At 70.3% G+C, this 56,307-nt stretch carries 52 protein-coding genes and 2 pseudogenes; 30 read left to right on the forward strand and 24 right to left on the reverse strand.

Annotation, left to right across the window (positions count from 1 at the left end; translation table 11 throughout):
• Nucleotides 1-433 precede the first annotated feature (433 nt).
• Nucleotides 434-910 (forward strand): hypothetical protein, encoded by a 477-nt coding sequence (locus tag IE325_RS09015; RefSeq protein WP_190069251.1) that lies wholly within the window; start codon nt 434-436, stop codon nt 908-910.
• Here the strand turns inward: IE325_RS09015 and IE325_RS09020 are convergent.
• Together IE325_RS09020 and mmpB are read right to left on the reverse strand one after the other, a co-directional pair.
• Nucleotides 879-1,499 (reverse strand): Maf family protein, encoded by a 621-nt coding sequence (locus tag IE325_RS09020; RefSeq protein ID WP_190069252.1) that lies wholly within the window; start codon nt 1,497-1,499, stop codon nt 879-881. The two genes, IE325_RS09015 and IE325_RS09020, sit on opposite strands and share 32 nt — an antisense overlap.
• 31 nt (nt 1,500-1,530) lie before the next feature.
• Nucleotides 1,531-1,659, reverse strand: a complete 129-nt coding sequence (gene mmpB / locus IE325_RS46630) for a morphogenic membrane protein MmpB (RefSeq protein WP_268256339.1) — start codon at nt 1,657-1,659, stop codon at nt 1,531-1,533.
• A 123-nt stretch (nt 1,660-1,782) separates the two neighbouring features.
• Here mmpB and IE325_RS09025 point away from each other — a divergent pair, with 123 nt between their 5' ends.
• A complete protein-coding gene (locus IE325_RS09025) occupies nt 1,783-2,916 on the forward strand; it encodes an SGNH/GDSL hydrolase family protein (protein ID WP_190069253.1) in 1,134 nt (377 codons plus the stop codon).
• On the opposite strand, the gene IE325_RS09030 is transcribed toward IE325_RS09025, so the two are convergent.
• Both IE325_RS09030 and IE325_RS09035 read right to left on the reverse strand, forming a co-directional pair.
• Nucleotides 2,917-3,126 (reverse strand): acyl-CoA carboxylase epsilon subunit, encoded by a 210-nt coding sequence (locus IE325_RS09030; RefSeq protein ID WP_190069254.1) that lies wholly within the window; start codon nt 3,124-3,126, stop codon nt 2,917-2,919.
• 9 nt (nt 3,127-3,135) lie between these two features.
• A complete protein-coding gene (locus IE325_RS09035; protein WP_190069255.1) occupies nt 3,136-4,740 on the reverse strand; it encodes an acyl-CoA carboxylase subunit beta in 1,605 nt (534 codons plus the stop codon).
• A 111-nt stretch (nt 4,741-4,851) separates the two neighbouring features.
• On the opposite strand from IE325_RS09035, the gene IE325_RS09040 reads away from it, so the two are divergent.
• Nucleotides 4,852-5,712: a biotin--[acetyl-CoA-carboxylase] ligase gene (locus IE325_RS09040; protein WP_190069256.1), complete on the forward strand. Its 861-nt coding sequence runs from the start codon at nt 4,852-4,854 to the stop codon at nt 5,710-5,712.
• Nucleotides 5,713-5,825: 113 nt separating this feature from the next.
• The gene (locus tag IE325_RS09045) at nt 5,826-6,956 is read left to right on the forward strand and encodes an adenylate/guanylate cyclase domain-containing protein (RefSeq protein WP_190069257.1); all 1,131 of its coding nucleotides are present in this window, start codon (nt 5,826-5,828) and stop codon (nt 6,954-6,956) included.
• 9 nt (nt 6,957-6,965) lie between these two features.
• On the opposite strand, the gene IE325_RS09050 is transcribed toward IE325_RS09045, so the two are convergent.
• A complete protein-coding gene (locus IE325_RS09050) occupies nt 6,966-7,598 on the reverse strand; it encodes a hypothetical protein (protein WP_229911729.1) in 633 nt (210 codons plus the stop codon).
• Between the two features lie 222 nt (nt 7,599-7,820).
• On the opposite strand from IE325_RS09050, the gene IE325_RS09055 reads away from it, so the two are divergent.
• The 3 genes from IE325_RS09055 (at nt 7,821) to hutH (ending at nt 11,480) form a co-directional block, all read left to right on the forward strand.
• Nucleotides 7,821-8,621 carry an enoyl-CoA hydratase/isomerase family protein gene (locus IE325_RS09055; protein WP_190069258.1) on the forward strand — a complete coding sequence of 267 codons (801 nt, stop codon included), beginning with the start codon at nt 7,821-7,823 and terminating at the stop codon, nt 8,619-8,621.
• Nucleotides 8,622-8,710: 89 nt separating this feature from the next.
• Entirely contained in the window at nt 8,711-9,856 is a 1,146-nt protein-coding gene (locus IE325_RS09060) for a GGDEF domain-containing protein (RefSeq protein WP_190069259.1), read from the forward strand.
• 85 nt (nt 9,857-9,941) lie between these two features.
• On the forward strand, nt 9,942-11,480 hold the full coding sequence (hutH, locus tag IE325_RS09065) for a histidine ammonia-lyase (protein ID WP_190069786.1): 1,539 nt from the start codon (nt 9,942-9,944) through the stop codon (nt 11,478-11,480).
• A gap of 45 nt (nt 11,481-11,525) precedes the next feature.
• Here the strand turns inward: hutH and IE325_RS09070 are convergent, their stop codons facing one another.
• Together IE325_RS09070 and IE325_RS09075 are read right to left on the reverse strand one after the other, a co-directional pair.
• Nucleotides 11,526-12,287: a hypothetical protein gene (locus IE325_RS09070; protein WP_190069260.1), complete on the reverse strand. Its 762-nt coding sequence runs from the start codon at nt 12,285-12,287 to the stop codon at nt 11,526-11,528.
• Nucleotides 12,288-12,329: 42 nt separating this feature from the next.
• On the reverse strand, nt 12,330-12,671 hold the full coding sequence (locus IE325_RS09075; protein WP_190069261.1) for a hypothetical protein: 342 nt from the start codon (nt 12,669-12,671) through the stop codon (nt 12,330-12,332).
• A gap of 109 nt (nt 12,672-12,780) precedes the next feature.
• Between IE325_RS09075 and IE325_RS09080 the strand changes: the two genes are divergently transcribed.
• From IE325_RS09080 to IE325_RS09100, 5 genes are all read left to right on the forward strand, one after another.
• Nucleotides 12,781-13,134, forward strand: coding sequence for a hypothetical protein (locus tag IE325_RS09080; protein ID WP_190069262.1), 354 nt, complete (start codon nt 12,781-12,783; stop codon nt 13,132-13,134).
• Nucleotides 13,135-13,382: 248 nt separating this feature from the next.
• Complete coding sequence (locus tag IE325_RS09085; RefSeq protein WP_229911730.1) at nt 13,383-14,624, forward strand: L,D-transpeptidase; 1,242 nt, start codon at nt 13,383-13,385, stop codon at nt 14,622-14,624.
• A gap of 135 nt (nt 14,625-14,759) precedes the next feature.
• Nucleotides 14,760-16,223, forward strand: coding sequence for an ABC transporter permease (locus IE325_RS09090; protein WP_190069264.1), 1,464 nt, complete (start codon nt 14,760-14,762; stop codon nt 16,221-16,223).
• Nucleotides 16,224-16,457: 234 nt separating this feature from the next.
• On the forward strand, nt 16,458-17,141 hold the full coding sequence (locus IE325_RS09095; protein WP_190069265.1) for an ABC transporter ATP-binding protein: 684 nt from the start codon (nt 16,458-16,460) through the stop codon (nt 17,139-17,141).
• 241 nt (nt 17,142-17,382) lie between these two features.
• Complete coding sequence (locus tag IE325_RS09100) at nt 17,383-20,622, forward strand: S8 family peptidase (RefSeq protein WP_190069787.1); 3,240 nt, start codon at nt 17,383-17,385, stop codon at nt 20,620-20,622.
• 27 nt (nt 20,623-20,649) lie between these two features.
• On the opposite strand, the gene sigJ is transcribed toward IE325_RS09100, so the two are convergent.
• Complete coding sequence (gene sigJ, locus IE325_RS09105; protein WP_190069266.1) at nt 20,650-21,558, reverse strand: RNA polymerase sigma factor SigJ; 909 nt, start codon at nt 21,556-21,558, stop codon at nt 20,650-20,652.
• A gap of 145 nt (nt 21,559-21,703) precedes the next feature.
• Between sigJ and IE325_RS09110 the strand changes: the two genes are divergently transcribed.
• Nucleotides 21,704-22,234 carry a YceI family protein gene (locus tag IE325_RS09110; protein ID WP_190069267.1) on the forward strand — a complete coding sequence of 177 codons (531 nt, stop codon included), beginning with the start codon at nt 21,704-21,706 and terminating at the stop codon, nt 22,232-22,234.
• A gap of 66 nt (nt 22,235-22,300) precedes the next feature.
• Nucleotides 22,301-23,071, forward strand: a complete 771-nt coding sequence (locus IE325_RS09115; protein ID WP_190069268.1) for a group II truncated hemoglobin — start codon at nt 22,301-22,303, stop codon at nt 23,069-23,071.
• Between the two features lie 14 nt (nt 23,072-23,085).
• On the opposite strand, the gene IE325_RS09120 is transcribed toward IE325_RS09115, so the two are convergent.
• Entirely contained in the window at nt 23,086-23,862 is a 777-nt protein-coding gene (locus IE325_RS09120) for an SDR family oxidoreductase (RefSeq protein WP_190069269.1), read from the reverse strand.
• 96 nt (nt 23,863-23,958) lie between these two features.
• Nucleotides 23,959-24,342 carry a VOC family protein gene (locus tag IE325_RS09125; protein WP_190069270.1) on the reverse strand — a complete coding sequence of 128 codons (384 nt, stop codon included), beginning with the start codon at nt 24,340-24,342 and terminating at the stop codon, nt 23,959-23,961.
• A gap of 203 nt (nt 24,343-24,545) precedes the next feature.
• Between IE325_RS09125 and IE325_RS09130 the strand changes: the two are divergent.
• Nucleotides 24,546-24,866: pseudogene (locus tag IE325_RS09130) on the forward strand (iron chelate uptake ABC transporter family permease subunit); the annotation flags it as partial.
• Between the two features lie 52 nt (nt 24,867-24,918).
• Here IE325_RS09130 and IE325_RS09135 read toward each other — a convergent pair.
• Nucleotides 24,919-25,959 carry an NAD(P)-dependent alcohol dehydrogenase gene (locus IE325_RS09135; protein ID WP_190069271.1) on the reverse strand — a complete coding sequence of 347 codons (1,041 nt, stop codon included), beginning with the start codon at nt 25,957-25,959 and terminating at the stop codon, nt 24,919-24,921.
• Between the two features lie 180 nt (nt 25,960-26,139).
• Here IE325_RS09135 and IE325_RS09140 point away from each other — a divergent pair, with 180 nt between their 5' ends.
• Entirely contained in the window at nt 26,140-27,069 is a 930-nt protein-coding gene (locus IE325_RS09140) for a helix-turn-helix domain-containing protein (RefSeq protein WP_190069272.1), read from the forward strand.
• Between the two features lie 39 nt (nt 27,070-27,108).
• Here IE325_RS09140 and IE325_RS09145 read toward each other — a convergent pair whose 3' ends face one another.
• A complete protein-coding gene (locus IE325_RS09145) occupies nt 27,109-27,573 on the reverse strand; it encodes an SRPBCC family protein (RefSeq protein ID WP_190069273.1) in 465 nt (154 codons plus the stop codon).
• Nucleotides 27,574-27,680: 107 nt separating this feature from the next.
• Between IE325_RS09145 and IE325_RS46005 the strand changes: the two are divergent.
• The 3 genes and pseudogenes from IE325_RS46005 to msrA all read left to right on the forward strand — a co-directional run.
• Nucleotides 27,681-27,948, forward strand: a pseudogene (locus IE325_RS46005) (nitrilase-related carbon-nitrogen hydrolase); the annotation flags it as partial.
• A gap of 230 nt (nt 27,949-28,178) precedes the next feature.
• Complete coding sequence (locus IE325_RS09155) at nt 28,179-29,021, forward strand: hypothetical protein (protein ID WP_190069274.1); 843 nt, start codon at nt 28,179-28,181, stop codon at nt 29,019-29,021.
• Between the two features lie 98 nt (nt 29,022-29,119).
• Complete coding sequence (gene msrA / locus IE325_RS09160; protein WP_190069275.1) at nt 29,120-29,632, forward strand: peptide-methionine (S)-S-oxide reductase MsrA; 513 nt, start codon at nt 29,120-29,122, stop codon at nt 29,630-29,632.
• Nucleotides 29,633-29,653: 21 nt separating this feature from the next.
• On the opposite strand, the gene IE325_RS09165 is transcribed toward msrA, so the two are convergent.
• Both IE325_RS09165 and IE325_RS09170 read right to left on the reverse strand, forming a co-directional pair.
• A complete protein-coding gene (locus tag IE325_RS09165) occupies nt 29,654-30,241 on the reverse strand; it encodes a DUF3885 domain-containing protein (protein ID WP_229911732.1) in 588 nt (195 codons plus the stop codon).
• Nucleotides 30,242-30,250: 9 nt separating this feature from the next.
• A complete protein-coding gene (locus IE325_RS09170; protein ID WP_190069276.1) occupies nt 30,251-31,369 on the reverse strand; it encodes a hypothetical protein in 1,119 nt (372 codons plus the stop codon).
• A gap of 131 nt (nt 31,370-31,500) precedes the next feature.
• Here IE325_RS09170 and IE325_RS09175 point away from each other — a divergent pair, with 131 nt between their 5' ends.
• Nucleotides 31,501-32,658, forward strand: coding sequence for a cystathionine gamma-synthase (locus IE325_RS09175; RefSeq protein ID WP_190069277.1), 1,158 nt, complete (start codon nt 31,501-31,503; stop codon nt 32,656-32,658).
• Between the two features lie 3 nt (nt 32,659-32,661).
• Here the strand turns inward: IE325_RS09175 and IE325_RS09180 are convergent, their stop codons facing one another.
• The 3 genes from IE325_RS09180 to IE325_RS09190 form a co-directional block, all read right to left on the reverse strand.
• On the reverse strand, nt 32,662-32,910 hold the full coding sequence (locus IE325_RS09180) for a hypothetical protein (RefSeq protein WP_190069278.1): 249 nt from the start codon (nt 32,908-32,910) through the stop codon (nt 32,662-32,664).
• Nucleotides 32,907-33,419: a sigma factor-like helix-turn-helix DNA-binding protein gene (locus IE325_RS09185; protein WP_190069279.1), complete on the reverse strand. Its 513-nt coding sequence runs from the start codon at nt 33,417-33,419 to the stop codon at nt 32,907-32,909. Before IE325_RS09185 ends, IE325_RS09180 begins: the two co-directional genes overlap by 4 nt.
• A gap of 163 nt (nt 33,420-33,582) precedes the next feature.
• Nucleotides 33,583-34,086 carry a MarR family winged helix-turn-helix transcriptional regulator gene (locus IE325_RS09190; protein ID WP_190069789.1) on the reverse strand — a complete coding sequence of 168 codons (504 nt, stop codon included), beginning with the start codon at nt 34,084-34,086 and terminating at the stop codon, nt 33,583-33,585.
• Between the two features lie 163 nt (nt 34,087-34,249).
• Between IE325_RS09190 and ilvA the strand changes: the two genes are divergently transcribed.
• The 3 genes from ilvA to IE325_RS09205 all read left to right on the forward strand — a co-directional run bounded on the left by ilvA (nt 34,250) and on the right by IE325_RS09205 (nt 37,534).
• Nucleotides 34,250-35,479, forward strand: a complete 1,230-nt coding sequence (ilvA, locus tag IE325_RS09195; protein ID WP_190069280.1) for a threonine ammonia-lyase — start codon at nt 34,250-34,252, stop codon at nt 35,477-35,479.
• A 202-nt stretch (nt 35,480-35,681) separates the two neighbouring features.
• A complete protein-coding gene (locus IE325_RS09200; protein ID WP_190069281.1) occupies nt 35,682-36,680 on the forward strand; it encodes an ATP-binding cassette domain-containing protein in 999 nt (332 codons plus the stop codon).
• Complete coding sequence (locus IE325_RS09205) at nt 36,677-37,534, forward strand: ABC transporter permease (RefSeq protein ID WP_190069282.1); 858 nt, start codon at nt 36,677-36,679, stop codon at nt 37,532-37,534. Before IE325_RS09200 ends, IE325_RS09205 begins: the two co-directional genes overlap by 4 nt.
• A 99-nt stretch (nt 37,535-37,633) precedes the next feature.
• Here the strand turns inward: IE325_RS09205 and greA are convergent, their stop codons facing one another.
• On the reverse strand, nt 37,634-38,134 hold the full coding sequence (greA, locus tag IE325_RS09210; RefSeq protein WP_190069283.1) for a transcription elongation factor GreA: 501 nt from the start codon (nt 38,132-38,134) through the stop codon (nt 37,634-37,636).
• A 156-nt stretch (nt 38,135-38,290) separates the two neighbouring features.
• The gene (locus tag IE325_RS09215) at nt 38,291-38,689 is read right to left on the reverse strand and encodes a DUF4307 domain-containing protein (protein ID WP_190069284.1); all 399 of its coding nucleotides are present in this window, start codon (nt 38,687-38,689) and stop codon (nt 38,291-38,293) included.
• Nucleotides 38,690-38,859: 170 nt separating this feature from the next.
• On the opposite strand from IE325_RS09215, the gene mca reads away from it, so the two are divergent.
• A complete protein-coding gene (gene mca, locus IE325_RS09220; RefSeq protein WP_190069790.1) occupies nt 38,860-39,720 on the forward strand; it encodes a mycothiol conjugate amidase Mca in 861 nt (286 codons plus the stop codon).
• Complete coding sequence (locus tag IE325_RS09225; protein WP_190069285.1) at nt 39,713-39,970, forward strand: hypothetical protein; 258 nt, start codon at nt 39,713-39,715, stop codon at nt 39,968-39,970. Before mca ends, IE325_RS09225 begins: the two co-directional genes overlap by 8 nt.
• A gap of 22 nt (nt 39,971-39,992) precedes the next feature.
• Here IE325_RS09225 and IE325_RS09230 read toward each other — a convergent pair whose 3' ends face one another.
• Nucleotides 39,993-43,193: a tetratricopeptide repeat protein gene (locus IE325_RS09230; RefSeq protein ID WP_190069286.1), complete on the reverse strand. Its 3,201-nt coding sequence runs from the start codon at nt 43,191-43,193 to the stop codon at nt 39,993-39,995.
• Nucleotides 43,194-43,456: 263 nt separating this feature from the next.
• Between IE325_RS09230 and IE325_RS09235 the strand changes: the two genes are divergently transcribed.
• The 5 genes from IE325_RS09235 to IE325_RS09255 all read left to right on the forward strand — a co-directional run bounded on the left by IE325_RS09235 (nt 43,457) and on the right by IE325_RS09255 (nt 52,215).
• A complete protein-coding gene (locus IE325_RS09235; protein ID WP_190069287.1) occupies nt 43,457-45,490 on the forward strand; it encodes a thioredoxin domain-containing protein in 2,034 nt (677 codons plus the stop codon).
• A 194-nt stretch (nt 45,491-45,684) separates the two neighbouring features.
• Entirely contained in the window at nt 45,685-46,962 is a 1,278-nt protein-coding gene (locus IE325_RS09240) for a glycosyltransferase (protein ID WP_190069288.1), read from the forward strand.
• Nucleotides 46,959-48,608 (forward strand): ArnT family glycosyltransferase, encoded by a 1,650-nt coding sequence (locus tag IE325_RS09245; protein ID WP_190069289.1) that lies wholly within the window; start codon nt 46,959-46,961, stop codon nt 48,606-48,608. Before IE325_RS09240 ends, IE325_RS09245 begins: the two co-directional genes overlap by 4 nt.
• Nucleotides 48,605-49,807 (forward strand): glycosyltransferase, encoded by a 1,203-nt coding sequence (locus IE325_RS09250; protein ID WP_190069290.1) that lies wholly within the window; start codon nt 48,605-48,607, stop codon nt 49,805-49,807. Before IE325_RS09245 ends, IE325_RS09250 begins: the two co-directional genes overlap by 4 nt.
• Nucleotides 49,808-49,818: 11 nt before the next feature.
• The gene (locus IE325_RS09255) at nt 49,819-52,215 is read left to right on the forward strand and encodes a galactose oxidase family protein (protein WP_190069791.1); all 2,397 of its coding nucleotides are present in this window, start codon (nt 49,819-49,821) and stop codon (nt 52,213-52,215) included.
• 2 nt (nt 52,216-52,217) lie between these two features.
• On the opposite strand, the gene IE325_RS09260 is transcribed toward IE325_RS09255, so the two are convergent.
• From IE325_RS09260 to trhA, 4 genes are all read right to left on the reverse strand, one after another.
• Nucleotides 52,218-52,946 (reverse strand): Mut7-C RNAse domain-containing protein, encoded by a 729-nt coding sequence (locus IE325_RS09260; protein ID WP_190069291.1) that lies wholly within the window; start codon nt 52,944-52,946, stop codon nt 52,218-52,220.
• Nucleotides 52,947-52,979: 33 nt separating this feature from the next.
• The gene (locus IE325_RS09265; protein ID WP_190069292.1) at nt 52,980-53,609 is read right to left on the reverse strand and encodes a TetR/AcrR family transcriptional regulator; all 630 of its coding nucleotides are present in this window, start codon (nt 53,607-53,609) and stop codon (nt 52,980-52,982) included.
• A gap of 5 nt (nt 53,610-53,614) precedes the next feature.
• Nucleotides 53,615-55,156 (reverse strand): DHA2 family efflux MFS transporter permease subunit, encoded by a 1,542-nt coding sequence (locus IE325_RS09270; protein WP_190069293.1) that lies wholly within the window; start codon nt 55,154-55,156, stop codon nt 53,615-53,617.
• Between the two features lie 122 nt (nt 55,157-55,278).
• Nucleotides 55,279-56,025: a PAQR family membrane homeostasis protein TrhA gene (trhA, locus tag IE325_RS09275; protein ID WP_190069294.1), complete on the reverse strand. Its 747-nt coding sequence runs from the start codon at nt 56,023-56,025 to the stop codon at nt 55,279-55,281.
• Nucleotides 56,026-56,307 lie beyond the last annotated feature (282 nt).

The following is a 56,307-nucleotide window of genomic DNA, read 5'->3' on the forward strand; positions in this document are numbered from 1 at the left end:
AGGCCCGGGCCACGCGGACAGCGATTTCGCCACGGTTGGCGATGAGCACCTTGCGCACGATTGAGGCTCCCTCCTTGAAACAAGCCGAGTTTAGGGACTGCCGACACGACACTTCGACCCGTCCCCAGTGGTGAGCTTGCCCACACGGAGCGTGATGCCAGGCTCGCCGAACCCGCGAAATCCCTTGTCGCGCCACGGTACGCAGGTCTCTCCCGGAAAACCCTAGCTCGCCCCTGTGGTCAAGGTCTCTGTCATCACGTGCTGCGGGCCACTCGGTTTCTTTGTGGAATCCCTACGAATGGCCCAATGCATCTTTGCCATCTCCCGAACCCTTGTCCCGGGGTTTACCCGTTAGTAGCGTTCACGATGTCTCGAACGTACTTGGGGTAACGGGCGCAAGGCTCGGGCGGCAGTCGAAAGTGGGTGGGGGCCGGTGGTGCGCAGACCGGTGGCGTGGATCGTGGCGGTCGTGCTCTTCGTCGAGGCGTTCGGCATCGCGGCGCTGAACTGGTTCCTCGGGATCGTGGTCGACCGTCAGGACATGTCCTTGGCGGGCCTGGACCCGGACATGATGTCGATGTCCTCGAAGATCGGCGGCCTGGTCTTCGGCGCCTACTTCGCGCTCTGCGGCCTGGTCGCCCTGCTGGTGGCCATACGCAACCGTGCCCCGGCCGGGCTCGGGCGCATCCTGCTGATCAGCGCGGCCGTGGTGCACGGGCTGCTGGGCGCGCTCGTCTGGGGCCTGGTGGGCTGGACGGCGTTCCTGTTCATGGTCGTCGTGCTCGCCCTGATAGTGCTGCTGCTGATGACCTACGACGCCCCGGCCGCCCCCGAGGAGCCCGTCGACGCCACCCCGGGCGGCGACGGCGGTTCCGCGATCACCCCTCCGCCGGCGCCCACAACTCCGTGATGCCGATGCCCAGTTGGGCCAGCAGCCGGCGCACCAGCGGCAGGCTGATGCCGATCACATTGCCGTGGTCGCCGTCGATGCCGTCGATGAACGGGGCCGAGCGGCCGTCCAGGGTGAACGCCCCGGCGACGTAGAGGGGTTCGCCGGAGGCGACGTACGCGGCGATCTCGTCGTCGGTGGGCTCGCCGAAGCGGACGACCGTGGAGGCCGTGGCGGAGGCGTACCGGCCGCTGACCGTGTCGTAGACGCAGTGGCCGGTCTGGAGTGTGCCCGCGCGTCCCCGCATCGACTTCCAGCGGGCCGTGGCCTCCTCGGCGTCGGCCGGCTTGCCCAGGGCCTCGCCGTCCAGGTCGAGGACCGAGTCGCAGCCGATCACGATCGCGCCCTTGACCTCGGGCTTCGCCGCCACGACGGAGGCCTTCGCCTCGGCCAGGGCCAGGGCCAGCTCGGCGGGGGTGGGCGCGCTGACGGCGTCCTCGTCGACGCCGCTCACGATGACTTCGGGGGTCAGACCGGCCTGGCGCAGCAGATTGAGCCTGGCGGGGGACTTGGAGGCGAGCACGAGCCGGCGGCGGAGCTGATCAGTCATGCGGTCAGCGTAACGGCGCACCCGCCCCGTCTCACCTCAGCCCGAGCACGATCATCGTCAGCACCATGGCCACCGCCATGAGAACGCTCAGCCGCCGCAACATCTCCTGCGTGTCGCGCAGTTCCTTGGGCGGCTCGTTCTCGGGGTCGGACCACAGCATGCCTTCCATCGTCGGTCGGGGGGACGGGGCGGCGCCTGAGTACGCATACTCAACTTCCTTTCAAACGGTGCTACGGTTCCATTAACAGCTAAAGGGACTCTAGTCCCGTTTGAGGGGTGGGTCATGTTCACTGCTTCCTGGATCGCGTCGCCCCAGCAGCCCAGCGAGGGCTTCACGCCCAACTGGTCCCGCGAGGGCTTCTGGCGCCAGTCGCTGCGGCAGGTCGTCCGGCTGTCGGCGGGCGGCGGCCGGGTGCGGGTGCGGCTCTCCAACGCGTACGGCAGATCGCCGGTGCGGGTCGCGGGCGCGAGCGTGGGGCGCGCGGGCGGAGAGGCCGGTGTGGTGCCTGAGTCACTGGCGCGGCTCACCTTCGGGGGCTCGGAAGAGGCCGAGATGCCGGCGGGCGGCGAGGTCGTCAGCGATGACGTCCGACTCGCCGTCGTCGCCGGGGAGTCGGTCGCCGTCACCCTGTACTTCGACGCCGTCACCGGGCCCGCGACCTTTCACGCCCAGGCCTTCACGACCAGCTACCGGGGCGAGGGCGACCTGTCGGCGGAGGCGGGCGGTGCGGGCTTCGACGCCGCCACCACCGAGTCCTGGTACTTCCTGTCGGCGGTCGAGGTCGACGCCGGGCGCGCGGACGGCGTCGTGCTCTTCGGTGACTCGATCACGGACGGGTTCGGGTCGACGGTGGGGACGGACCGGCGGTGGTCGGATGCGCTCGCCGAGCGCACGGGGCGGCCGGTCCTCAATGCGGGGATCGGCGGGAATCTGCTGCTCAACGACTCCGCGTGGTACGGGGACGGGGGCGTCCGCCGGTTGCGCCGGGACGTCCTCGACCGGCCCGGCGTGGACACGCTCGTCGTGTCCCTGGGGGTGAACGACATCGGCTTCAGCGAGACCGACGAGCAGCCGACCTACAAACCGGCGCCGGTGGTGGAGGCGGAGGAACTCATCGCCGGGCACCGGGAGTTGATACGGCAGGGGAGGGCGGCGGGACTACGGGTGATCGGCTGCACGCTGCTGCCGTTCGGAGGGTCGGACCACTGGGGTGAGCGGGCGGCCAAGGTCGCGCACGAGCTGAACGAGTGGATCCGGTGCTCGGGGGAGTACGACGCGGTGGCGGACCTGGGCAGGGCCCTGGCCGACCCCGCGGACCCCGACCGTCTGCGCCCGTCGTACGACTTCGGCGATCACCTGCACCCGAACGATGCCGGGTACGAGGTGATGGCCGAAGTCGTGGCGGCGCTCCTCTGACTATCCGGGCCAGTAGGTGCGGGCCCATGACGTTGCCCCCGGCTGCGGCAGCCGTTGGCCCGCGATGCGGGACGGGTCCGCCCAGGAGTCGCGGGGGTGGGGCGCGCCGGGCGGGGTGGAGGCCGCCGCCGCGGCGCGGGCGCGGACCACCGCCAGTGCGGCGGCCAGCTCCTCCGGGGTGGGGTTGCCCCGTATGACTTTGATGTTCACCGCGGCTCCTTACAGGGGGATGTTGCCGTGCTTCTTCGGAGGCAGGGATTCCCGCTTGGTGCGCAGCTGACGCAGGCCCCGTACGACATGGCGGCGGGTCTCGGACGGCATGACCACCGCGTCGATGTAGCCGCGCTCGGCCGCGATGTAGGGGTTGAGGAGGGTGTCCTCGTACTCCTGGATCAGACGGGCGCGCACCGCCGCTGCTTCTTCGGCGTTCTCGCCGTTCGCCTCCGCCTCGGCGAGGGTGCGGCGGTGCAGGATGTTGACCGCGCCCTGGGCGCCCATGACGGCGATCTGGGCGGTGGGCCAGGCGAGGTTGATGTCGGCGCCGAGGTGCTTGGAGCCCATGACGTCGTAGGCGCCGCCGAAGGCCTTGCGGGTGATCACCGTGATGAGCGGGACCGTCGCCTCGGCGTAGGCGTAGATCAGCTTGGCGCCGCGGCGGATGATGCCGTCGTGCTCCTGGTCGACGCCCGGGAGGAAGCCGGGGACGTCCACGAAGGTGATCACCGGGACGTTGAAGGCGTCGCAGGTCCGCACGAAGCGCGCGGCCTTCTCGCTGGCGGCGATGTCGAGGCAGCCGGCGAACTGCATCGGCTGGTTGGCGACGATGCCGACCGGGCGGCCCTCGACCCGGCCGAAGCCGGTGAGGATGTTCGGCGCGAACAGCGGCTGCGTCTCGAAGAACTCGGCGTCGTCCAGGACATGCTCGATCACCGTGTGCATGTCGTACGGCTGGTTCGCGCTGTCCGGCACGATCGTGTCCAGCTCGCGGTCCTCGTCGCTGACCTCGAGGTCCGCCTCCTCCGGGAACGCCGGGGGCTCGGAGAGGTTGTTGGACGGCAGGTACGACAGCAGCTGCTTGACGTACTCGATGGCGTCCTTCTCGTCCCCGGCCATGTGATGGGCCACACCGGAGGCGGAGTTGTGGGTGCGGGCGCCGCCCAGCTCCTCGAAGCCGACGTCCTCGCCGGTGACCGTCTTGATGACGTCGGGCCCTGTGATGAACATGTGCGAGGTCTGGTCGACCATGACCGTGAAGTCGGTGATGGCGGGGGAGTAGACCGCGCCGCCCGCGCAGGGCCCGACGACCAGGCTGATCTGCGGGATGACCCCGGACGCGTGCGTGTTGCGGCGGAAGATCTCGCCGTACGCGCCCAGCGAGGCCACGCCCTCCTGGATACGGGCGCCGCCGGAGTCGTTGATGCCGATGACCGGGCAGCCGGTCTTCAGCGCGAAGTCCATCACCTTGACGATCTTCTGGCCGTAGACCTCGCCCAGCGCACCGCCGAAGACCGTGAAGTCCTGGGAGAAGACGGCGACGGGGCGGCCGTCGACCGTGCCGTATCCGGTGACGACACCGTCGCCGTAGGGGCGGTTCTTGTCGAGGCCGAAGTTGGTGGAGCGGTGCCGGGCGAACTCGTCGAGCTCGACGAAGGAACCCTCGTCCAGGAGCAGGTCGACCCGCTCACGGGCCGTCAACTTGCCTTTGGCGTGCTGCTTTTCGACGGCGCGTGCGGAGCCGGCGTGCGTCGCTTCGTCAATGCGGCGCTGGAGGTCCGCGAGCTTGCCCGCGGTGGTGTGGATGTCGATCTCTTCCGACTCGGACATCGGGATCGCGGCTCCCTGCCTGCTCAAAAGGGGGGACGGTTACTCATCCGTAGAGTAGTGGTGGCCCTACGAAACAGCAGTGCGGCGTTTCACACACCTAGGGTGGCTTGCATGACGCCGCGAGATGCATCAGACGACAGCCGCTGGTCCGATCTGGACCGCCCGCCGCTCAACGCCGCCGCGCTGCGGCGCGGGCTCGTCCGGGAGGGCGGGCTGTGGCGGGAGGTGGAGGTCGTGCAGCGCACCGGCTCCACCAACACCGACCTAGTGGACCTGGCCACCACGGGCAAGGCGGCCGAGGGCACCGTCCTGGTCGCCGAGGAGCAGACGGCCGGCCGCGGACGTCTGGACCGTGACTGGACGGCACCGGCCCGCTCCGGACTGTTCTTCTCCGTGCTGCTGAACCCGGCCGAGGTGCCCGTGCCCCGCTGGGGATGGCTCCCGCTGCTCACCGGCGTCGCCGTCGCGACAGGCCTCTCGCGGGCGGCCGGTGTCGACACGGCACTCAAGTGGCCGAACGACGTGCTGGTGACCATCGGCGGCGAGGAACGCAAGACCGGCGGCATCCTGGCCGAGCGGGCCGGGGAGGCCGGAGTGGTCATCGGCGTCGGCATCAACGTCAGCCTGCGCACGGACGAGCTCCCGGTGCCCCAGGCCGCCTCGCTGGCGCTGGCCGGCGCGGTGAGCACGGACCGGGATCCGCTGCTGCGGGGGATGCTGCGGTCACTGGAGGAGTGGTACGGGCGGTGGCGGGCCGCGGCGGGGGATCCGTTGGTCAGCGGGCTCCAGGAGACGTATGCGGCGGGGTGTGCGACGTTGGGGAAGAGGGTGCGGGCCGAACTCCCGGGCGACCGGGCGCTCACCGGGGAGGCGGTCGCCATCGACGGGGACGGACGGCTGGTGCTGGCGACGGAGGAGGGCGTACAGGAACCGGTGGGGGCGGGAGACATCGTGCACCTCCGGTCGGCATGAGGCCCAGATCCAGGCCGGGCAGGGCCTTCTCTTACGGAGTGCGCTGGCTCACACCTGCCGTAAAGTGAAGGCCGGTCGATTACTGACCGCGGCAGATCGGAAGGGCAGCAGGCGTGACCGTCGACGATTCGGGCTCCGGCACGGGCGCGGACGGCCGGGTGGACCCCCACGCCGCCGACCCCGCCGAGGATCCCCTCGCCCTGCGTCTGGAACAGCTCATCCTCGGCGCCGAGCGGCGCTACACCCCGTTTCAGGCGGCCCGCAGCGCCGGGGTCTCCATGGAACTGGCGTCCCGCTTCTGGCGGGCCATGGGCTTCGCCGACATCGGGCAGGCCAAGGCGCTGACCGAGGCCGACGTACTGGCGCTGCGGCGCCTCGCCGGTCTCGTCGAGGCGGGCCTGCTGAGCGAGGCCATGGCCGTACAGGTGGCGCGGTCCACCGGGCAGACCACGGCCCGGCTCGCCGAGTGGCAGATCGACTCCTTCCTGGAGGGCCTGACCGAGCCCCCCGAGCCCGGCATGACGCGCACCGAGGTCACGTACCCGATCATCGAGCTGCTCCTGCCCGAGCTGGAGGAGTTCCTCGTCTACGTCTGGCGCCGCCAGCTCGCCGCCTCGGCGGGCCGGGTCATCCAGGCCGCCGACGACGAGGAGATGGTCGACCGGAGGCTGGCCGTCGGCTTCGCCGACCTCGTCGGTTTCACACGGCTGACGCGTCGGATGGAGGAGGAGGAACTCGGCGAACTCGTCGAGGCCTTCGAGACCACGGCCGCCGACCTCGTGGCCGCGCGCGGCGGACGGCTGATCAAGACCCTCGGCGACGAGGTGCTGTACGCGGCCGACGACGCCGGGGTCGCCGCGGAGATCGCGCTCCGGCTCATCGAGACGATGGCGGGCGACGAGACGATGCCCGAACTGCGTGTCGGCATCGCGTTCGGCACGGTGACCACTCGTATGGGCGATGTGTTCGGTACGACCGTGAACCTCGCCTCCCGGCTGACGTCGATAGCCCCGCGTGACGCCGTCCTCGTCGACAGCGCGTTCGCGGAGGAACTCATCCGCACCGGCGAGGCACCGGCGTCGGAGGCGGAGGCGGCGGATGCCGCGGCCGCGGCGGAGAAGGAGGGGGAGGAGCCGCCGGAGTACCGGTTCGCGTTGCAGCCGATGTGGCAGCGGCCGGTGCGAGGCCTTGGGGTTGTGGAGCCTTGGCTGTTGACGCGGAGGACGTCCGCCGCGGGCGAGTGACCCGGCTCGTCAGTCGTCGGCGGTCACAGAGTCCACGCACAGGCCGATGACCGGGATGCAGACGGGGTCGTCGTCCGGCTGGGTCGGCCGGGGGCTGGGCGGGCTCGTCGTCCGGCCCGGTGGCGGTGTCTGCTGCGGTGCCTGGGGTGTTGTCGCCGGTGGGTGGGGCGCGGGGGTGTGCTTCTGGGGTGCGGTCGTCGGGGGAACCGGGGTGCCGGGTCGCGGTGTGGCCGTGGTGTGCCTGGTCGGTACGACGATCGTGCCCGATGTCGGTGTCGTGCCCAGGCCGCCCATGGCGGAGGTCGCCGACGGGTCCGGCCTCGGGGCGGTCGTCGGGACGGTGGCGGCGGCGTTCGTCGAGCGGTCCGCCTCCGTTTCCGCTCCCAGGTCCGGCGTGGGATCGGACTCCGGTGCGGCGAGGCCGGTGACCGTAGGGTCCGTCGTCTGACGGACCAGGCTCAGCGCGCCGGCCGCCAGGGCCAGGCCGCCCGCCGCGAGGACGACCTTGCGCGGGCGGGGCCTGCGGTGGCGGCCGCGTGCGCCGAAGAGGCGGGTCGTGGGGGCGTCGGGCGCCGACGGCTCCGTAGCCGAGTCCTCCCATGCCGAACCCCGTGCCCTCGGCCCGTCCGCCCTGACCCCCATCGCGACCCCTCCCCATACATGCGCGCCCCCAACGCGCAGTGGTCTCGGGCACGTTATGCGCGGCCGTGGGCGGTGGGGGCGGGGTTGGGCGGGATGTCACTCGAACGGGGTGTCGGGGCCGGTCCCGGGAACCGGTCGTGGTGGGCCTTTTCCCGGTGGGGTCCGGCTGCGATGATCGGGGCGAGAGTTGTTAACCCGCGTTAACCGGAGCCGGAGGGTGTCATGAGCGAGGAGCGGTACGGGGAGTTCGTGCTGGTGCGGCGGCAGGGCGAAGGGCATGTCGCGGAGCTCGTCCTCGACCGGCCCAAGGCCATGAACGCCGTGTCGACGGAGATGGCCCGTTCCATCGCGGGGGCGTGTGCGGCACTGGGTGCGGACCGTGACGTACGCGTGGTGGTGCTGACCTCTACGCATGAGCGGGCGTTCTGCGTCGGGGCGGATCTGAAGGAGCGGAACTCCTTCAGCGACGCGGATCTGCTGCGGCAGCGGCCGGTGGCGCGGGGGGCCTACACGGGCGTACTGGAGCTGCCGGTGCCGACGATCGCGGCGGTGCACGGCTTCGCGCTGGGCGGTGGCTTCGAGCTGGCGCTGTCGTGCGATGTGATCGTGGCCGACCGTACGGCCGTGGTGGGGCTGCCGGAGGTGTCGGTCGGGGTGATCCCGGGCGGTGGGGGTACGCAGCTGCTGCCCCGGCGGGTGGGGGCGGCCAGGGCGGCCGAGCTGATCTTCTCGGCGCGCCGGGTCGAGGCCGTCGAGGCGCGGGAGCTGGGGCTGGTGGACGAGCTGGTGGAGGCGGGCCGGGACCGGGAGGAGGCGCTGGCCCTGGGGGCCCGGATCGCCGCGAACTCGCCGGTGGGGCTGCGCAACGCGAAGAGGGCGTTGCGGCTGGGGCAGGGGCTGGAGCTGCGGGCCGGGCTGGAGGTCGAGGACGCGGCCTGGCGGGCCACGGCGTTCTCCGGGGACCGGGCGGAGGGTGTGGCGGCGTTCAATGAGCGGCGGAAGCCGGAGTGGCCGGGGGAGTGAGGGCTGTCCGGCTCTCGCTGCGGGCCGGTGACCTCCCCGTTCGCCACGACAACGTCCCAAATCGGGATGAAACTCCCTAACCTGGAGTGATGGGTGAGGACGGACGGCTCGCGGCCGTGGTGGCGCTGGCGCAGGGGATGGCGGCGGCGCACACCCCTCGTGAGTCCTGGCGGGCGGCGGCGCTGGGGGCGTGTCGGGCGCTCGCCGGGAGTTTTGCCGCGCTGTCGGTGTGGGAGCGGGAGCTCGGGCGGTTGCGGGTGCTGGTGAATGTGGGGGAGCGGACCCGGGGTGAGGAGGAGTTTCCTGGGGACGAGGCGTATCCGGTGCATCAGTTTCCGGAGATCACCGAGTTTCTGCATGAGCGGTGGGTGGCCGGGGGTGAGCCCAATGCCTGGGTGGAGACCGCCGAGGGGCCGGCCGCGGGGCATCCCGGGTACATCCATCAGCGGGTGGCCGCGCTACGGCGCCGTGGGCGGGGGTGCTGTGTCGTCGCGCCGGTCGTGCTGAACGGGCGGGCGTGGGGGGAGCTGTATGTCGCGCGGGCCGCGGGGGCGCCGGTCTTCGACCGGGGGGACGCCGACTTCGCGACCGTGCTGGCCTCCGTCGTGGCCGCGGGGCTGGCGCAGAGCGAGCGGCTTGAGGAGGCCCGGCGGCTGGCGTTCACCGATGCGCTGACCGGGCTGGCGAATCGGCGGGCCGTCGATGTGCGTCTTGAGGAGGCGATCGAGCGGCATCGGCGGGACGGGGTCGTCGTCAGTCTCGTGGTGTGTGACCTCAATGGGCTCAAGCGGGTCAACGACACCCGGGGGCATGCCGTCGGCGACCGGCTGCTGGAGCGGTTCGGGTCGGTGCTGTCGTTGTGCGGGGCGATGCTGCCGGGGGCGCTCTCGGCTCGGCTGGGCGGGGACGAGTTCTGTCTGCTGGTGGTGGGGTCCGCTGCCGACGATGTGGTGAAGGCGGCGGATGAACTGTGCCGTCGGGCGGGGGAGTTGGAGCTGGGGGAGGGGGTGGCGTGCGGGGTCGCGTCCACCGGGGACCCGATCGGGGCCGTGCGCTCCGCCCGGCGGTTGTTCCGGCTCGCGGACGCGGCCCAGTACCGGGCGAAGGCCATGCGGGCCGACCGGCCTGTCGTGGCGGGCCGGGAAGGGCCGGACGACCCTGTGGTGCGCCTCGCCGACGAGCCCTTCGGGGAGGGGGTGGCGGAGCGGCGACGGTTCCGGGGGCGGCCGACGTGACGGCACCCACTCGCGCTGTAAGGGGTGTACCGGTCATCCACTAGTGACATCTTCGTCTTCACTGCGTACGCTCCTGAATATGGATATGCACACTGTGGTGGTGGGGACGTCCGGGGTCACCGCGTCCGACGTTCTTGCTGTGGCGCGGGGTGGGGCCCGGGTCGAGCTGTCTGCCGAGGCTGTCGCGGCGCTCGCCGCCGCTCGGGGGATCGTGGATGCGCTGGCTGCCAAGCCTGATCCTGTCTATGGCGTGTCCACGGGGTTCGGTGCGCTGGCGAGCCGGCACATCAGTCAGGAGCTGCGGGCTCAGTTGCAGCGCAACATCGTTCGCTCGCACGCCGCCGGCATGGGGCCGCGGGTGGAGCGGGAAGTCGTACGGGCTCTGATGTTCCTGCGGCTGAAGACCGTCTGCTCGGGGCACACGGGCGTGCGGCCCGAGGTCGCTCAGACCATGGCCGATGTGCTCAACGCGGGGATCACGCCCGTCGTGCACGAGTACGGCTCTCTCGGGTGCTCCGGGGACCTCGCTCCGCTCTCGCACTGCGCGCTCGCGCTGATGGGCGAGGGGGACGCGGAAGGACCGGACGGGGTCGTGCGGCCCGCCGGGGAACTGCTCGCCGAGCACGGCATCGCGCCGGTCGAGCTGCGGGAGAAGGAGGGGCTCGCCCTCCTCAACGGCACCGACGGCATGCTCGGCATGCTGGTCATGGCCCTCGCCGATCTGGACGGCCTGTACAAGGCCGCCGACGTCACCGCCGCCCTCAGCCTCGAGGCGCTGCTCGGCACCGACAAGGTGCTCGCGCCCGAGCTGCACGCCATCCGGCCGCACCCCGGGCAGGGCGCCTCCGCCGCCAACATGCTGGCCGTGCTGAAGGGTTCGGGGCTGACCGGGCATCACCAGGACGACGCGCCGCGTGTGCAGGACGCGTACTCCGTGCGGTGTGCTCCGCAGGTCGCCGGGGCCGGGCGGGACACCATGGCGCATGCCCGGGTCGTGGCGGAGCGGGAGCTGGCCTCCGCCGTCGACAACCCTGTTGTGCTGCCTGACGGGCGTGTGGAGTCCAACGGCAACTTCCACGGGGCGCCCGTCGCCTACGTCCTCGACTTCCTCGCCATCGCCGTCGCCGACCTCGCCTCCATCGCCGAACGCCGCACCGACCGGCTGCTGGACAAGAACCGCAGCCATGGGCTGCCGCCGTTCCTCGCCGACGACCCCGGCGTCGACTCGGGGCTGATGATCGCCCAGTACACGCAGGCCGCCCTGGTGAGCGAGCTGAAGCGGCTCGCCGTGCCCGCCTCGGCCGACTCCATCCCCTCCTCGGCCATGCAGGAGGACCACGTCTCGATGGGCTGGTCCGCCGCCCGCAAGCTGCGTACCGCCGTCGACAACCTCACCCGGGTTCTCGCCGTCGAGCTGTACGCCGCCACGCGCGCCATAGAGCTCAGGGAGGGGCTCGCCCCGGCGCCCGCCTCGCAGGCCGTCATCGACGCCGTACGGGGTGCCGGTGTCCGGGGTGCGGGGCCCGACCGGTTCCTGGCGCCGGACCTCGCCGCGGCCGACGCGTTCGTGCGCGGCGGGGAGTTGGTCGCGGCGGCCGAGAAGGTCACCGGGCCGTTGCAGTGACGGGCGGAGGGCCCTGCCGTACGGACGGCAGGGCCCTCGCCGCTACTACTTCAGCTTGGCCGACTGTGCCTCGATGACCGCGGTCGGGACCGTGTAGTCCTTGCCGGTCATCAGGGCGCCCAGGTTCATCGTGTAGTACGTCGCCACCGTGTTGCCCTTACGGACGACCTCGGCGTGCACCTTGCCGGTGGCGCCGTCCTCCAGGTCCGACGTCAGGGCGAACGCCACCGACTCGTCGCCGGTGCCCGAGCCCTTCTCGGAGACGACCTCGGTGAACTTCGCCTGGTCGCTCTTCTGGCCCGCGCTGAAGCCGCCGGCGCAGTTCTCGATCGCCTCGGAGACGGACTTGACGGCCGCTTCCGCGCCGTCGCCGTCGTAGGACGACAGGCCCACGACCGTGACGTTCCTGCTCATCGACTCATTGAGCGCGTCCTCGATGTCGCCCTCGGACATGTCCTCCAGGGACTTGGAGGCGGCGTCGGTGGGCTTCTTCTCCTCCGTGGCCGACGTCCTGGCCTCGGTGGCCGCGTCGCCCGGGGCGAGGCCGCTGACGACGTAGACGAGCGGCTTGCACTTCTCGTCGCCGTTGATCTCGCTCTTGGCGGACGGGAGTTGCTTGGTCCCGGTCGCCGAGACCTCGTGCCCGTCGACATCGCCCTCGGCGATGATCTTCTTCTTCAACTCCGCGGCGCTGAGCGCCTTCGCGTCGGAACCGGCGGAGTCCCCGCCGCAACCCGTGACAAGGACGCACGTCAGCGCGCTCACAACAACCGTGGCGGCTACACGCACGCCCGATGATCTCTTCATGCGCGGACTATGAAGCCCCGGTGAAGAGGACGTCAAGTGATATCAAAAACCGAGACGTTCCCGGCGGACCGCATAGGTCACGAAGCCCGCGCCCAGCGCGAGGAAGGTGGTCCCGCCGATGATGTACGGCGTGGTGTCGAAGCTTCCCGTGTCGGCGAGCCGGGTGTCGGCCGCGGTGCCGCTGCCCGTATCGTCGGCCGCGGCCCGCGCCTGCTGGGTGACCTGCGTCGACGGGGTCGCCGAGGGCGTCGTTCCGCCCGGCTCGTCGCCGCCCGTCGCGTTCGCGGAGGGGACGAACCACAGGGCGCCCAACAGGGCCCCCGCGGCGGTGGCGGTCAGCAGCGATCGGCGTGCGGTGGACGACGATCGGTGAGCGGCGGACACGGAATATCGATCCCCTTGTGGTGCTGGCGAATTGGCCGTGTGGGGCGATGTTAGTGAAAGTCGCGGGTCACGGGAAAGTCACGGGAGAAATGCGCCGTACTCTCCGGGCATGAGTACTGAAGAAACATCACGTTTTGTGCGGCTTCGCGTGGAACTCGTTCTCGAAGTGGACGACGCGGACGCCGTCACCGGGGCCGCGCTGCGGCGTATCGCCGAGGACACCACCGTGCCGGTCGATGAACGAGTCCACGCCGAGAGTGCTGTGACGGAAGACACTGCGGAGGCCCTCGCCTATCTCGTCGATCCGTTCGACCTGGTCAGCGATGTGCCCGGGGTCGAACTCGCCCAGGCCTCCTGGTCCAGCGAGCGCATCGAGTACGACCCGGATTCGCCGGACTGGGACCTCGGCGAGGATGATGGTGAGGAGGACTTCGACGGCGAGGGGGCCGTACGGGCCGGCTGAGGCGTCTTGGGGAATTCGTGACCCCGGGCGGCAACCGCCGCCCGGGGTTTCGTCGTCTCATGACGCGCACTGACCGACATCCGTGCCATCAGCACCACCGGTACCACCAGCACCACTCGTCCCATCGGACGTGGTGTGCCCCACACCTCCTAGGGATGTGGAACGGGACGAACCGGTCGTAGCGTTGAAGATTCTTGACGGGGACTCTCGGGCGTTTTGGGGATTCGGGAAAGATGGAGAAGCGAGTGATGACGAACAGTAGGCGGCGCAAGGGCCTGACGGTCGCGTCCGCACTGCTCGGCGGTGTCCTGGTGCTCTCGGCCTGCTCCGGCGGCGACGACGCCTCCGCGAGCGACGGCGACACCTCGCAGGCCAAGGTCGACGAGGCGGCAGCCAAGAAGACCTCCGAGGCCCAGATCAAGATCACGCCCGAGGACGGCTCCGACAACGCCTCCATCAACAGCTCCGCCGTCACCGTGAGCAAGGGCTCGCTCACCGAGGTGACGATGACGACCGCCGACGGCGCCGCGGTCGAGGGCGCGATATCCGCCGACAAGACCAGCTGGAAGCCCAACGCCCAGCTGGAGCGCTCCACGACCTACAAGGTCGCCGTCACCGCGAAGGACTCCAAGGGCCTGGAGGCCCACGAGAACGGCACCTTCACCACCGTCTCCCCGAAGAACAGCTTCCTCGGCTACTTCACGCCGGAGGACGGCTCCACCGTCGGCGTCGGCATGCCGGTCTCGATCAACTTCGACAAGGCGATCAGCAACAAGGCGGCCGTCCAGAAGGGCATCACCGTCTCCAGCACCAGCGGCCAGGAAGTGGTCTGCCACTGGTTCAACGACACCCGCATGGACTGCCGGCCCGACGAGTACTGGAAGGAGGGCTCGACCGTCACCATGAAGATGGCCCTGGACGGCGTCGAGGGCTCCGACGGTGTCACCGGCGTCCAGGAGAAGACGGTCACCTTCAAGATCGGCCGCAACCAGGTGTCGTACGTCGACGCGAAGACCAAGCAGATGAAGGTCACGCAGGACGGCAAGACCGTCAAGACCATCCCGATCTCCGCCGGTTCCCCGGACAACAAGACCTACGAAGGCACCATGGTCATGTCCGAGAAGTTCACGGAGACGCGCATGAACGGCGCGACCGTGGGCTTCACCGACGACGACGGCAAGGGCGAGTACGACATCAAGGACGTGCCGCACGCCATCCGGCTGTCGACCTCCGGCACCTTCATCCACGGCAACTACTGGGGCGCCAAGTCCATCTTCGGCAGCGTGAACACCAGCCACGGCTGTGTGGGCCTGTCCGACACCAAGGGCGCCAAGGACAAGGGCACCGCGGGCTACTGGTTCTACAACAACTCCATCGTCGGTGACGTCGTGGTCGTCCAGAACACCGGTGACAAGACGATCGCGCCGGACAACGGCCTCAACGGCTGGAACATGGACTGGGCGCAGTGGAAGGCCGGTTCGGCCGTCTGACGCCTGTCTTCCGACCGATGCCGCTCCTGATACTCAGGGGCGGCATCGGTGTTTCCGGGGTGGTTCCCAGCCTTCTCATCCCCCTCTTATCCCGGCCTTATCCAGTCATCACGCGCCGTCCCTAGCTTGCGGCGCATGTTCTTCACCTACCTGAGGCGCGAGCTGCGCCGCCGCAGAAAGGCGGCCCTCGTCGTCGCCTCCGGACTCGCGCTGGGCATCGCGCTGGTCATCGTGGTCAACTCCGTGTCCTCCGGCATGAGCCAGGCCCAGGACAAGGTCCTTCAGTCGCTGTACGGCCTGGGCACGGACATGACCGTCACCAAGGCCGCCGAGCCGGCGGCGAGCTCCTCGGAGCGCCCGCGCTTCCGATTCGACGCGCAGGCCGACGGCTCCGACGACGAACAGTCCAGCGACCGGGTCATGGTCCAGGGCTTCCAGACGCTGTCCGCCTCGACCGTCACCAAGGTCGGCGCACAGGACGGTGTCTCCGACGCGGTCGGCGGGCTGTCCCTCCAGGTCATCAAGGTCAGCGGACAGTTCACGCGGGGTGAGTTCCAGCAAGGGCAGCAAGGGCAGCAGGGGCAGCAGGGCGGAGAGCCCGGGCAGCAGGCGCCGCAGGGCGAAGTGCAGGGCGGTGGCGCCGACTTCGACGTCAACAACTACTCCGTGTACGGCGCGGACGTCACCAAGCCGGCGCTCGGCCCGCTGACCTCCTCGAAGATCACCAGCGGCCGTACGTTCAAGTCGACGGAGACCAACGCCAAGGTCGTCGTCGCCGACACCTCGTACGCCAAGGAGAAGAAGCTCAAGGTCGGTTCGACCGTCACGGTCAAGGGCACCAAGTTCGAGGTCATCGGCATCGCCACCCCCGACAGCGGGGACGCCGCCGCCAACCTCTACATCCCGCTGAAGCAGGCGCAGACGCTGGCCGACGCGAAGGACAAGGTCACGACGATCTATGTCAAGGCGACGGATTCGCAGCAGATCGGTGCGGTCAAGTCCTCGATCCAGGACAACATCTCCGGTACGACGGTGACGACCTCGGCCGATCTCGCTGACACGGTGTCGGGGTCGCTGTCCACGGCGTCCTCGCTGGCGACGAGTGTCGGCAAGTGGCTGTCGATCGCGGTGCTCGTGGCGGCGTTCCTGGTGGCCGGTCTGCTCACCTCGTCCGCCGTGTCGCGGCGGGTGCGGGAGTTCGGGACGCTGAAGGCGCTGGGGTGGAAGTCGGGGCGGGTGACCCGGCAGGTGGTCGGCGAGGCGATCGTGAACGGGCTGCTCGGTGGGGTGCTGGGGATCGGGGTCGGGCTCGCGGGCGCCTATGTGGTGACGGCGATCAGTCCGACGCTGCAGGCCCAGTTGGGTGGGGGTGCCGGGGGCGGCGGCGGGGGCGGTATGGGGGGTGGTCCGGGTGGTGGCGGTCCTATGCGGCAGACGGCATCCACGACGCTGGAAGTCGCCCTGACTGCGCCGGTGAGTCTTACGACCGTTGCGCTGGCGGTCGGGCTGGCCGTGACGGGTGGGCTGATCGCGGGGGCGTTCGGCGGCTGGCGTGCGTCACGACTGCGGCCTGCGGATGCGCTGCGGCGCGTGGAATAGCCGACGTGGGCTGTGGCTGGGGGGTGTCGCTCACCCGCGCTGGCGGGCTGCCGCTGCGCCCACCCGTGCTGCCCCAGCGGCACGACTGCCCGCAGCTAGGTAGGCGTGACTGCAACCCCCCAGGGGCGCGGGGCTGTATCGATATGCGGCTCCGCCGCGTGGGCGCGACCAGCCCCCACTCACCCGCACTCGGAAAACAACTCGCACCACCCCCGAACCCTCCCAGGAGCCACCATGTACGAACTCAGAAACGTCACCAAGCGCTACACCCGAGGCAAGGAATCCATCAACGCCCTCGACGGCGTCGACCTCACCATCGCCGACGGCGACCGGCTCGTCATTCAGGGCCCCACCGGCGGTGGCAAGTCCACCCTCCTCCAGATGCTCGGTGGACTCGACCGGCCCACCGCAGGTGAAGTCGTGCTCGACGGTACCGACTTGGCCAAGCTTCCCGAGGCGCGGCTCACCAGGGTGCGGAGCGAGAGCATCGGGTTTGTGTTCCAGGCCTTCAATCTCATCCCCACCCTCACGGCCCAGGAGAACGTCGAGACGGCCCTCGTCCCGCTCGGCATCAAGGCGAAGGAACGGCGCGAGCGGGCAGCCGACGCGCTGAACTCCGTCGGCCTCGGCGAACGCCTCACACACCTGCCCTCCGAGATGTCCGGAGGACAGCAGCAGCGCGTCGCCATCGCCCGCGCACTCGTCAAGCAGCCCAAGGTGCTGCTCGCCGACGAACCCACCGGGAACCTCGACGAGTCGATGCGCGACGAGATCATGGACGTACTCGAACGCATGTGGAAGGAGCTCGGGCTGACCTTCATCATGGTCACCCACGACTCGGCGATCGCGAAAAAGGCCCCGCGGGTCGCGACCATCCGCAAGGGCCGCATCAGTGTCAAGGAGAATGCGGGAGCGTAACCGCGCGACTGCGTAACGGAGTTCACGCCGTCGCGTAACAGTCGGCAGGCGTGCTTCTCCGCTTCCTCCCGTCTATTGAGGCGTCTGATCGCCCCTCGGCATACTGCGTATTCCGGGGGGCGACGCGCATGCGTTCGGGATCTTCCCCGGACGTCTGCAAGGGGGAATCTTGCGCGGAAAATTCAAGAGAGTGTGCGCGGCCTCTGTCGCCACGGCGGCCGCCGTCGCCCTCGCCACGGGTATGACCAGCCCGGCGTCGGCCCGATCCGAGCAGCGTCCGTCCGGTCCCGCTGCCTCCCTCACCTCCCCCCACCGCATCACCCTGATCACGGGTGACCGGGTCGCCGTCGACTCCAAGGGCCGGGTGGTGGGGCTGGAGCGGGCGAAGGGGCGCGAGCACATACCCGTTCAGATACGCAGGACCGGCGGGCACACCCTGGTGATCCCGGTGGATGCCGCCCGGCTGATCGGTACCGGCAAGCTCGACCGGCGTCTGTTCGACATCACCGAGCTCGGCAGGTCCGCCACCCGCGCCTCCCAGGCCAAGGGTCCGAAGGTCATCGTCGGCTACCAGGGCGCCGCCGCCGGAGCCAAGTCCGATGTCCGGGACGCGGGCAGGCTCCGGCTCAGCCTGAAGTCCCTGAACGCGGACGCCGTACAGACCACGCACCAGGACACCGCCGAGCTGTGGGACGCGCTCACCAACGGCGACAAGGCGGCCTCCGGCATAGCGCACGTCTGGCTCGACGGCGTCCGCAAGGCCAGCCTCGACAAGTCCGTGCCGCAGATCGGCGCCCCCAAGGCCTGGGCCGCCGGATACGACGGCAAGGGCGTCAGGATCGCCGTCCTGGACACCGGCGTCGACGCGACCCACCCGGACCTCAAGGACCAGGTGATCGCCGCCAAGAACTTCAGCCCCGCCCCCACGGCCGAGGACAAGGTCGGCCATGGCACACATGTGGCGTCCATCGCGGCAGGGACCGGTGCCAGGTCGGCAGGGAAGTACAAGGGTGTCGCGCCCGGCGCCGAGATCCTCAACGGCAAGGTCCTCGACGACGACGGCTTCGGCGACGACTCCGCCATCGTGGCCGGCATGGAGTGGGCGGCCGAGCAGGGCGCCGATGTCATCAACCTCAGCCTCGGCGGGCCGGACTCGCCCGAGATCGATCCGATGGAGGCGGCGGTCAACAAGCTCTCCGCCGAGAAGGGGGTCCTCTTCGCGATCGCCGCCGGTAACTCCGGGCCGGAGGCGATCAGTTCGCCCGGTTCCGCCGAGGCCGCGCTCACCATCGGTGCCGTCGACGACAAGGACGCGCTGGCGTCCTTCTCCAGCACCGGTCCGCGGGCCGGTGACGGTGCGATCAAGCCGGATGTGACCGCGCCGGGTGTCGACATCACGGCCGCCTCCGCCAAGGGCAGCCTCATCGAGCAGGAGGTCGGTGAGAAACCGCCTGGCTATGTGACCATCGAGGGCACGTCGATGGCGACCCCGCATGTCGCGGGCGCGGCGGCGATCCTCAAGCAGCGGCACCCGGACTGGACGTACACCGAGCTCAAGGGTGTGCTCACCGGGTCCGCCAAGGGCGGCAAGTACACGCCGTTCCAGCAGGGTTCGGGCCGTATCCAGGTCGACAGGGCCATCAAGCAGACCGTGATCGCCGAACCGGTGTCGGTGAGCTTCGGCACGCAGGCCTGGCCCCACACCGACGACAAGCCGGTCACCAGGCAGCTGACGTACCGCAACCTCGGCACGAAGGACGTCACGCTCCAGCTCGCCGCGACCGCCACCGACCCCAAGGGCCAGGCGGCCCCCGCGGGCTTCTTCAAGCTCGGGGCGACGAAGGTGACGGTCCCGGCGGGCGGCGAGGCGTCGGTCGCCCTCTCCGTCGACACCAGGCTGGGCGGCACGGTCGACGGCGCCTACTCCGCGTATGTGACCGCCACGGGCGGTGGGCAGAGCGTCCGTACGGGCGCCGCGGTGCAGCGTGAGATCGAGTCGTACGACGTCACCGTCAAGCACATCGGGCGGGACGGCGGGCCGGCCCCCGAGTACCACACCAACCTGTACGGCTTCGCGGGTCTGGCGCAGGGCCGGATCCAGACGGCCGAGCCTGACGCGTCCGGTGTCACGAAGATGCGGCTGCCGAAGGGCTCGTATCTGCTGGACGCCCAGATCGCCAAGGACTGGGTGCACCTCGAGGGCGGCCTCGACTGGCTGATCCAGCCGAAGCTGAACGTCACCAAGGACACCACCGTGACGATCGACGCCCGCACGGCGAAGTCGGCCGACATCACCGTGCCGGACGCGCGCGCCAAGCCGTTCGTCGCCGCCGGCAACTACTACTACGCCCCGGCGGACATCGGCTTCGGGATCAGCGCCGACTCCTACGCCAATCTGCGCATGGCGCACCTCGGCCCGGAGGTCCCGAGCGGTCTGACCCAGAGCTGGAACGCGCAGTGGACCAAGGGGGCCGACGCCGAGTACGACGTCGCGACCACGGCCAAGGTCAGGAAGATCCAGGGCCACAAGGTCCGGCACTTCAAGGCGGGCGAGCTCGCCAAGGTGACGAACCGTCTGGGGGCCTCGTCCTCCGGCAAGTCCGGTGGGCTGCTGTCGCAGGGCTTCTTCGAGGACGACGTCGCGCTCGGGACGCCCGTCGTGCAGAAGCTGCCGGGCACGCGGACGCTGTATCTGTCGACGTCCGACAACATCAAGTGGACGTTCGACTTCGAGCAGTACGGCGCCGTCGGCGAGGACGGCCTCCCGGCCATCGACGCCTTCTACTCGATGGGCGCGCCGCAGACCTTCAAGGCGGGCCGGAGCTACTCGAAGACGTACAACACGGCCGTGTTCGGCCCGGACATCAACCGCGACTTCGGGCTGTTCCGCGAGGGCAATGACATCTATGGCCTGCTGCCGCTGTTCGCGGACGGCGGCAGGCACGCCGGCTCGTCGGAGTTCACCGCGGTGAGCACCAGCCTCTATCGCAACGGCACCAGACTCGCCACCAACGAAGACCCGCTGTTCGGCGAGAAGGCGTTTCGGGTCCCGGCCGCCGACGCCGAGTACCGGCTGACCACCTCGGTCAAGCGGAGCGTCAAGGTGGCCGCCGCCTCCACCCGGATCGACGCGAGCTGGACCTTCCGCTCCAAGAAGTCCACCGCCGACCAGGTCGGGCTCCCGGCCTCCACGGTCCGCTTCGGCGCCACGACCGGCCTCGACAGCCGCGCCGAGGCCGGCAGGAAGGTCACCTTCCCGGTCACCGTCGTAGGCCCGGCCGCGGGCGCGAATCTCAGGTCGCTGCACGTGTACGCCTCGTACGACTACGGCCGGACCTGGAAGAAGCTCGACGTCCGGGACGGCAAGGTCACCGTCAAGAACCCGGCCGAGGGGAAGGGGATCTCCTTCCACGCCAAGGTCGCCGACAAGAAGGGCAACAAGGCGACGATCTCGATCTACAACGCGTACTACGGCAAGTAGCCGCGGAGTGCTTCGAGGCCCTGGGCGTCAGCCCGTCGTCCAGGGCCGCAGCTTCTCCGGGTTGCGCACCGCCCACACATGCCGGATGCGGTCGCCGACGACCTCGAACGCCACCACCGTCACCGTCACACCGTCCTGCCGCACCACCAGGCCCGGCTGGGCGTTGACCGTGCGCTGGAGGATCGTCACGGCCGGACCCCGCTCGGCCAGGTCGACGAAATAGCGGGCGATGCGCTCGCCGCCCGAGACCGGGTGCGGGGCGGCGCTCACCAGGCCGCCGCCGTCGCCGACCGCCGTGGCGTCGGGGTCGAGGAGCCGGACCAGGGCGTCGACGTCCTTGGTCTCCCAGGCCTCCTTGAAGTCCCGCACCACATCGGCGCGCCGGGCCGCCGGAGTCGCCGCGGGGGCCTCCTGGGCGCGGATACGGCGGCGGGCCGACGAGGCCAGCTGACGGCAGGCCGCCGGGGTGCGGCCGACGACCTCGGCGACCTCGGCGAAGGAGTAGCGGAAGACGTCGTGCAGGATGAACGCCACGCGCTCGGCCGGGGTCATCGACTCCAGTACGACGAGGAAGGCCATGTTGACCGACTCGTCGAGGGTGACCCGGTCCGCCGGATCCGCCGGGGCGGTGTCCCCGCCGCCGTCGAGCCACTCCGCACGGTCGGGCAGCGGCTCCGGGATCCACTCGCCGACGTACCGCTCCCGCCGGACCCGGGCCGAGCGCAGCAGGTCGAGGCAGATCCGGCTCGCGACCCTGGTCAGCCAGCCGCCGGGGTTCTCGATGGCCTCCTGTGCCTGCGGCGACATGGCGTACCAGCGGGCGTACGTCTCCTGCACGACGTCCTCCGCGTCGGCCAGGGAGCCCAGCAGCCGGTACGCGACGTTGATCAGCTGACGCCGCTCGCTGATGATCTCGCCCAGCTCTTGATCGGTCATGGTGCGCCTGACTCCCTCGATCGCGTCGGCCCCCTCACCACTTCGACGGTCCGGCCCACCGGAATGTGAGGTCCGGGCCGTACCTCACATTCCCGCCGCCCGTGTCGTCGTACCGGTGAGACGGACGGCCTAGGAGTGAACCGGCATGACGAGCACCACGACACTGAGCGAGCTGACCGGCGACTACGTCATCGACAGCGCCCGTACCCGGATCGGCTTCGTGGCCCGGGCCGCGATGGTCAGCAAGGTGCGCGGACGGTTCGACGACTTCGAGGGCGCCGCGCAGCTGGACGGCGAGGACCCGTCGAGGTCCGGCGTCCGCGTCACGATCCGGGCGGGCAGCGTCCGCACGGGCAAGCGGAAGTGCGACGACCATCTGCGCGGCGCCGACTTCCTGGATGCCGACCGGCATCCGACGATCACCTTCACCTCCACCGAGGTCGAGCGGCTCGACGCGGCCCATTTCCGGGTCACCGGTGATCTGACCGTCCACGGCGTGACCAGGCCGGTCACCGTGGACTTCGAGCTGACCGGCGCCGACAGGGGCGGGAGGAAGGTCGGTTTCCGGGGCGGGGCGGTCATCTCCCGGAAGCAATGGGGGGTCAGCTGGGGCGGGTTGGTGATCGGGGACAAGGTGGCGCTGGAGTTCGACGTCGCGGTGATCCGGCGGCCCTGAGAACCCGGCGGCGACAGAGTCGGCGGAGGGCGAGCGTCAGGTCGGTTTTCGTGTTTCGGTGAGGCCATGACGGCTCACACGGTCGAATACATCAGGTACCGCATCCCCGAGCAGAGGTCGGCGGAGTTCCTGGCCGCCTACACCCGCGCCGCGGCCCAGCTGGCCGCCTCGCCGCACTGCGTCGACTACGAACTCGCCCGCTGCGAGGAGGACTTCGAGCACTTCGTCCTGCGTATCACCTGGACGTCGACGGAGGACCACATCGAGGGCTTCCGCAAGTCGGAGCTGTTCCCCGACTTCCTCGCCGAGATCCGCCCGTACATCACGCACATCGAGGAGATGCGCCACTACAAGCCGACCGCGGTGCGCGGCGCGGGCGCCTCGGTGCCCACGCTGTACAGCTGGGCGGGCGGGGCGGAGGCGTTCTCCCGGCTGACGTCGGCCTTCTACGACAAGGTGCTCAAGGACGACCTCCTGGCCCCGCTGTTCGAGGGCCTGGACCCGCATCACGCCGAGCATGTGGCGCTGTGGCTCGGCGAGGTCTTCGGCGGCCCGCCCGCCTACTCCGAGACCCAGGGCGGCCACGGCCACATGGTCGCCAAGCACATGGGTCGCGGCATCACCGAGCCCCAGCGCCGCCGCTGGGTCAACCTCATCCAGGACGCCGCCGACGAGGCGGGCCTGCCGACGGACGCGGAGTTCCGCTCGGCGTTCCTCGCGTATGTGGAGTGGGGGACCCGGCTGGCGGTGTACTTCTCCGGGCCGGACGCGGCACCGCCCGCGGAGCAGCCGGTGCCGCGCTGGAACTGGGGGGCGGCGCCGCCGTATCGGGGGTGACGGCCGGCGCCGGTTCACGCGGTGCGCGTCCGGTGCTGCTCCGTCAGGAACTCCTCCCATGTCCGCTTCCCCGTCTCGGCCCCCTCCAGGGTGAGGTTCGCCCCCGCTCGATACGCGCGTCCCGCCCTGCCGGGTATGCGGATCGGCAGGGCCGGGCGGCGACGCTTTCCGGTGAGGTCCAGGTACGGGGGGACCAGGGCGGGGAGGTCGTACAGCTTGGGGCCGGTGAGGTCGGGGACCGGGCCGGACGGGGTGTCGAGCGTCAACTCGGCCAGTCGGGCGGCGACTTCGCGGGAGTCCACCGGCTGCAGACGCAGGCCTCCGGGGGCGGGCACGAACGGCAGCCTCGACATCTGCCGGACCATCTTCAGCGTCAGGTCGTGGAACTGGGCCGCCCGCAGGATCGTCCAGGGAATCCCGGAGTCGGCCACCGCCCGCTCCGCCGCCAGCTTCATCCGGAGCCAGGCCAGCGGAACCCGGTCGGCGCCGACGACCGAGATATACACGAGATGGCCCACTCCGGCCGCCGACGCGGCGCGCACGAGATGGTGCGTCGCCGCGTCGTCGCCCTTCTGGCCACCCGCCAGATGCAGGATGGTCCCGGCGCCCGCCACGGCCGCCCGCACGCCCTCGTCCCGCAGCAGGTCGCCCGTGACGTACTCGACGCCGGGCTCCGGTGCGTGGTCCCGGCGGCTGAGGACGCGGACCTCGTGGCCCGCCGCCCGCAGCAGCGGGACCACATGGCCGCCCAGGGTGCCCGTACCGCCGGTGACCAGGATCGTTGATGTCATGACCGCTCCGCTTCCCTCGTGGTCCCTCGTGCTGAGGTTGCCTGCGTCGGTATGACGCCGGGCGGAGCGGTGATGTGACGGGCGGCCGTGAGCGCGTCAGCCGCCGCTGCCGTACGGCCTGGTCAGGATCTCCAGGTTGTGGCCGTTCGGGTCCTCGAAGTATGTGCCGCGGCCGCCGTCGTTGTGGTTGATCTCGCCGGGACGGCGGTGGTACGGGTCGGCCCAGTAGGTCAGTCCGGCCTCCCGTATGCGGCCGAAGATGGTGTCGAAGTCGTCCTCCGACACCAGGAACGCATAGTGCTGCGGTGTGATCGTGCCGGACGAGTCCAGGTAGTCCAGGGTCACACCGTTGGGAATCGGGACCGGGATGAACGGGCCGAACGGCGGGCTCACCTCCAGGCCCAGGATGTCGGCGAGGAACCGGGCCGACTCCTTCTTGTCGCGTGCGGCGACGATGGTGTGGTTGAGCTGGACGGTCATCGGGGCTGCCTCCTCGTGTGCACGGTTCGGACTGGCTCCTTCGCTGTTCACGCTAGGTGCCGCCGCCGCGTGGCACATCGGTCGCAGGGAGGGGGCCGCACTACTCCTGCGGTACTCCGCCTTCGGGCCCGGATGATCGGTGCGGGAGTCGTCGTGCGCGCAGTCTCAGTGAGGGCCGTCCTGGCCGTTGGCGCTGGCGACCGCTGTCGGCCGTGGTGCAGCTGTATCTCACGGACAGTGAGCTGGAGGCCGCCGAGCAGGTCAAGCTGTGGCTGACCGGAAGCCTCGACGGACGGGGCTGGGCCCAGGCCGGGCCCTCGCCGTCGATCGGGTTCGTGGCACTGACCGCGCCACAGCTCGCCCGGCGGCTCACGCGGACGCCGCAACTGCCGCTGCTGGGCTCGGCGGCGACCGGGGCGATCGTGCTGGTCGCCGCCGATCTCGTCGCCCGGATCGCGCTTCCTCCGCTGGAGATACCGGTCGGCGCGCTCACCGCGCTGGTCGGGGGGGGCCGTACGTCGTAGGGGAGGGCCCCGGAGCGGTGTGGCTGCTCCGGGGCCCTGTCACGCGGCCGCGTCAGATCGTCGCGACGTCGATCACGAACCGGTACCGCACATCGCTGTCCTGCACCCGCTGGTACGCCTCGTTGATCTCGTCGGCGCCGATCAGCTCGATCTCGGCGCCGATCCCGTGCGCCGCGCAGAAGTCGAGCATCTCCTGGGTCTCGGGGATGCCGCCGATGCCGGAGCCGGCGAGGGTCTTGCGGCCCGCGATCACCGAGAACAGGTTCAGCGCGATCGGCTCCTCGGGGGCGCCGACGTTCACGAAGGCGCCGTCCGTCCTGAGGAGGGTCAGGTACTGGTCCAGGTTCAGCGGAGCCGAGACCGTCGACAGGATCAGGTCGAACGTGCCGCTCAGCTCCTCGAAGGTCTTCGGGTCGCTGGTGGCGTGGTAGTGGTCGGCGCCCAGCCTCAGGCCGTCGTCCTTCTTGCGCAGGGACTGCGACAGCACCGTCACCTCGGCGCCGAGCGCGTGCGCGAGCTTCACGCCCATGTGGCCGAGACCGCCCATGCCGAGGACCGCGACCTTCTTGCCGGGGCCGGCGTTCCAGTGCCTGAGCGGGGAGTACGTGGTGATGCCGGCGCACAGGAGCGGGGCGGCGACGTCCAGGGACAGGCCGTCGGGGATGCGGAGGACGTAATTCTCGTCGACGACGATCTTCTGCGAGTAGCCGCCGTAGGTGGGCTCGCCGTTCTTGTCGAGGGCGTTGTACGTGCCGACACCGCCGCCGGTGCAGTACTGCTGCAGACCGGCCTTGCAGTTCTCGCACTCACGGCAGGAGTCGACCAGGCAGCCGACGCCCACGCGGTCGCCGGCCTTGTACTTCGTCACACCCGGGCCGACCTCGGAGACGACGCCGGCGATCTCATGGCCGGGGACCATCGGGAAGATCGCCTCGCCCCAGCCCTCATGGACCTGGTGGATGTCGGAGTGGCAGATACCGGCGAACTTGATGTCGATCAGGACGTCGAACTCGCCGACCGCACGGCGCTCGATGGTGGTGCGCTCCAGCGGAGCCTTGGCGGCGGGTGCTGCGTATGCGGCAACGGTGGTCATGCCGGGTTCTCCTAGCGGGGGTTCGTGCCCGGCTGCCTTCTGGTCCTGCTTTCCGTCCGGGCACGGCTTCAGCCTGCCGGGACGGGCGACGGTCACCCAGCCCCCAGTCGTACGTACGTCGGCCGGTCCTACCACTGACGGGGACAGGCTCGTGGGCGTACGAACGGGAATACTTGAGGCATGGATGAACAGCCCCGATCCATGACGGGACCCACGGCCGACACCCGGGGCGGCCTGGACCCGCGCGCCGAGTTGAGCGAGTTCCTGCGCACCCGGCGGGCCCGGCTCAAGCCCGAGGACGTCGGGCTGCCCGACTACGGGCGGCACCGCAGGGTGCCCGGGCTGCGGCGCGAGGAGCTGGCGCAGCTGGCCGGGGTGTCGGTGGCGTACTACACGCGTCTTGAGCAGGGCAACGGGCGCAATGTCTCGGCGGAGGTCCTCGACTCCATCGCGCGGGCGCTGCGCCTCACGGACGCCGAGCACACGCACCTCACGCACCTGGCGAAGCCGAAGCAGAACAAGAAGAGGCCGGCCGCCCGTACGGAACAGGTCAGGCCCGCGCTGCGGCAGCTGCTGGACTCCATCGACGGCGTCCCGGCGTACATCTCCGGCCGGCGCTCGGACATCCTCGCCTGGAACCGGATGGCCGCGGCGGTCTTCGGCGACTGGGCGGAGCTGCCGGCGCAGGAGCGGAACTGGGCGCGGCTCGTGTTCCTGCGGCCGGAGTACCGCGAGCTGTTCCTGGAGTGGGACCAGAAGGCGTCCGACATGGTGGGCTTCCTGCGCATGGACGCGGGCCTGCACCCGGACGACCCGAGGCTGTCGGCCCTCGTCGGCGAGCTCTCCGTCAAGAGCGAGGAGTTCCGACGGCTGTGGGCCATCCACGACGTCAAGGAGAAGGGCTACGGCGTCAAGCCGCTGCGGCACCCGCTGGTGGGGGAGCTGACGCTGAACTTCGAGTCGTTCCGCCTGGCCGACGACACGGATCAGGTCCTGATCACCTACCACGCGGAACCGGGATCGCCGTCGGCCGAGGCCCTGCGGCTGCTGGCGAGCTGGGGGGCGGACGCGACGAAGGCGGGGACGGGGGCGTCGGCGCCCGGGGCGTGAGGCTTCTTCCGGATGGGATGGGCGTGGCTTGCCGTCGCCTCAGCGGGCGCGCCCCTCGACCTCCCTCGCGACATCGTCCAGGTCCTTCGCGATGGCCTTGGCCACCGCCTTCTCGCCCATCCCGCCGAGGAGCTTCGCGAGCAGCCCCGCGATGCCGCCGGATGCCTGGGCCGTGAAGGTCATCCGGACCGTGGTCGCCGACGGTCCGTCCGGCCGCAGCTCCCACTCCGAGACGTAGTGGCTGCCGTGCGACTCGGCCTCCACCACATAGCGCTCGGGCGCCTCACAGACGGTCACCCACATCTCCTCGGTGGCGTCCTTGCCGAACATCCGCCGAGTCTCCCGCCAGCGCGTGCCGACCCCGAAACCCCCCTCCGTGAGGACCTCGACCCTCGACACCCCGCTGAGCACACGCTCCATCCCCGCAAGGTCGGTCAGCGCCTCCCAGACCGGGCCCTGACCTGCGGCGACACGACGCTCCACGACGACACTTCTGCTGGTCATGCACCCATGAAAGCAGCAGGCACCGACAACGGCGCGACGACCTGCGCGGCGCGCACCGCCATGCCCTTCTCCCTACCCTGAGAGAGGCATCCCGGGAGGTGGCAGCCATGCGTGCCTCGCTGATCCAGCTGTCCGTGGACGCGTCGGACTCCGTGGCGGAAACGCCGTCACAGAGCGGCCGCGCTGGTCCGTGACCGGGCGGGCGACGACGTGGATCTGATCGTGCTGCCGGAGCTGTGGACGGCCGGCGCCTGGTCCTACGACCACTGGGGGCGCGACGCCGAGAAGATCGACGGACCCACCGCCGAGGCCATGTCCGCCGCGGCCGGACGGGCGGGGGCGTGGCTGCACGCCGGGTCGATCGTCGAACGGGACGCTGTACACACCCGCGCTTGGAACCGTCCTGGTCGAGGCCGACACCACGGAGGCGACCCTCACGGTGGATCTCGACATGGGGGAGGTGGCCCGTATCCGGTCCGAGCTACCCGTACTGCGCGATCGTGTGCTCGCGTTCGCGGAGCCCGGGACGGCGTTGCCCGGGACGGGGTGACCCATCGCGGCGTTGCGCCCACGGGACGGTCCGGCGGGCGATCTACGCTCGGCCCGTGGGACGACCCGAGCAGCGCGCCGAGGGCGCGGGACCCTTCACCACCCGGCTCACCTGGCATCCCCCCGGCGGCGGCACCGCCGTGTGGGAGTCACGGCCCGCCCGCCGGCGCGGAGTCATCGCCGTACGCCCGCTCGGCGCACCCACCAGCCGGCACACCGGCGCCGACGAGGAGGCGCTCAGCCGTCTGCGCGGGCTCAACGCGGCCGCCGCGACCGCCTTCATCATCGGCGGAGCCCTCTTCGCGTCCGGCGCCGGCGTCGCCCAGCTCGGCTCCGGCGACGCCACGACCTGCGCCTCGATCTACTTCGCCGGCGGCCTCTTCTTCAACACCGGCGGCTATGTCTCACTGCTCCAGGTCATCAACGCGCCCCGCCATGTCCCCGGCGGCGAGGGCCGGCTCCTCACTCGCGACTGGCGCTGGTGGAGCTACGAGCCGACGCGCGTGGACTGGCTGAGCACGTTCGTCCTCTTCGCCGGCACGCTGGTGTTCGCCGTGGACCTGCTGGACTCCTTCCTCCAGGGGCTGAGCGTCCAGCAGATCAACCGGCTGATCTGGGCCCCGGACGTGGTCGGCTGCATGCTCTTCCTGATCTCCGGCCATCTCGCGATCGTCGAGATCTGCCACGGCCGGCCCTGTGTCCGGCGCCGCAGCCTCGGTTGGTGGATCGTCGCCGTGAACCAGCTCGGCTCCGTCCTCTTCATGGTCTCGGCACTCGCCGCCTTCACCCGCCCGGCCACCGGCAGCCTCCTCAACGCCGACATCGCCAACTGGGCCACCCTCGTCGGCGCCGCGTGCTTCTCCCTCGGCGGCGTCCTCCAGCTCTATGAACGCCCCTGACGGGCACGGGCACGGGCACGGACAGGGGCACGGAATCGCCGGGGGCCCTCATACGTTGAATAGGCCGAGTGACCAGGTCGATACGTATGGAGGCTGCGATGGCTGCGCAAGCGCAGAGGGCCGTGCTGGCGGGCGGATGTTTCTGGGGAATGCAGGACCTGATCCGCAGGCAGCCGGGCGTGACGGCGACCCGGGTCGGATACACCGGGGGTGATGTGCCGAACGCGACGTACCGCAACCACGGCACGCACGCCGAGGCCATCGAGATCCTCTACGACCCCGAGCAGACCGATTTCCGCGCGCTCCTGGAGTTCTTCTTCCAGATCCACGACCCGAGCACCAAGAACCGCCAGGGCAACGACATCGGCCTCAGCTACCGCTCGGCGATCTACTACGTGGACGACGAGCAGAAGCGCGTCGCCGAGGACACGATCGCGGACGTCGACGCCTCCGGCCTGTGGCCCGGCAAGGTCGTCACCGAGGTGGAGCCGGTCGGCCCCTTCTGGGAGGCCGAGCCCGAGCACCAGGACTACCTGGAGCGTTACCCGGACGGCTACACCTGCCACTTCCCCCGTCCGGGCTGGCGCCTGCCCACCCGCGCCCAGGGCTGACGGCGAGCCGACCCGGCCGGGTCACAGCCCGGCCGGGTGGCTGGACAGCCAGCCCGCGTGGCGGTCGCGGAGGGCGTCCCGTTCCGCCGGTGTGGTGAGGATGATGTCCGCGCCGCCGTCGTAGGGGTGGTGGATGCGGTCGAGGTCGGTGTCCGCGATGAATACGTCGACGACGGCCTCGTCGGCCACGGCGCGCAGCAGGCCGTCGACACAGCCGGGCAGCCAGGGGCGTCGGTCGGCGTAGAGGCGTGTGTAGGTGTGGAAGTCCGGGTCGGGGTCATCCGTGTTCGGTTCGGTCCACCAGTGCAGACCCGCGGAGTGGAGGTGCTCGCGCGGGGTCGGCCATCCGGCGGGGCCGGTCGGCGTGTAGGACCAGTCCATGGTCACCACGAAGACATCCCTGCCGGCGAACAGGCCGTCGAGGACGGTGTTGTACCGCTCCAGAACGATCCCGTACTCGTCCTCGGTTTCCGGATGGCGCTTGGAGCCGGGCAGGCTGTGGAAGCGCACCCAGCGGTTCGCGTAGGTGCCGCGGAACGTGTGGGCGACGGGCGGGCCGGACGGTCGCCGGGCCCGCCACAGCGCCGCAAGGGGCGTGGTCTCGGACATCGCCCTGCCTCAGTTCGGCAGCGTCGCCGGACTGCCGCCGTTCGCCTCGTAGCCCGCGACCGCTATCGCGCGGAAGACCGCGAACTCCGCGGCGGGGTCGGCGGACAGGGTCCAGGGGAGGGCGCCCACATGGCCGTCCACGTGCACCAGCTGGTCCATGGCCTCCGCCCAGCGCTCGCCGCGGACCAGGAAGAGCACCAGCAGATGCCGCACATGCGCCAGCATCGGGTCGTCGGGGCGGGCCGCGTGCACCGCGAACAGAGCGCCGTGGACCGCCTTCGTCACGACCTCGCTCTGGTAGAAGCCGCTGACCAGATTCACCTCGGGCAGGTGCTCGAAGACCGCGAAGAGCGGCATCGCGGCCAGGAGGGAGCCCTGGGGCGCGCGGGCCGCCGCCGCTTCCGCGAAGTCGTACGCCAGCTCGCGCGAGCCGTGCCACTTCTCGCACCAGTAGTGCAGAGCCGCGAGGTGCGCGCCCATGTGGGCCGGGGCGCGGTCCAGGATCTTCAGCCAGACCTGCTCGAACTCGGCCCGGGGATAGGCCAGTCCACGGGCCACCGACAGCTCGATGATGTACGGGATCGGGTCACCGGGAGCCAGCAGCGCCGCCTCACCGCACGCCGACCTCGCCTCCTCCATGATGATCCGGAACTCGTCCGTGCCCGGCGTCGCCGTCCGCCAGGCCTGCTGCACCAGGAACTCCGCCTGTACGGCCGCGCCGCCCGCGTCCTTGGGCTGCTCGGTCCGCCACACGCGCAGCCACTGGCCGCCGGGCGCCTCGCTGACGCCGCCCGGGCGCTGCTGCAACTCCAGCGCCGCGGCACCGGCGAAGGCCTGCACACGCTGCCAGCGCTGCTCGCCCTCCATCTCGGTGCCCGCGAGGAGCTGCGAGGCCGCGCGGTGGTCCTGGGTGCGCTGCACCAGGTCCAGGACGTCCAGCAGGTCCTGGTCGGGGCCGGGCATGCGGATGTCCAGCTCCTCCTGCCGTACAAAGCCGTAGTTCGCCGGGTCCGCGGCGTCGGGGTGACCCGGCGGGACCTGCTCGATCATGCCCCGCCTGCGCCGCATGAACGGCACCAGTACGAAGCCGATCATGAGCAGCGCCATCAGGACCCAGAGAATTTCCATGCCTCCAGCGTTCCAGACGCCGCCGACAATTGGCCAACGAGGTCGGCGGGCTGTGGAAAAGGGGCTGTGGAAAAAGGGTTCCGCAGCGGCCGTCCGGCACCAGGACCGTTCGCGCACTACGCTCGGTGCCCATGAGTGACAGGCACATCAGTCAGCACTTCGAGACCCTCGCCATCCACGCGGGGAACACCGCCGATCCCCTCACCGGTGCGGTCGTCCCCCCGATCTACCAGGTCTCGACCTACAAGCAGGACGGCGTCGGCGGCCTGCGCGGTGGCTACGAGTACAGCCGTAGCGCCAACCCGACCAGGACCGCCCTGGAAGAGAACCTCGCCGCCCTGGAGGGCGGTCGTCGCGGGCTTGCGTTCGCGTCCGGACTGGCGGCCGAGGACTGCCTGTTGCGTACGCTGCTCAGCCCCGGCGACCACGTCGTCATCCCCGATGACGCGTACGGCGGCACGTTCCGGCTGTTCGCGAAGGTCGTCGCGCGGTGGGGGGTGGAGTGGTCGGTCGCCGACACCAGCGACCCGGCCTCCGTGCGGGCCGCGATCACCCCGAAGACCAAGGTCGTCTGGGTGGAGACCCCCTCCAACCCGCTGCTCGGCATCACGGACATCGCCGTCGTCGCGCAGATCGCCCGGGACGCGGGCGCCAAGCTCGTCGTCGACAACACCTTCGCCACGCCCTATCTGCAGCAGCCGCTGGCCCTCGGCGCCGACGTGGTCGTGCACTCGCTGACCAAGTACATGGGCGGCCACTCGGACGTCGTCGGCGGCGCGCTGATCGTCAGCGACCCGGACCTCGGTGACGAGCTGGCCTTCCACCAGAACGCGATGGGCGCGGTCGCCGGCCCCTTCGACTCCTGGCTGGTGCTGCGCGGCACCAAGACGCTCTCGGTGCGCATGGACCGGCACAGCGAGAACGCCACGAAGATCGCCGACATGCTGACCCGGCACGCACGCGTGACGCGCGTCCTGTACCCGGGCCTGCCCGACCACCCCGGTCACGAGGTCGCCGCCAAGCAGATGAAGACCTTCGGCGGCATGATCTCCTTCCAGGTCACCGGCGGTGAGGAGGCGGCCGTCGAGGTCTGCGACCGCACCAAGGTGTTCACGCTCGGCGAGTCCCTGGGCGGCGTCGAGTCCCTGATCGAGCACCCGGGACGCATGACCCACGCGTCGGTGACGGGCTCCGCCCTGGAGGTTCCCGGCGATCTCGTCCGCCTGTCGGTCGGTATCGAGAACGTCGACGACCTGCTGGAGGACCTCCAGCAGGCTCTCGGCCAGTAGGGTTCACCAGCCGTTGAGAGGTGGAGTCGTCTCGGACGGCGGCTCCACCCAGGGCTGGACCGTGACCGCCCACACCACGAATGCCACGGTCGCGGCGACCAGCAGCAGCCACATCAGCAGCATCGCCACCCTCCTGCGGCGCCGTATGCGCCCGCCCCGCCGGACGACCTCCGCGTGGAGCTCCGGCGGCACAGGTGGCGGGGTGTTTTCCATGATCCGGCGGGCGGCCGCCTCCCGTTGGGGGCGGTTCATGGCGACGCCACCTTCGCCACCGGCACCGAAGGCGCGGGCTCCCGGGGCGGATGCAGCAGCGTCGCCGTCGCCCGGTCGCAGATCGCGTGGACGCGCTCCCTCGGCAGACCCAGCAGGGCCGCCGCCTGTTCCTCGGCGACCCCCTCGTACAGCCGCAGGACCAGGATCAGGCGTTCCTGCGGGGAGAGCCGGGCCAGCGGACCGTGCGCCCGCGCGCGGAACCGGCTCAGGGCGCCCAGCGCGCCGTACTGATGCCAGGCGGCCCTGGAGAAGCGGGTGGCCAGATACTGGCGGGTGCGGTCGTACGGGTCCTCGCCGCGCAGCCGGTCCCAGCACGCGTACGTGTGCGCCAGCGACAGCGTCAGCAGACGCCGCGCGCGCGGATTGTCCCCGGCCGGTTCGGCGGTCAGCAGCGTGGCGGCATGCAGCAGCCGGCCCGCCGCACCCGCGACGAACGCCTCGAACTCCCGGTCCCGGCGGGCGTCCAGGACCGTACGCCTTCGTCCCACCGCCCCTCCCGCCTGACCGCGCCTCGAGGAACGGGCCCCGGCCGCGCACCTGGCGTGTCGGGCACGCGCGCGTGGAGTCCCGGTTTCATATGAGGCCAGCGGCGCCCCGGGGTCAAGAGTCGGGAGCCGATCACTCGGACGCGCGTACCCCTGGGACGGTCGCTCAGGTCGCGGGTGTCTCCGCGCCCGAGATCCCCTGCGCCGCCATCCGCGAGGACAGCGCGGTGTTGAAGCGGGTGAGCAGCGCGCAGAACGTCTCGCGCTCCTCGGGCGCCCAGTCGTGTGTCAGCTCGGCCATCAACTGACGCCGCGACGAGCGCACTTCCTCCAGCCGCGACTGTCCGCGCGGCGAGAGCTGGAGCACCACCGCGCGCCCGTCCTCGGGGTGCGAGGTCCGCTTGACGAGCCCCGTGTCGACGAGCGGCGCCACCTGGCGGGTGACCGTCGACGAGTCGATCCCCATGCTCGCGGCGAGCGCCTTGACGCCCATGGGGCCTTCCTTGTCGAGGCGGTTGAGCAGCAGATATGCGGCGCGGTCCATGGAGTTGCGCACCTGCCCGACCCCACCGAGCCGGGTCTGTTCGGCACGGCGGGCGAACACCGCCACTTCGTGCTGCAGCGTGTCGAGGAGACCGCTGTCAGCGACGGTCGTCATGTCCATCGACATTTCAGGTGTTGTGGGCATGGCCGGAGGCTCACTTCATGAAGGGGGTGCTGGGTTGGGGGACAGGGTACGCGGCCCGGGGGCGGGGTGTACCGGCGCTGCGCAAACCCATCTCGGTGCTTGGTCACAACGGGGCCTTGCGCCTGTGAACTGCGAGACTTGTGTCATGAGCTACAGCACGGCTGACTCCTTGCCTCCCGTCACGCTCGACGACGTACGCGGCGCCCAGAAGATGCTCACGGGCGTGGCGCGGGTGACGGCGATGGAGGGCAGCAGGCATCTGTCCCAGCTGGTGGGCGCGCCGGTGCACTTCAAGTGCGAGAACCTCCAGCGGACCGGATCGTTCAAGCTGCGCGGCGCGTACGTACGCATCGCGGGGCTGCTGCCGGAGGAGCGCGCGGCGGGCGTCGTGGCCGCGAGCGCCGGCAATCACGCGCAGGGTGTCGCGCTGGCGTCGTCGCTGCTGGGGGTGCGTTCGACGGTGTTCATGCCGAAGGGCGCCCCGCTGCCGAAGATCAGTGCCACACGGGACTACGGCGCCGAGGTGCGCCTGCACGGGCAGGTCGTCGACGAGACGCTGGCCGCGGCGCAGGAGTACGCGGCCGAGACCGGCGCGGTGTTCATCCACCCCTTCGACCACCCCGACGTCATCGCAGGTCAGGGCACGGTCGGCCTGGAGATCCTGGAGCAGTGCCCGGAGGCCCGCACGATCGTCGTCGGCATCGGCGGGGGAGGGCTCGCGGCGGGTATCGCGATGGCCGTGAAGTCGCTGCGGCCCGATGTGCGCATCGTGGGCGTCCAGGCGGAGGGCGCGGCGGCCTACCCGCCCTCGCTGGCGGCCGGGCGTCCGCTCGCCGTCGACAACCCGGTGACCATGGCCGACGGCATCAGGGTCGGCCGGCCCGGTGACGTGCCGTTCCGCATCATCGGCGACCTGGTGGACGAGGTCCGCACGGTCACCGAGGACGCCCTGGCCACCGCCCTGCTGCTGTGCCTGGAGCGGGCCAAGCTGGTCGTCGAACCGGCCGGGGCCAGCCCGGTCGCGGCGCTGCTGAGCGACCCCGGCGCCTTCGAGGGCCCGGTCGTCGCGGTGCTGTCCGGCGGCAATGTCGACCCGGTGCTGCTCCAGCGCGTCCTGCGGCACGGCATGGCCGCGCAGGGCCGCTATCTGGCCGTACGGCTCCGGCTGACGGACCGGCCGGGCGCGCTCGCCACGCTGCTCGGGGTGCTGTCGGCGGTGGACGCCAACGTCCTCGATGTCAGCCATGCGCGGACCGATCCCCGCCTCGGGCTCTCGGAGGCGGAGGTCGAGCTGCATCTGGAGATGAAGGGCCCCGTGCACTGCGTCGAGGTCGGCCAGGCCCTGCGCGACGCGGGCTACACCGTCATCGACTGAGTCGCGAGCGGCCGCGTGCAGTCGCGCGGGCCGACGAAGATCCAGGTCGGAAGCTGCCGGAAGCTCTTTGTCACTCGTTCGGGCAACTCTGTTGAGAGACGCGATACATCGCGTTATGGTGTGTCGCGTAAATCCGCCACTCGGCGGAACGAAAAGTGCAAACCTAGGCTTTCCGAAGCTTCCCGACGACGTGGAGACTCATATGCCAGGCGCCATCTATGCCGAAGGCCTGGTGAAGACCTTCGGTGACGTAAGGGCTCTGGACGGCGTCGACCTCGATGTCCCCGAGGGCACAGTCCTGGGCCTGCTCGGGCCGAACGGCGCGGGCAAGACGACAGCCGTCCGCTGTCTGACCACCCTGCTGCGACCGGACAGCGGCTCGGCGGTCGTCGCCGGGATCGACGTCCTCAAGGATCCCGACGCCGTGCGCCGCTCCATCGGCCTGTCCGGCCAGTTCGCGGCGGTCGACGAATACCTCACCGGCCGCGAGAACCTCCAGATGGTCGGCCGGCTCTACCAGATGAAGGCGAAGCCGGCGAAGGCACGCGCGACCGAGCTGCTGGAGCAGTTCGACCTCGCCGAGGCCGCCGACCGGCCCACCAAGACCTACTCCGGGGGCATGCGCCGCCGACTCGACCTCGCGGCGGCCCTCGTGGTCTCACCGCCCGTGATGTTCATGGACGAGCCCACCACCGGCCTCGACCCGCGCAACCGCCAACTGCTCTGGGAGGTCATCAAACAGCTCGTCTCCGGCGGTACGACGCTGCTGCTGACCACCCAGTATCTGGAGGAGGCCGACCACCTCGCCCATGACATCGCCGTCGTCGACCACGGCCATGTCATCGCCACGGGCACCTCGGACCAGCTCAAGGCCCGCACCGGCGGCGAGCGCGTCGAGGTCGTGGTGCACGAGCGCGACGACATACAGCCCGCTTCGGAGGTGCTGCGCGGCTTCGGCAAGGGCGACACCACGGTCGAGGAGCACATGCGCAAGCTCACGGTGCCCGTGACCGGCGGCGCCAAGCTCCTCGCCGAGGTCATCCGGGAGCTCGACATCCGCGGCATCGAGATCGACGACATCGGCCTGCGCCGCCCCACCCTCGACGACGTCTTCCTGTCCCTGACGGGCCACCTCGCCGAGGCCAAGAACGACGAGAACGGCAAGAACGACAGGAACGACAAGAAGGAGGCCGCGAAGTGAGCGCCGTCACCGACGCCGTGCGGGTCGCCCCGGCCAGGAACCCGGTCAGCCAGTCGTTCCGGGACTCGATGGTCGTCGCGCAACGCAATCTGATCCGGATGTCCCGGATCCCGGAGATGATCATCTACGGGCTGATCCAGCCCATCATGTTCGTGGTGCTGTTCACCTACGTCTTCGGCGGATCCATGCAGATCGGCAACAGCACCAGCGCCGCCGACTACAAGAACTTCCTGATGGCGGGCATCTTCGCGCAGACCGTCACCTTCGCCACCGCCAGTTCCGGCGCGGGCATTGCCGACGACATGCACAAGGGGCTCATCGACCGCTTCCGTTCGCTGCCCATGGCGCGCGGGGCGGTGCTGACCGGGCGTACCTTCGCCGACTCCGTGCAGACGGCGCTGACGCTGGTCGTGCTCGCGGTGGTCGCCGTGCTGGTCGGCTGGCGGGTGGGCTCGAACGGCGAGACGGACGCGGGCAGGGTCCTGGGCGCCTTCGGCCTGCTGCTTCTGCTCGGGTACGCGTTCACCTGGATCGGCGCCCTGATCGGCATGTCCGTGCGGACCCCCGAGGCGGCCACGTCCAGCGGACTGATCTGGCTGTTCCCGGTGACGTTCATCTCGAACGCGTTCGTGGACACCAGCCATATGACCCCGTGGCTGCGGCACATCGCCGAGTGGAACCCGTTCAGCGCGACCGTGCAGGCCTGCCGGGTGCTGTTCGCCAACCCGGGCCAGTCGCAGTCGGACGCCTGGCCCATGCAGCACCCGGTGTGGGCCTCGCTGATCTACTCGGTCCTGATCATCATCGTGTTCCGCACCCTGGCGGTCCGGAAGTACCGCTCGGCGACCGCATGACGGCCATGACACCCATGGCACCCATGACGAACCCCCGGCGCCGTCAGGCGGCCGGGGGCTCGTGGGAGACCGGTGCTGATGCTGGTCCCGAGGGCGGAGTCAGCCGTTGTACGGCACCGCCTTGAGGATCTTCACCGAGGCGATCTTGCCGTTCGGCAGCTCGTACTCCGCGTCCTCGCCGACCTTGTGGCCGATCACGCCGGAGCCCAGCGGGGACTGCGGCGAGTAGGTCTCGATGTCGGAGCTGGCGTACTCGCGCGAGGCGAGCAGGAAGGTCATCGTGTCGTCCTCGTCACCGTCGAAGGCGATCGTCACGACCATGCCGGGCGCCACCGCACCGTCCGCCGACGCCGGCGCCTCGCCGACCTTGGCGTTCTCCAGGAGCTGGGTCAGCTGGCGCACACGGAGCTCCTGCTTGCCCTGCTCCTCCTTGGCCGCGTGGTACCCGCCGTTCTCGCGCAGGTCGCCCTCCTCGCGCGCGGCCGCGATCTTGGCGGCGATCTCCGTGCGCGCAGGACCAGACAGGTACTCCAGCTCGGCCTTGAGCTGGTTGTACGCCTCCTGGGTCAGCCAGGTGACGTTCTCGCTGGTCTGGGTCACAGGTGCTCCTCGTAGGTACTGGGAATACAAAGCATCGCCCTACCCAGAAGGATGTTCCTTCATGGAAGGGCGAAACCACGAGCCTAACAATTCAATGGCCGAAGGGGGAGGACATAAGCCATCAGAATCACATCAACGCACGTCAGCGCGCAGGTATCAGCCGGCGTGGCAGCCGAGCAGCTCGGCCGTGGTCCCCTGTGACGTCGTACGGAGCGTGACGACCTTGTCGATGCGGGTGGCGTCGCCGTCGAAGCGGAAGTCGGCCCGGCCGACCTCGGCGCCGCTCTCGGCCTGGGAGCGCAGGGTGCAGTAGCCGGAGGCGCCGGCGTCCTTGCGGACCTCCAGATGCACCTTCACCGCGTTCTTGCCCGCGTCGAACTCGATCACCTCGGCGCTGATCTTGTTCTGGCCGATGTAGTGATAGGCGAAGTAGCCGACCAGGGCGAGGAGCACCGCTCCCAGGGCGGCGCCGACGGCCTTGAGCGTGCGGTCGGCGCGGGCGTCAGAGGAGCGGCCGTAGCGGCCCTCGGGGAGCCGTGTGCTCGCCGTGCTCATGATCGTCCTCTCCGCCGGGGCGGGGCCCATGTCCAGAAAGAGGGGCCTCGGGGCCGTACCCCGGAATTATCCGCCCTCCGATTCGGTCACTATAGAAGCCGCCGATCGCACCGGGGCACACCGGGGCGCCGACTTACGAGGATTGAGTCTTGACTGACCAGCTGCGACTGATGGCCGTGCACGCCCACCCCGACGACGAGTCGAGCAAGGGCGCGGCCACCATGGCGAAGTACGTGTCCGAGGGGGTGGACGTGCTGGTCGTGACCTGCACGGGCGGGGAGCGCGGCTCCATCCTCAATCCGAAGCTCCAGGGCGACAAGTACATCGAGGAGCACATCCACGAGGTACGCAAGAAGGAGATGGACGAGGCCCGCGAGATCCTCGGGGTGAAGCAGGAGTGGCTCGGCTTCGTCGACTCCGGGCTGCCCGAGGGCGACCCGCTGCCGCCGCTGCCGGAGGGCTGTTTCGCCCTGGAGGACGTCGACAAGGCGGCCGGTGAGCTGGTGAAGCAGATTCGTCGCTTCCGTCCGCAGGTGATCACCACCTATGACGAGAACGGCGGCTACCCGCACCCCGACCACATCATGACCCACAAGATCTCGATGGTGGCCTTCGAGGGCGCCGCGGACACCGAGAAGTACCCGGAGTCGGAGTTCGGCCCGGCCTACCAGCCGCAGAAGCTCTACTACAACCAGGGCTTCAACCGTCCCCGCACCGAGGCGCTGCACAACGCGCTGCTCGAGCGCGGCATGGAGTCGCCGTACGGGGACTGGCTCAAGCGCTGGGACGAGTTCGAGCGCACCGAGCGCACGCTGACCACGCACGTCCCGTGCGCGGACTTCTATGAGATCCGCGACAAGGCGCTGATCGCGCACGCCACGCAGATCGACCCCGACGGGGGCTGGTTCCGCGTGCCGATGGAGATCCAGAAGGAGGTCTGGCCGACGGAGGAGTACGAGCTGGCGAAGTCCCTCGTCGATACCTCCCTCCCCGAGGACGACCTCTTCGCGGGCGTCCGCGACAATGCCTGACATGAGCGCAAGCGCAAGCCTGGCAATGACACAGCTCGCCACCCTCGCCAAGGAGGTGGACGAGGACAAGGTCACCCCCGGCGTCCTCGGCTTCATCGTCTTCGCGGTGATGGCTCTGGCGGTCTGGGGCCTGATGAGGTCCATGAACCGCCACATGGGCAGGGTCGAGTTCACCGAGGTCCCGGATCCGAAGGCAGACTCCGAGGACTCGGCGGAGGCGACCGGCGCGGCGAAGCCGCAGCAGGGCTAGCTACCACCGCCCTCGGCACGCCTCAGTGCCGGGCCGCCGCCGTCACCCCCATGACCTCGCGTGCGTGGCGGTTCGGGACCATGCCGAGCCGCCAGGCCTGCCAGCCCTCCTCCAGGTTCACGCCGCGTTCGAGCAGCAGCCGGTAGGCGTCGACATAGCTCTCCAGCTTGGTGTCGCGCAGGGTGTGGCCGGTGCGGGAGAGCTGGGCCAGTTCCTCCTCGGCGACCGCCGTGCCGACCTCCACCCCGCCGGGGGCGGCGTACGGCAGCAGGGTGGAGCGCAGGAAGCGGGCCCAGTCCTCGCCGCGCCGGTCGCCGTAGGACGCGAAGAGGCCGATGGCGTCGTCGCACAGCGTCAGCGCCTGCTGGGTGCGGGTGTTCCCGGCGTCCACCACAGCCAGCTCCAGGCAGGTCCAGGCCTCGCCGTGGGCGACGCCGATGCGCTGGAAGTCGGCGCGGGCGTCGACCAGGAGCTGGCGGGCGAATCCGGAGTTGCGCAGGGAGCCCGTCTGGGCCGCCCGCTGGTCGCGGGTCACCCGTGCCGAGTGGTGCCGGGCGCAGGCGAGCCCGTACACGTCGCGCATCCGCGAGAACATCGTCCGGGAGCGCTCCAGCTCCCGTACCGCGAGGTCGAGGTTGCCCGTCTCCTCCAGGGCCTGGCCCAGGTAGTACAGGGACCAGGCCTCGCCGCGCGCGTCCTCGTTGTCACGGTGGCGGGCGGCCGCCTGGCGCAGGCCGTCCACCGCCGGGGACGGGTCGCCGGCGACCAGGCGGGCCCGGGACAGCTGGGTCATCGCCCAGGCCTCGCCGCGGGCGTCGCGGGTGCGGCCGTACAGCTCCAGGGCCGCCCGCAGATCCGTCTCCGCGCCCGGTACGTCGCCCATGCGCAGGCCCAGCTGGCCCAGCTGGAAGTGGGCCCACGCCTCGCCGTGCAGGGACTCGCCGGCCCGGTGCAGGGACAGGGACTCGGTCAGCAGGTCCAGGGACTCGGCGACCCGGCCCCGGTCGCGTTCCACGGCCGCCAGCGCGTGCATCGTCCAGGCGCGGTCCGTCGCCAGATTCGGCGCCGACTGCAGATCCAGGGCCTCGCGGAGCTTGGTGGCCGCCTCGGTGAGGTTCCCCTGGTGGTGCAGGGTGATGCCGAGGGAGCACAGGGCACGGGCCGCGCCCGCGTCGTGCTGGGCCTCCATGTACAGCTCGACGACCGAGGTCAGGGTGGTGCGGGCCTTGTCCAGCTCGCCTAGCTGGCGGGCCGCGATGCCGGTGCGCCACTGCACCGAGCGGACCAGCAGGCCCTTGTCCACGGCCTGCGCCAGCTCGCTGATCTCACCGAGGCGGTAGAGGTCGCCGCGCAGCAGGCAGTAGTCGCACAGGGCGCCCAGCAGGTTCAGTACGGCCGCCTGGTTGGCGTCCTCCGCGTGCCGCAGGGCCGCCGTGATGAAGCTCGACTCGTCGTCCAGCCAGCGCAGCGCGTCGTCCAGCGAGGTGAAGCCGTGCGGGCTGAAGCGGTCCGAGCGGGTCGACATGTTGCCGTCGACCAGGCGCAGCACCGAGTCGGCGAGATCGGCGTAGTTCACGATCAGCCGCTCCTGCGCCGCCGTGCGCTCCGCGGGCTCCTCCTCGTCGAGGAGACGGGCGTGCGCGAAGGCGCGGACCAGGTCGTGCAGGCGGTAGCGGTTGCCGCGGACATTTTCGATCAGCCCCGACCGGGCCAGCGCCGCCAGATGGCGCGTCGCCTCCGCCTCGTCCGTGGCCAGCAGTGCGGCCGCCGCCGCCGCGCCCAGCGAGGCGCGGCCCGCGAGCGCCAGCCTGCGCAGTAGACGCCGGGCCGCCTCCGCCTGGTCGGTGTAGCGCAGCCACAGCACCCGCTCGATCGGCTCCACCGGGCCGTACGCGCCCAGGTCCGTCGCCAGGGTGCGCGGTGAGCGCGGGCCGAGCGACGACCCCGCTATGCGCAGCGCCAGCGGCAGTCCTGAGCACAACTCCCTGATCCGGTCGGCCGATTCGGCGTCGTAGGGCCCCGACGCATCCTGCGCCGCCGCGGTCAGCAGTTCCTCCGCGCCCGCCGCGTCCAGCGTCTCCACCGGGAGCTGGTGCACCCAGGCGGCGAGCTCCGCGGGCAGGTCGAGGGGCTCGCGGGCGGTGACCAGGACCAGGCTGTCGGAGCGCTCGGGGACGAGGGCGCGGACCTGCTCCGCGTCCGAGGCGTCGTCCAGTACGACGGTGACGGGGAGGCCGGTGAGGTGCTGGTGGTACAGCTCGCCGAGCCGTTTGACCTGCTGCTCCGGAGACGAGCGCTCACGGAAGAGGAGCTGCTCGCGCGGGGCGCCCAAACGGTTCAGCAGATGCAGCAGCGCGTCCCTCGTCGACAGCGGCGGCTCGTCCGCGGTGTCGCCGCGAAGATCCACCACGCACGCCCCGCGGAACTGGTCCTTCAGACCATGGGCCGCACGGACGGCGAGTGTCGTACGGCCGCTGCCGGGCGCGCCGTGCAGCACGACCACGGTCGGCTTCGTCTCCGTACTGGCGCGGGCCGCCTGCACCCACTGCCCGATCCGGGCCATCTCCTGCCGACGTCCCGCGAACGGGCCCATCGGCTCCGGGAGTTGACCGAACGACTGCTCCAGCACACTGCGCCCGCGGGCCGCCGCGCTCTTGTCGGCACCTCGCAGCTGCGGCCCCGACTTCTTCGGGCCGGTGGACGCGCTGATCACCCGCTGCTGGTCGAGGAAGGGGCGGATGCCGCGTACCTCCAGTGCGGTCAGCCACTGCAGACGCAGCTGCTCCGGGCCGCCGGGCTGGCCGACGGCGCCCGCGCGGTGGTGCGCGGCGGGCAGATGCGTACCGGCCACTTTCACGACGGTGGCCGCCGCGCCCACGACGCCGACGGTCACACCGGCGCCCACCGCCGTGCTCGCGCCGGTGCCGAGCGCCAGGTCGGACACGAGCGCCGCGACCGCCGCCACCGCGGCCACCATCAGCGGCGTACCGCCGCCCTCCCGGGCGAACCGCTGCCCGAACGTCAGCCGCCCGGCCTCCGCCTCGTCCAGCGCGCGCGTATACGCCTCGTACTCCTCGGTCGCCGCCCGCGCCATGGAGTCCAGCGCCCCGCGCGCCCGCGACAGCAGCACCTGCCCGTCGATACGGCCCCCCGAGCGCCGCACCTCCTCCTCCACGGCCCGTGCCAACAGCCGCTCGGCGTCGGCCCGATGACTGTCCCGCATGTCTCGTCCCCCTCCGGCGCCAATCGCTCTCCCGGACCCTTCCCGGAATTCCGTCGGTCAAGTCTGCTGCGCTGGGGGCGGCGTGGGGAGAGGGCCGAGGGCGGTGGGGCGAGGACGGGGGTGGGGCGGGTGTGGAGTCGACCTCCGGTTGCCCGGCCCTCCGGTGGCCCCGCCCCTCTGCGGCCCCCGGGACCCGCGGCACGGTGGCGCACGGAACCACGTGCTGTCCGGCGTATTGCGGGTACTGCGGCAGGATGGACCCCATGGCGAACCGACTGGCCCACGAGACGTCCCCCTATCTGCTCCAGCACGCCGACAACCCCGTCGACTGGTGGCCGTGGTCGGCCGAGGCCTTCGAGGAGGCCCGTAAGAGCGGCAGACCGGTCCTGCTCAGCGTCGGTTACAGCAGCTGTCATTGGTGTCACGTCATGGCGCACGAGTCCTTCGAGGACCAGGAGACCGCCGACTACCTCAACGCCCACTTCGTCAGCGTCAAGGTCGACCGCGAGGAGCGCCCCGACGTAGACGCCGTCTACATGGAGGCCGTCCAGGCGGCCACCGGCCAGGGCGGCTGGCCCATGACGGTGTTCCTCACCCCGGACGCCGAGCCCTTCTACTTCGGCACCTACTTCCCGCCCGCCCCCCGCTCCGGCATGCCGTCCTTCCGCCAGGTCCTGGAGGGTGTGCGCAGCGCCTGGACCGACCGGCGGGACGAGGTCGACGAGGTCGCCGGGAAGATCGTGCGGGATCTCGCCGGGCGGGAGATCTCCTACGGTGGGCCAGAGGCGCCCGGTGAGCAGGAGCTGGCGCAGGCGCTGCTCGGGCTCACCCGGGAGTACGACCCGCAGCGCGGCGGATTCGGGGGCGCGCCCAAGTTCCCGCCGTCCATGGTGATCGAGTTCCTGCTGCGGCATCACGCGCGGACCGGTGCCGAGGGCGCGCTGCAGATGGCGCAGGACACCTGTGAGCGCATGGCCCGGGGCGGGATCTACGACCAGCTCGGGGGTGGGTTCGCCCGGTACTCCGTCGACCGTGACTGGGTCGTGCCGCACTTCGAGAAGATGCTGTACGACAACGCCCTGCTCTGCCGCGCCTACGCCCACCTCTGGCGTGCCACCGGCTCCGAGCTGGCCCGTCGCGTCGCGCTCGAAACCGCCGACTTCATGGTGCGTGAACTGCGCACCAACGAGGGCGGGTTCGCCTCCGCCCTCGACGCCGACAGCGATGACGGCACGGGCAGGCATGTCGAGGGCGCCTACTACGTGTGGACGCCGGAGCAACTCCAGGAGACCCTCGGCCAGGAGGACGCCGACCTCGCCGCCCGGTACTTCGGCGTGACCGACGACGGCACCTTCGAGCACGGCTCCTCCGTCCTCCAACTCCCACAGCAGGACGAGCTGTTCGACGCCGAGAAGATCGAATCCGTACGGCAGCGGCTGCTCGACCGGCGTGCCACGCGCCCCGCGCCCGGCCGGGACGACAAGATCGTCGCCGCCTGGAACGGGCTCGCCATCGCCGCCCTCGCCGAGACCGGCGCCTACTTCGACCGCCCCGACCTCGTGGACGCGGCCCTCGGCGCCGCCGACCTCCTCGTCCGGCTGCATCTCGACGAGCAGGCCCGTATCGCCCGTACCAGCAAGGACGGCAAGGTCGGCGCGAACGCGGGCGTGCTGGAGGACTACGCCGATGTCGCCGAGGGCTTCCTCGCGCTCGCGTCCGTCACGGGGGAGGGCGTCTGGCTGGAATTCGCCGGGTTCCTGCTCGACCATGTGCTGGCCCGGTTCGTGGACGAGGAGTCCGGCGGGCTCTACGACACCGCCGCCGACGCCGAGCGGCTGATCCGCCGGCCGCAGGACCCCACCGACAACGCCGCCCCCTCGGGGTGGAGCGCGGCGGCCGGTGCGCTGCTGTCGTACGCCGCCCAGACCGGCGCCGCGCCCCATCGCACCGCCGCCGAGCGGGCGTTGGGCGTCGTGAAGGCCCTCGGTCCGCGCGTGCCCCGCTTCATCGGCTGGGGGCTCGCCGTCGCCGAGGCCAATCTGGACGGGCCGCGCGAGGTCGCGGTCGTCGGACCGGGCCTGGCCGACGAGGGCACGAGAACCCTTCACCGCACGGCACTTCTCGCCACCGCCCCGGGCGCCGTCGTGGCTGTCGGGACTCCGGAGAGTGATGAGTTTCCGCTGCTCGCCGACCGGCCGTTGCAGCAAGGTGAACCCGCCGCGTATGTCTGCCGTGACTTCACCTGTGACGCCCCGACCACGGATCCCGACCTGCTGCGGGCCGCGTTGAGCAGGTGAAACCCTCGCCATAACGGGGCACTTACGCAACCTGTACCCGAACCGTTCAGTCTCGGGTCCGGTTGTGATGAAACGCGCTCTTCATCGAAAGGTCCTGCGGACTTCACAGATCCCCCTTAATCTCTGCACAGTGCCGCGATTGGCTCCGTAACTCGCCGTCGCGACAGGGGGCATTGGGGATCTGGGGGGATCTTTTGCTGACGTCTGTCTTCATAGCCGTCGTTTCGCTGGCCTTGTTCTGGATGGCGGCTTTCACCTTGTGGTGGCAGATGCACGCGTGGCGTACGCCCGAAGTGCTGGCCTCCACCCGGTTCAGCAGACCGGACGGCGGGGAGCATCTGTCGTTCTCGCTGCTGCTTCCGGCACGGCATGAACAGGCCGTGCTGGACCACACCATCCAGCGACTGCTGGAGTCCACACACACCGACTTCGAGATCATCGTCATCGTCGGGCACGACGACCCGGAGACCACGGAGGTCGCCGAGAAGGCGGCCGCCCGTGACCCACGCGTCCGCGTGGTCGTCGACACCCATGAGAAGAAGAACAAGCCGAAGGCCATGAACACGGCGCTGCCGCACTGCCGCGGCGATGTCGTCGGGGTCTTCGACGCCGAGGACCAGGTCCATCCGGAGCTGCTCGCGCATGTGGATCACGCCTTCCGCACCACCGGCGCGGACGTGGTCCAGGGCGGTGTCCAGCTGATCAACTTCCACTCCAGCTGGTACAGCCTGCGCAACTGCCTGGAGTACTTCTTCTGGTTCCGGTCGCGGTTGCATCTGCACGCCCAGAAGGGGTTCATCCCGCTCGGCGGCAACACCGTCTTCGTACGCACCGATGTGCTGCGCGAGGCCGACGGCTGGGACCCCGACTGTCTCGCCGAGGACTGCGACCTGGGCGTCCGGCTCTCCAGTGTCGGCAAGAAGGTCGTCGTCGCCTACGACTCCGACATGGTGACCAAGGAGGAGACGCCCGGCAGCCTGGTGTCGCTGCTGAAGCAGCGCACCCGCTGGAACCAGGGCTTCCTCCAGGTCTACCGGAAGAAGGACTGGAAGCAACTGCCCACCTTCGGACAGCGGTTGCTCGCCCGGTACACGCTGATGACGCCGTTCATGCAGGCCTTCACCGGGCTGATCATCCCGTTGAACATCGCGATCGCGGTGTTCCTCGACGTGTCCGTGAGCGTCGCCTTCATCACCTTCCTGCCGGCCGTCACCGCGCTCGTGACCTTCGTCTTCGAGGTCGTCGGACTGCACGACTTCGGCAAGCAGTACGGACTGCGCGTCCGCTTCGTCCACTATCTGAAGCTCGTCGTGGGCGGCCCGTTCTATCAGGTGCTCCTCGCCGGGGCTGCCGTCCGCGCCGTATGGCGTGAGCAGCGCGGCCAGAACGACTGGGAGCTGACCAGCCACGTCGGCGCGCACCTGTCCGATGCCACAGCGACCCGAGACCTCCGAGAGGACGTCCCCGCGTGACCTCCACCCTTCCCGCGGTGACCACTCCGAAGGTCCCCGCGCAGAGACAAGCTGTCCCTACGCCACGTTCGACCGGCCGAACGGAGCCGCCGAGGCGTCTCCGCTCCTCCCGCCCCGACCTGATCCTGTGCGGCGTACTCCTCGTCGCGATCCTGGTCGTCCAGGGCTGGAACATCGCCGACTACCCGACCCTCAGCGACGACGAGGGCACCTACCTGGCCCAGGCCTGGGCGGTCCAGGAGGGCCGGGGCCTCGCCCACTACACCTACTGGTACGACCACCCGCCGCTCGGCTGGATCCAGCTCGCCCTGCTGACCTGGATACCGGCCGCGTTCAGCCCCGACTCGATGACCGTCGGCACGATGCGTGCCGCGATGCTCGTCATCAGCGCCATCAGCTCGGTCCTCGTCTACGTCATCGGGCGCCGGCTGTCCCTGCCGCGCTGGGCCGCCGGGCTCGGCATGGTGCTGTTCGGGCTGTCGCCGCTGTCGGTCGTGCTCCAGCGGGAGATCTTCCTCGACAACCTCGCGGTGATGTGGACGCTGCTCGCGTTCGCCCTCGCCGCCTCGCCGAGCCGGCACCTGTGGCACCACTTCGGCGCCGGGATCGCCGCCGCGACCGCCGTACTGACCAAGGAGACGATGCTCTTCGTCCTCCCCGCGGTCCTCATCACCATGTGGCGGCACAGCCACCGCGACACCCGCAAGTTCGCCCTGACCGGCGCGATCACCGCATGCGCGCTGATCGGTCTGTCGTACCCCTTGTTCGCCCTGCTCAAGGGCGAGCTCATGCCGGGCAGCGGGCATGTCTCCCTCTGGGACGGCATCAAGTACCAGATGACGAGGCCGGGTTCGGGCTTCATCCTCGACGCGGGCTCCGGCTCGCACGGCGTCCTTCAGTCCTGGCTCTACTACGACCGTGTCCTCATCGTCGGCGGCCTCGCGGGCGGTCTGCTGCTCCTGGTCACCTGGCGCTGGTCGGTCACCGCACGCGCCCTGGCCGGACCGTCGTTCGCGGTGGTCATCCTCGCCCTGGTGGCCATGCGCCCGAGCGGCTATCTGCCCGCGATGTACGTCATCCAGGCGCTGCCGTTCCTCGCCCTGGTCCTCGCAGGGGGCACCGCCTCCGTCGCCCACGCCGTGCTGCGGCGATGGCGGTCCGAGGCCGAGCACCGGTATCTGACCGGCGGACGGTACGCGCTCGCCGCCGTCCTCGCGATCGCGGCCGGTGCGTACGTCGTCCCGCGCTGGTACGAGGGTGACCGCACCGCCGTCACCGCCGACGCCAACGCGCCCTACCAGGCGGCCTCGAAGTGGCTGGCCAGTGAGGTGGAGGACCCGGAGGACACCCGTGTCCTCGTCGACGACGCACTGTGGCTGGACCTCGTCCACGCCGGGTACAAACCCGGGCTCGGCGTCATCTGGTTCTACAAGGCCGACCTCGACCCGGCCGTGACCAAGACCATGCCGCACGGCTGGAAGGACCTCGACTACGTCGTCGCCTCCCCGACGGTCCGGCGCGACGCGGTCGACCTGCCCAACGTCAAGGCGGCCATCGAGCACTCGAAGCCGGTCGCCGTCTTCGGCAGCGGCGAGGACCGCGTCGAGATCCGCCAGATCCAGACAGCCGCCGGAGGCGTGCGATGACCCATGAGTACACCGCGCCGGAGGAGATCGGCGATCCGTCCGTCGAAGCGACCGAGGTGGCCGAGCCCGGTGCCGTCACCATCGTCGTGCCGACGTACAACGAATCCGCGAACGTACGGCAGCTGCTGCACCAGATCACCGAGTCGGTGCCGTCCCGGCTGCCCTGCGAGGTCGTCTTCGTGGACGACTCCACCGACGACACCCCGCAGGTCATCAAGGAGGCCGCGCAGGACTGCCCGTTCCCGGTCACCGTCATCCACCGGGACGAACCCGTCGGCGGGCTCGGCGGCGCGGTCGTCGAGGGGATGAAGGCGGCCGGTTCTGACTGGATCGTCGTCATGGACGGCGACTGCCAGCATCCGCCGTCCCTGGTCCCGGAGTTGGTGGCGACCGGTGAGCGCGCGAACGCCGGGCTGGTCGTCGCCTCCCGGTACATCAAGGGCGGCAGCCGGGCCGGGCTCGCGGGCAGTTACCGGGTCGCCGTCTCGCGCGGCGCGACCTGGCTGACGAAGGCCCTCTTCCCGCGTCGGCTGCACGGCATCAGCGACCCGATGAGCGGCTTCTTCGCGATCCGGCGCAGCGACATCACCGCGGAGGCGCTCAAGCCGCTCGGCTACAAGATCCTGCTGGAGCTGGCCGTACGGAGCCGTCCGCGGGCGGTCACCGAGGTGCCGTTCGTGTTCCAGGAGCGGTTCGCGGGGGAGTCCAAGTCGACGGCGGCGGAGGGGCGCCGCTTCCTGCGCCACCTCGCCGGGCTGCGTACGGCCGACCCGCTGTCCCGCATGGTGGTGTTCGGGCTGATCGGGCTCACCGGGTTCGTGCCGAACCTGGTCGCGCTGTGGGCGATGACGCAGGCCGGGCTGCATTACCTGCCCGCGGAGATCGTCGCCAACCAGTTCGGCGTGGCCTGGAACTTCCTGCTCATCGAGAAGCTGCTGTTCCGCGACCGCCGTCAGCACCGCCACTGGGCCGACCGCACCGTCCGGTTCGCGCTGCTCGCCAACGCCGACCTGGTGCTGCGCATCCCGCTGATCGCGCTGCTGGTCGGCCAGTTCGGCCTTGCCGTACTCCCCGCCACGGCACTGGCCCTGGTCATCACCTTCGTCCTGCGCTTCGTCGGAACCGAGGCGCTGGTCTATCTGCCGAGCCGTCGTTCAGGTCGGCGGCGCGGGAGCCGCACCGCAAGGAGTACTGCATGAGATCGAGCCGCATGCGACCCGGACGGAGAACGGCCCTGCTGGCCGTCATGGGCCTCACCGGAGGCCTGCTCCTCACCTCGCCCCAGTCCGCCTCCGCCGCCAACCTCATCAAGAACCCCGGCTTCGAGACCGCCGGCACCGACGACATGCCCTACTGCTGGGAGAAGTCCGGCTGGGGCGACAACGACTTCACCTTCACCACGACCTCCGACGCCCACAGCGGCACCAAGGCGATGAAGGTCGAGCTCACCCGCCGCGTCGACGGCGACCGCAAGGCGCTCATCACCGAGTCCGCCGAGTGCGCGCCGGTCGTCTCGCCGGGGAAGCAGTACGACCTGGGGCTCTGGTACAAGTCGACCACCCCCGACGCCTCGGTCACCCTGTTCCGGCACGACGCGGCGGCGGGCTGGCAGTACTGGACCGACCTCAAGACGCTGGAGATGGCCGGGAGTTGGACCGAGGCGACGGTCCGCACTCCCGAAGTACCGGCCGGTACCGACCGCATCACCTGGGGCGTCTCCGTCTACGGCACCGGCTCCGCCACCACCGACGACTACACGATGGACCAGGTCGCCGACCCCGTCCCGGACCCGGTGTGCACGGGCACCGCCGAGGAGTGCGCCAACGGCCGCTGGGACGTGCTGCCCACCCAGAACCCGGTCCGCTCCATGCACTCCGTCGTCCTCAACAACGGCAAGGTGCTGCTGATCGCCGGCTCAGGCAACAGCGAGGAGATGTTCGAGGCGGGCACGTTCACCAGCGCGGTCTACGACCCCCAGAACGGCACGTACAAGCAGATCCCCACGCCGAAGGACATGTTCTGCGCCGGGCATGTGCAGCTGCAGGACGGCCGTGTGCTCGTGATGAGCGGCAACAAGGGCTATCCGTCGGCGGACGGCACGATCGGCTACCAGGGCTACAAGGACTCGTACATCTTCGACCCGGTCACCGAGACCTACAGCAAGACCAACGACATGAACGACGGCCACTGGTACCCGTCGGCCACCGTCCTCGGCAACGGTGACGTGATCTCCTTCGGCGGTCTGAAGGAGGACTCCTCCGGTTCGGTCACCGCCGAGCGGTGGTCGGACGCCGAGCAGAAGTGGCTGGAGCTCTGGAAGGTCAACCAGACCTGGTCGTACTGGGGCCTCTACCCGTCGATGATCCTGATGCAGGACGGCCGCCTTTTCTACTCCGGCAGCCATGTCTTCGGCAACAACATCCCCGGCACCGGTTCGGCGATCTACGACTACGACGCCAACACCGTCACCCAGATCCCCGGACTCCAGAACAAGGACGAGCGCGACCAGTCCGCGAGCGTGCTGCTGCCCCCGGCCCAGGACCAGAAGGTCCTCACCATCGGCGGCGGCAACATCGACTCCAACCCGGACGCCAACCGCCTCACCGACGTCATCGACCTCAAGCAGCCCAACCCGTCCTACGTGGCGGGCCCGCCGCTCCCACAGGGCACCGTCGACCTCGGCAACGGCAAGGTCCCCGAGACCGGCAACCAGGGCAAGATGTACGTCTCCGCCGTACTCCTCCCCGACGGCAAGGTCCTGGAGACGGGCGGTGCCCTGCACAACCGGGCCAACCCGGTGTACGAGTCGTCGCTCTACGACCCGGCGACGGGCACCTTCGACCCGGTGGCGGCGGACCCCGAGGAGCGCGGCTACCACTCGTCCGCGTTCCTGCTCCCCGACGGCCGCGTGATGGCGACCGGCGACAACCCGGGCAACGGCAGCTGGAACCACGACGTGTCGATCTACACCCCGCCCTATCTCCTCAAGGGCGAGCGCCCGACGATCACTTCGGTCATCGACACCGAGTGGACCTACGGCGACACCCAGCGCATCACCGTCGACCGCCCCATCGCCAAGGCCGAGCTGATCCGCCCGGCGGCGGTGACCCACTCCTCGGACCCGAACCAGCGGTTCGTGGACCTGCCTCTCTCCGTCGACGGCAACAACATCGACCTCAATGTCACGAGCAACCCCAACCTGGCCCCGCCCGGCTGGTACATGCTCTTCGCCGTCGACGCGAACGGCGTGCCGTCCGTGGCCAAGTGGGTCCACTTGCAGGGCCCGTCCGCGCTGAGCAGCACGGAAGCCCACGTCCACGACTTCGCCGACGACCTCAAGGGCAAGGTCACCGGCCCCGGCAAGAAGCGCCAGTCCCAGAAGGTCAGCCCGACCGTCTCCGGCTGCGACCGCCACTACGGCTCCGTCAACGTCTGCGTCCCGACGGACTTCCCGCCGACGGTGAAGGCGACGACGAAGTCCCGGTGTGAGTGGCTGAAGAAGAACGACTACGGCCGTCTCAAGGTCAACGGCAAGGACGACCCGCTGCGGCTGGACCCGAACCGGGACGGGATCGCCTGCGGAAAGGGTGATGTGACCAAGCGCTAGTCTCAGCCCGCGTAGTCGGCGAGGGCGCGCTCCACGATGGCCACCAGCTGCTCGTGGTGCGCGCCCTTCCAGTACGCGCGCTTGCACTCGGTGCACTGCGCGAACACGTCGTACGACCGCTGCGTCCCGCCCTCCAGCTGCTCGGCGACCTCGGCCTTCGTCGCCTCCTTGAGCAGCCCGTTGCAGGCGGTGCACCGGGTCCAGGGCCGCAGCTCGGGGCGGAACCGGTCGAGGACGTCGCGGAGTTGGTCCTCGGGGCGGGTGCTGTACACATAGCCGCCGGCCCACAGCTCACGGCGGCGCAGCAGCCCCCGGTCCCGGCTCAGCATGACCCGCCGCTCGGCGGCCGAGAGCGCGGCCAGCGCCGGGTCGCCGAGGTCCGTCGACTCGTACGCCGTGTCCACACCGAGCAGCCGCATCCGGCGGGCCAGGGTGCCGAGGTGGACGTCGAGCAGGAAGCGCAGGGGAGCGCCGGGCACCCGCTGGGGGCGTGCGACGGGCCGCACCGACACGGACACGTCGGCTGTGGGGACGTACGACACCGGCATCTCCCGGCCGTCCACGACCAGGGGGCCGACCTCGGTCAGCGGGACGCCGAGGGACTCCACGACATGGCCGAGGGTCGAGACTCCGTCGGCGGCGACCTGGGCGGCGCCTCGCTCACGCCGTCCATTGGGCAGGAACACCCGTAGCTCGGGGGCGAACTCGACATGGATCTCGGGACCGTTCACCCGGCCAGGATGACATGGCCGAGGGTCCGGGCCTCAGGCCTTTTTCGCGGGGAGGCCGTGCTCGATGACTTGCAGGGCCCGGTCCACCAGCTCGCGGAGGTCGTCCCGGCAGTCGTTCTCCGCCCAGGCGATGTTGACCTCCATCAGGCCGCCGACCATGGACATCGCGAAGACCCGCACTTCGAGGCTGTCCGGGTCCAGCCCGTGGCGCTCGGCGATGGCGCTCCGCAGCAGGCGTCCGGTCGCCGACATGCTCTCGATCATCCGGGCGCGGACGGCGGGGATCTGGACCGCCAGGTGCGCTCGGATCCGGACCGCCTCGGGGTCCTCGGCCAGCAGCGCGTCCATGGACCGGTGCATCACGTACCGCACCGAGTCCATCCAGGACTCCGAGTCGGGCCGACCGCGCAGCTCCTCCAGCATCATCGGGTCGTACTCGTCCGTGAGGACGATGTCCTCCTTGGTCGGGAAGTAGCGGAAGACCGTGGACGGCGACACCTCGGCGCGCTCGGCGATCTGCTCGATCGTCGTGGCGTCGTAGCCCTGCTCCTTGATCAGCGCGTACGTCGCGTCGCGGATCGCCGTCCGGGTCTTGATCTTCTTCCGCTCACGAAGCCCCAGCTGGGGACGGTCGGTCAGGGGAGAGGAGTGTGCGGGGGTCATGGGTGTCATTGTCGGGCATCGGCCCCCTCGGCAGCCATGTCCGGGGCCTCGGGCCGCTCCGCATCGGGGGTGCCGGGCAGGAACGCCGCCGCCAGCAGGGCGGAGACCAGGGCCGCGATCCCGCACACCAGCAGCACGACGCCCATGCCGTGGACGTAGGCGCTGTTCGCGGAGGCCGCGAGCTCGGCGGAGCCCGTCCGCTCGGCGACGAGGTGCGCCGCGACCACGGACTCCCCTGCGGTGTCGGCGACCTTCGCGGGCAGCCCGGTGACATCGAGCCGGTCCCGGAAGGCGCCGGCGAGCAGGCTGCCGAGCAGGGCGATGCCGATCGCGCCGCCGACCTGACGCATGGTCATCAGCAGCCCGGAGCCGCTGCCGGCCCGGTCGCGGGGCAGGGCACTCAGGCCGCCGTTCATGGCGGGGATGAGGGAGAGGCCGAAGCCGAGGCCGGTGATGGTGAGCCACAGCGCGACGAAGCCATAGCCGGAGTCCGCCGTCGTACGGCTGCCGAGGAACCCGGCGAAGGCCAGCACCACCAGGCCCGCGCTCACCGCGGCACGGGCGCCGAAGCGGGCGACGACCTTCGGCGCGAGGCGGGAGGCGACCAGCAGTCCGCCCATCATCGGCAGCAGCCGCACGCCGGTGCCCAGGGCGTCATGGCCGAGGACGGCCTGGAGGTAGGGCGGCAGCACGAACAGCAGGCCGGTCAGGATGAACGTCACCAGGGTGGCGGCGACGGTGTTGAAGAGGAAGCCGCGGTGGGCGAGGAGGGTCATGTCGAGCATGGGGCGCTCGACCCGGCGTTCCCGCAGCACGAGCGCGGCGATCAGGACGACCGAGGCGGCGAGCATCGCCAGGACCAGCGGGTCGCCCCAGCCCCGGGTGGGCGCCTCGATGATCCCGTAGACGAGGGCGCCGAGCCCGGTCGCGGCGAGCGCGGTGGAGACGGTGTCGACCTTGGGGGAGGCGGGGTCCTTCGTCTCGGGGAGCAGGAAGACGCAGGCGGCGATGCCGATCGCGGCCATCGGGACGTTGATCAGGAAGACCGAGCCCCACCAGAAGTGGTTCAGCAGCCAGCCGCCGATGATCGGGCCGAGCGGCAGGCCGAGCGCGGAGGCGGCGGAGGCGATGCCGACGGCCTTGGTGCGCTCCTCGGGGCCGAAGAGCGTGGGCAGCACCGACAGGGAGAGCGGGGTGACCAGGGCCGCGCCGACGCCCATCACGGCACGGGCGGCGATCACCGCGTTCACATCGCCGGCCAGCGCGCCGACCAGGGATCCGGCGAGGAAGATCCCGAGCCCGGTGATCAGCATGCGCCGCCGCCCGAACCGGTCGCCGAGCAGACCGGCGGGGAGCATCAGCGCCGCGAAGACGACGACGTACGCGTCCGCCATCCACTGCTGCTGGCCGGTGGTGGCGCCGAGGTCGGCGGCCATCGTCGGCAGCGCCACATTGAGGATCGTCATGTCGAAGCCGAGCGTGAGCATGCTCGCGACGAGTGCGCCGAGCGCCCACCAACGGCGAGGGTCTGGAGTGACAGTAACCATGAAATGAGAGTAGCTCTCAAAAGGTGGTCGCTGTCAATCAGATTCGGGTGCGCGCGGAAATCCGGGCATGGAAAAGGGCCACGGCTCGGAAGCCATGGCCCTCGGAGGAGGTGCGGGGTGGACTACCTGTGCTGGTAGGCCACCAGGGAGATCCCCACGTAGTGCACGACGAACGCCGCCAGCGTGAAGGAGTGGAACACCTCGTGGAAGCCGAACCAGCGCGGTGACGGGTTCGGGCGCTTGATGCCGTAGATCACGCCGCCCGCGCTGTAGAGGACACCGCCGACGATCACCAGGACCAGGACCGCGATGCCGCCGGTGCGCATGAAGTCGGGCAGGAAGAAGACGGCCGCCCAGCCCATCGCGATGTAGCAGGGGGTGTAGAGCCAGCGCGGGGCGCCGACCCAGAAGACGCGGAAGACGATGCCGGCCGCGGCGGCGGCCCAGATGCCCCACAGCAGCCACTGCCCCTTGGCGCCCGGCAGGAGCAGCATCGTCAGCGGTGTGTAGGTGCCCGCGATGATCAGGAAGATGTTGGCGTGATCGAGCCGGCGCAGGATGCCGTCCATGCGCGGACTCCAGTTGCCCCGGTGGTACAGCGCGCTCACGCCGAACAGCAGACAGGCCGTGAGGACGTAGATCCCGCAGGCGAGGCGGCCTCTGGGGGAGTCCGCGAGGGCGGTGAGGACCAGGCCCGCGACGAGAACGGCCGGAAACATACCGAGGTGCAGCCAGCCGCGGAGCTTCGGCTTGATCTCGTCCGTGAGTTGCTGGGCATGGTGCGCGATCTGGTGCGGCAGCGAGGGCGCGGCGGACCCGCGGCCGGCGGCCGGCGTGTCCGTTTGCGCGTCGGGGACGGGCGCAGTCATGCGGGGCATCGTACCTACGGAACCGTAAGTTACGCGTCAGAGCGGCCGGATGAGTGACCGTTAGTGGCCATCGTCTCATGGGGTACCCGGAATGGACGCACCCGGGGTGAAGCCGTGGTGACGCATCGAAAACATCTTGATGAGTGGCGATGCTCACGCCGCTCACCTGTGACGCCCTCTGGACATATGCGCAGACGCGTCGGATGATCAAATGAGTGCGGTCGGCACCGGATGAGCGCGGAAGATCGGAATGGCCGATCCGAACTGCGAAGCATCCGGGTC

This window comes from Streptomyces lanatus (genome assembly GCF_014655715.1).
Classification (GTDB): Bacteria; Actinomycetota; Actinomycetes; order Streptomycetales; family Streptomycetaceae; genus Streptomyces; species Streptomyces lanatus.

Bases quoted from the DNA above. Each gene is read 5' to 3' on its own strand.
- IE325_RS09265 (WP_190069292.1), bottom strand. From the start codon at position 53,609: ATGACCCCCGCACACTCCTCTCCCCTGACCGACCGTCCCCAGCTGGGG.
- IE325_RS09120 (WP_190069269.1), bottom strand. From the start codon at position 23,862: ATGACATCAACGATCCTGGTCACCGGCGGTACGGGCACCCTGGGCGGC.
- IE325_RS09020 (WP_190069252.1), bottom strand. From the start codon at position 1,499: ATGACTGATCAGCTCCGCCGCCGGCTCGTGCTCGCCTCCAAGTCCCCC.
- IE325_RS09190 (WP_190069789.1), bottom strand. From the start codon at position 34,086: ATGTCGATGGACATGACGACCGTCGCTGACAGCGGTCTCCTCGACACG.
- sigJ (WP_190069266.1), bottom strand. From the start codon at position 21,558: ATGACCGATCAAGAGCTGGGCGAGATCATCAGCGAGCGGCGTCAGCTG.
- IE325_RS09095 (WP_190069265.1), top strand. From the start codon at position 16,458: ATGTACGAACTCAGAAACGTCACCAAGCGCTACACCCGAGGCAAGGAA.
- IE325_RS09060 (WP_190069259.1), top strand. From the start codon at position 8,711: ATGGGTGAGGACGGACGGCTCGCGGCCGTGGTGGCGCTGGCGCAGGGG.
- IE325_RS09050 (WP_229911729.1), bottom strand. From the start codon at position 7,598: ATGGGGGTCAGGGCGGACGGGCCGAGGGCACGGGGTTCGGCATGGGAG.
- IE325_RS09110 (WP_190069267.1), top strand. From the start codon at position 21,704: ATGACGAGCACCACGACACTGAGCGAGCTGACCGGCGACTACGTCATC.
- IE325_RS09080 (WP_190069262.1), top strand. From the start codon at position 12,781: ATGAGTACTGAAGAAACATCACGTTTTGTGCGGCTTCGCGTGGAACTC.
- IE325_RS09215 (WP_190069284.1), bottom strand. From the start codon at position 38,689: ATGAGCACGGCGAGCACACGGCTCCCCGAGGGCCGCTACGGCCGCTCC.
- IE325_RS09145 (WP_190069273.1), bottom strand. From the start codon at position 27,573: ATGACCAGCAGAAGTGTCGTCGTGGAGCGTCGTGTCGCCGCAGGTCAG.
- IE325_RS09200 (WP_190069281.1), top strand. From the start codon at position 35,682: ATGCCAGGCGCCATCTATGCCGAAGGCCTGGTGAAGACCTTCGGTGAC.
- mmpB (WP_268256339.1), bottom strand. From the start codon at position 1,659: ATGCTGTGGTCCGACCCCGAGAACGAGCCGCCCAAGGAACTGCGCGAC.
- IE325_RS09090 (WP_190069264.1), top strand. From the start codon at position 14,760: ATGTTCTTCACCTACCTGAGGCGCGAGCTGCGCCGCCGCAGAAAGGCG.
- IE325_RS09230 (WP_190069286.1), bottom strand. From the start codon at position 43,193: ATGCGGGACAGTCATCGGGCCGACGCCGAGCGGCTGTTGGCACGGGCC.
- hutH (WP_190069786.1), top strand. From the start codon at position 9,942: ATGCACACTGTGGTGGTGGGGACGTCCGGGGTCACCGCGTCCGACGTT.
- trhA (WP_190069294.1), bottom strand. From the start codon at position 56,025: ATGACTGCGCCCGTCCCCGACGCGCAAACGGACACGCCGGCCGCCGGC.
- IE325_RS09055 (WP_190069258.1), top strand. From the start codon at position 7,821: ATGAGCGAGGAGCGGTACGGGGAGTTCGTGCTGGTGCGGCGGCAGGGC.
- mca (WP_190069790.1), top strand. From the start codon at position 38,860: ATGGCCGTGCACGCCCACCCCGACGACGAGTCGAGCAAGGGCGCGGCC.
- ilvA (WP_190069280.1), top strand. From the start codon at position 34,250: ATGAGCTACAGCACGGCTGACTCCTTGCCTCCCGTCACGCTCGACGAC.
- IE325_RS09135 (WP_190069271.1), bottom strand. From the start codon at position 25,959: ATGACCACCGTTGCCGCATACGCAGCACCCGCCGCCAAGGCTCCGCTG.
- IE325_RS09025 (WP_190069253.1), top strand. From the start codon at position 1,783: ATGTTCACTGCTTCCTGGATCGCGTCGCCCCAGCAGCCCAGCGAGGGC.
- IE325_RS09115 (WP_190069268.1), top strand. From the start codon at position 22,301: ATGACGGCTCACACGGTCGAATACATCAGGTACCGCATCCCCGAGCAG.
- IE325_RS09085 (WP_229911730.1), top strand. From the start codon at position 13,383: ATGACGAACAGTAGGCGGCGCAAGGGCCTGACGGTCGCGTCCGCACTG.
- IE325_RS09040 (WP_190069256.1), top strand. From the start codon at position 4,852: ATGACGCCGCGAGATGCATCAGACGACAGCCGCTGGTCCGATCTGGAC.
- IE325_RS09270 (WP_190069293.1), bottom strand. From the start codon at position 55,156: ATGGTTACTGTCACTCCAGACCCTCGCCGTTGGTGGGCGCTCGGCGCA.
- IE325_RS09180 (WP_190069278.1), bottom strand. From the start codon at position 32,910: ATGAACCGCCCCCAACGGGAGGCGGCCGCCCGCCGGATCATGGAAAAC.
- IE325_RS09175 (WP_190069277.1), top strand. From the start codon at position 31,501: ATGAGTGACAGGCACATCAGTCAGCACTTCGAGACCCTCGCCATCCAC.
- msrA (WP_190069275.1), top strand. From the start codon at position 29,120: ATGGCTGCGCAAGCGCAGAGGGCCGTGCTGGCGGGCGGATGTTTCTGG.
- IE325_RS09250 (WP_190069290.1), top strand. From the start codon at position 48,605: ATGACCCATGAGTACACCGCGCCGGAGGAGATCGGCGATCCGTCCGTC.
- IE325_RS09170 (WP_190069276.1), bottom strand. From the start codon at position 31,369: ATGGAAATTCTCTGGGTCCTGATGGCGCTGCTCATGATCGGCTTCGTA.
- IE325_RS09235 (WP_190069287.1), top strand. From the start codon at position 43,457: ATGGCGAACCGACTGGCCCACGAGACGTCCCCCTATCTGCTCCAGCAC.
- IE325_RS09255 (WP_190069791.1), top strand. From the start codon at position 49,819: ATGCGACCCGGACGGAGAACGGCCCTGCTGGCCGTCATGGGCCTCACC.
- IE325_RS09140 (WP_190069272.1), top strand. From the start codon at position 26,140: ATGGATGAACAGCCCCGATCCATGACGGGACCCACGGCCGACACCCGG.
- IE325_RS09225 (WP_190069285.1), top strand. From the start codon at position 39,713: ATGCCTGACATGAGCGCAAGCGCAAGCCTGGCAATGACACAGCTCGCC.
- IE325_RS09070 (WP_190069260.1), bottom strand. From the start codon at position 12,287: ATGAAGAGATCATCGGGCGTGCGTGTAGCCGCCACGGTTGTTGTGAGC.
- IE325_RS09100 (WP_190069787.1), top strand. From the start codon at position 17,383: ATGACCAGCCCGGCGTCGGCCCGATCCGAGCAGCGTCCGTCCGGTCCC.
- IE325_RS09035 (WP_190069255.1), bottom strand. From the start codon at position 4,740: ATGTCCGAGTCGGAAGAGATCGACATCCACACCACCGCGGGCAAGCTC.
- IE325_RS09125 (WP_190069270.1), bottom strand. From the start codon at position 24,342: ATGACCGTCCAGCTCAACCACACCATCGTCGCCGCACGCGACAAGAAG.
- IE325_RS09165 (WP_229911732.1), bottom strand. From the start codon at position 30,241: ATGTCCGAGACCACGCCCCTTGCGGCGCTGTGGCGGGCCCGGCGACCG.